This is a genomic window from Pseudoalteromonas sp. OF7H-1, assembly GCF_022347825.1.
Classification (GTDB): domain Bacteria; phylum Pseudomonadota; class Gammaproteobacteria; order Enterobacterales; family Alteromonadaceae; genus Pseudoalteromonas; species Pseudoalteromonas maricaloris.
Genome location: NZ_JAKRFX010000020.1, coordinates 57,672 through 107,207, shown reverse-complemented (window position 1 = coordinate 107,207; position 49,536 = coordinate 57,672). Strand labels below are relative to the sequence as shown.

The following is a 49,536-nucleotide window of genomic DNA, read 5'->3' as shown; positions in this document are numbered from 1 at the left end:
AGAGGCCTAGGACACCGCCCTTTCACGGCGGTAACAGGGGTTCGAATCCCCTAGGGGACGCCACTTACTTTGGTAAGTAACTCGGTTAGCAAGAGAATAAACAGCTAAATAAAGTCCTAGTGACACAGAAAACTTTCTGTTTTTGATAGGGCCATTCGCCTCGCAGGCTCGGTCTCATCTAACACAGAAATAGCAAATCGGTGATTTGCAAAACAATTTCTGCGTCCCCTTCGTCTAGAGGCCTAGGACACCGCCCTTTCACGGCGGTAACAGGGGTTCGAATCCCCTAGGGGACGCCACTTACTTTGGTAAGTAACTCGGTTAGCAAGAGAATAAACAGCTAAATAAAGTCCTAGTGACACATCTGTGTCCCCTTCGTCTAGAGGCCTAGGACACCGCCCTTTCACGGCGGTAACAGGGGTTCGAATCCCCTAGGGGACGCCACTTACTTTGGTAAGTAACTCGGTTAGCAAGAGATTAAACAGCTAAATAAAGTCCTAGTGACACATCTGTGTCCCCTTCGTCTAGAGGCCTAGGACACCGCCCTTTCACGGCGGTAACAGGGGTTCGAATCCCCTAGGGGACGCCACTTACTTTCCATATTCTATTCCTCATCTTATTGATATTTATATTTACCTTTCTTAGTTGTTTAAGCTCAGAACTCTGCTAGCTTTTATATTAACTTTCTGTTGTTCGTTAAGTATTCATACCAATTTTTCTTAATACTTGATCCTTCAAAATAGAACACTTAATTGTGTAAATTGGTATCAAATCATATTTCACTATGATCTCAATCAGTCTTTCGGTGAAATTTCTTACGATTTTTAAGAAAGTAATAATTTATTATCTATTGCCCTTTTTAATCGAGAGCGAGCTATGACAAAAGGTAGAGCTGATTACACAGGAAAAGAGAATGATTATCCAAGTTCTTACAATCTACTTTCAACGACAAACGTAAAAGGTCAGATAAAGTATGCGAATTCGCAGTTTTGTGAAGTTGCAGGGTTTTCACTTAGTGAGTTAGAGGGGAAGCCCCATAATATCGTTAGGCATCCAACAATGCCTAAAGCCGCTTTCAAGAACCTATGGGATTATATCGAAGCGGGCAAACCTTGGATGGGAATGGTTAAAAACCGCTGCAAGAATGGCGATCACTATTGGGTTAATGCTTTTGTCACTCCTATTAAAGATGCATCTGGTAAGACTGTCGAATATCAATCAGTGAGGACAAAGCCGAGCCGGGAGGTCGTTAACCGTGCAGAGGAAATCTACACTGATTTAAATAATGGTGTGTCACCAAGTAAATTTACTCGTGCCTCTTGGTCTTTGTCAGCTCAAATGATGGCAATAATCATTGTTTTCTATGCCCTAACCATGTTGATCTCAACTTTATCATCACCTTGGAATTACCTCGCTGAAACTCTGCTTACTCTTGCTGTATTATTTATTACTTATTCTCGCCTTGCTCCGGTGCGGTCGCTCAGCGAAAAGGCAAAAAAAGTATACGATAACCCTCTGATGCAAAAAGTGTATCTTAATAAGGTTAATGATGTCGCTTCTATAGAGCTTGCCTTACTTGCTAGAGAATCCGAGCTTCGGGCTGTACTTGGACGTGTTAAAGATGCTAGCGCCACCGTTTCAGAGTACGCAAACAAAACGATGCAAGAATGCAAAACGAGTTCTGATATTTTAAATCGACAGCAAGCGCAAACCGGCTCCTTAGCAGCAGCCATTAATCAGATGTCGGTGTCGATTGGTGAAATCGCCTCTAATACTAACAATGCAGCGCAGCAATCCGAAGCGGCGCTTGAATCCGTTGTGAAAGGCAACAAAGCCGTTGATGACAATATGGAAAATAATTATGCCTTATCGGAAGAGTTATCTCGCACGCAAAAAGATATAGAAGATCTTAATGCGCAAACAGTTAACATCGAAGGGGTTGTTGACGTGATCCGTGGGATCTCCGAGCAAACCAACTTACTTGCTTTAAATGCCGCTATAGAGGCTGCTCGTGCAGGTGAACAAGGTAGAGGATTTGCGGTTGTTGCTGATGAGGTGAGAGCGCTTGCGCAAAGGACACAAGATTCTACAGCCGAGATTAATGGTATTATTGCCGATCTGAGGCAACGAGCAGAACGGGCGGTTACTGCCATTCAAAGTGGAGTAGAGCGCTCCTCTGAATGTGTAGTAAAGGCAGAAGGTACTAAAGTGAGCCTTGAAACGATCAACACAATAGTCAATGAAATATCAGGTTTGAACTATCAAATTGCGACATCGACAGAAGAGATGTCGAGTGTTTCTAATGAGCTTAACGCAAATGCTGTGACAATTTCGGGTCTTGCGGATGAGTCTATGAAAAGTGCGCGTAAAACGCATGAAACGATGAAAAACACAGAGCAGGCTTTAGAAAATCAAGAGGTGCTTGTCGAGCAGTTTATTCGAAAATTAAACAGTGCCCACCGTTGAGTAGATAGCTTAAAGTAATACAGCACTTACCTCGTTGTGTATGGGGGAGATTAATCAGAGCTATCTAGCTCTGATTAATAATAGTAGTAAACGGAGCGGACCTAATACCAATTGCATTAATTAAACACTGTAGCCGTCTTCAACCCCTTTCACGGCATAGGCTACTGCATCATGAGCATGAAGAGATTCGTAATGGTTTATCTTCACATAGAAATCTAAATAAGCTTGCTGATTTAGCAATGCCTTTAACTTTCTAGCTGCATCTTCACAAAACATTAGGTTTTGGCCATTTAGGCGCGCAAACTCTTGTTCATCTTCTCGTTTTACTGCGGCTTGAACGGGGGTTTTCAACTCGTTTTCAACCAACTCGATCAGATCCAAAATCTCAAATTCAGTACTATTATTCGTAAGCTTAACTTTTATATTTGCAATCGAGCGCTGAGAGTGGGGTGTTGCAACGATCCCTTCTGTGCTACCTAGCCAGTTATGCACACTATGGAAATCTAATTGTTTACCGTCAAAAGCTTGTTGGAAAGCGTTTTGGATCAGTTGACGAGACAATGCTGCCGAACAGGGGCAAGTCGATGAGTAAGCAACGTCAAGCGCCAGTTCTAGCTTGTAAATACCGTTTATCAACGTCGCATCAAGGGTAATTGGGTATGATTTCCATCCCATTTTTTTACTTAAAAGCGAAGGGCGTCTGATAGGCAATTCAAACTGCAGGGTTACTTTTGCACCTGTACTTAAGTCGCTATGCGTACTTAAAAAGTTATCTAGCAACTGCTTTAGAGTTTTAGGTGTAAGTACTTGCTCACAAGAAAGCGTATCAAGGGCAAGAAAGAGGCGTGACATGTGAATGCCTTTTGCGTCTTCTTTTTGCAAATTAACAAATGCATCGGCTTTGGCTGTAACAGTAACTTGATTTAGGCCTTTGCTTTCTAATACTAAAGGCAGCTCTATGTTACCCATGCCTACCCAGTCTAAAGTTCCTGTTTGTAACGCACTAGCACTGTGTGCAATGTCTGGCATGTTATTTTGCATCGACGCTCTCTTTTCTCACGACTTAAAAAACGGGCATATTACACGAAATCAGATTAAGTTGGGATGGTGAGCTTAAATCTATCCGCACTAAATTAGATGATTTGTGCATTTAGTGATACAGAGTCTCATTTCTGTTATCTATCGTTCTGCTCAGTGTGTATGAAAATGAGTGAATGATCTGGCCCTGCAATTTCTATACTCGCTTATTACTAGGGCTTTTGTATAATATTTACTTTGAGGGCTTGAAAAGCAATTCAGTCAGGCTCAAGCGGTAGAATATAAACTTGCCTGACAAGTGTTTAACAATGGTGAAGTAATAATATGACAGAAAATTCGTTTGGCTCATGGGCTCGAATTTTATCAAACTTGGTAGAAAGATACGGTAACAAGCGGGCGTTTGCCATCGCTTATGCTTTTACGCTCTTCGTTGCAGTTATTCTATCTTGCATGTTTTACTATGTTGCATTAGGTGTAGTTGAAATTGTCGATATATCGGCACTCTTTTTCTTAACCGCTGTCATTGCGCCCGCTCTTATCATGATGTCCGTCGCGGCAATGCGGGAGGTACATTCATCCAAGGCCTACTTGGAGTCGGCAACACAACAAGAAAAGATGCTGAACCAAACGCTGAAGGACAATATTAATCGTTTAAATAGTGAGATTGACGAGCGTAAAATTGCTCTGCATGCTAAACACCGCGCGATAGATGAATTAAGAAAAGAAATTGCAGAACGTAAAAAGACCCAGCAAGAACTTGCACAGCAGGGGATGTTACTGCGAAGCATTGTTGATTCATCTCCTGATCTGTTCTATTACCGCGATGAAAACGGTGTATTCGCAGGCTGTAACAAGATGTTCGAATTAGTGATGGGCAAAAGCAGTGAAGAACTAATTGGTAAATCAGTCGAACAAATATATTCAGAGCAATATCTTCCAAAAGTACTTGAAACAGATAGCCAGGTATCAGAAACACAGCAACCATTAACACTTGACGTAGAATATCCCGTTGAAGGCGAACCTCGTTGGTTTGAAATGCGCAAGCTGCCATTTATCAATGATAAAGGCGAATATATAGGCTTGTTGGCCTTTGGTCGTGATATTACTAGTCGTAAAGAAGCCGAGCAGGCGTTAGAAACTGCGTATAAGGATAAAGGTAAGTTTATTGCTACGCTAAGTCATGAATTAAGAACTCCGCTCAATGGTATTGTTGGTCTGACGCGCATGATGTTAGACACCGACCTGACTGCGCAACAAAAAAGCTGGTGTAATACCGTGTTTTCAAGTGCGGAGACGCTTGGCAATATTTTTAACGACATCATTGATTTAGATAAAATTGATAGGGAGCAGCTAGATATAGCAACGGACAGTATCAATGTCTCTGATTTTATAAATGATGTGGTCAACTTTGCAGGTCTAATTGCCGATCAAAAGGGCTTAGAATTTACTATCAATCGTTCTGGAATCTTAGACGTTTATGCGTTACTCGATCCGACACGTCTACGTCAGGTACTTTGGAATCTAATTAATAATGCAGTGAAGTTTACCCACAAGGGTAATGTGACGCTGGAATGCCGCCGTGAGAATCGAGATGATGGGCCTTGGCTGACAATTAGTGTTATAGATACAGGTATGGGAATATCCGAAGATCAGCTTGAGCGGATCTTTGAGATGTATTACAAGGCTCCGGATGCATCGGGCAGCAATGCGATTGGCTCGGGCATTGGCCTTGCGGTTACTAAAGCTTTAGTTCAGGCTATGAAAGGAACGATAGCGGTTACTAGCCAAGAAGGTAAGGGGAGTCGTTTTGATGTTGAGATCCCGTTACAGCTATGTAATGCACCGAAAGAACAAAGTTACGCTGGTAGAAGCTTGTACATTTTACTTGTTGAGGATGTGCCGCTAAACGCTGAGATTGCAACAAATCTATTAGAACAGCGAGGGCATGAAGTTATTTGGGCTGAAACAGGCGAGGATGCTCTCTCGTTTGTTGAAACTGAAGATGACCTAGATCTCATTCTTCTGGATATGCAGCTACCAGATATCAATGGTGATGTTGTTGCGCGTCAAATAAGAGAAGACAGCCACTTTGATCACTTACCAATAGTTGCCTTAACCGCAAACGTCAGAAGCGCCGAGCAAGAGCTTGAGGGGATTAATGTTCAGGGAGCTTTGGCCAAACCAATAAATACTACTAAGCTCGACAAAATGCTCGCTGAGTTATTTGGAATTGAGGCACAGAAAAACAAACAAAGTATCGATATTCGAGAAGCGTTATCACAACCTGAATACTCCGATTTAGATATAGAGACCATTTGCGACTTTGTTGAGTCTATGGGGGCTGCTGCATTCCAAAGAAGCTGTGACCTATTTACTAAGCTCAGTCCTAAGTACTGTCAAGAGCTCAGAGAGGCTGTTGCACAAAATGATATCGAGGAATATGGTGCGGTTGCACATAAAGTTAAAGGTGCTGCTGGTTCGGTAGGGCTGCAACTTGCCCAATTACAAGCGAAGAAAATGGAATTAGAATCAGAAGGCAAAGAGGAAGAGACACTATTGAATTGGGTTTCTGAGTTAGAGGCAAAAATAGAAGAAGGGCAAGAAGCCCTTCATCCATTAATTGCAAAACTCGCTGAAGATCAGTAAAAACGATTATTGAGCGTCGAGTTTACCAATGAAACGGTAACCTTCACCGTGAATTGTACTAATTAATTCAGGCGTATTGTTATCAGTTTCGAAATGCTTACGAATACGACGAATAGTAACGTCAACAGTACGGTCGTTTGCGCGAAGTTCACGACCAGTCATGTGCTTGATAAGCTGCTCACGGCTAAAAATGCGGCCCGGCGAATCTAGCATTAGACGAAGTGCACGATATTCACCTTTTGGTAGACGCTTTGAATCGCCTGTTGGAGATGTTAAACAGCGACTGTTTTCATCTAACTCCCAACCATTAAAAGTAATAACGCCGTTGCTATCAATTGTTGACTCTTCTGCAGACGTGCCAGTACGAGAGATTAGGTTGCGAGCACGAATCGTTAATTCACGCGGGTTAAATGGTTTTGTGATGTAATCATCAGCACCAATCTCAAGACCAAGAATGCGGTCAACATCATTGTCACGACCTGTTAGGAAAATAAGGCCGATGTTTTTCTTCTGGCGTAATTCACGCGCCAAAATTAAACCATTTTTACCAGGAAGGTTGATATCCATGATTACAAGGTTTACATCATCATTTGATGTCAACTTGTCATGCATGTCATCGCCATCAATGGCTTCGATTACTTTGTAACCTTCCGCTTCAAATAAACTAACGAGGTTCAGTCGAGTTACGTCTTCATCCTCTACAATTAGAATGACTGGCGTTTGCATTATTAATTAACCTTTTCGGAATATATAATTTACAATGTGTCCGGACTTATATAATAAATCCGAATATTTACGATTATAGGAGCTTATCCAATTGTTAACAAGTAAAATCAGTTGGGATGAAACTTGGATACGGCAAGCAGCCTTGAGCGCACGATGAAGTACTGTTTTTCTAGTGCTTGCTTATTTATATACAGTCGAATCTTGCTCCCTTCTTGGACCAAAGAAGCAATCCCGCCTCTTTCTAAAAACTCAATACTTTCGCCCACGGTCAACATGTTTGACTCTATTGTATCGGTCCAAGCGGACAGTATATCATTTTCGCTAGTTTCATCAATGTATGTGATATCGCAAGCGCTGGAAAGTTCCCTATAACTCCACGTTTTTTTTGCTTCTACGAGCTCAATGGGTTTGCCTCGCACATTTAGCTTTGTTGCACTTTTTAGTTCAGCAGCAGGCCCTGATTCAAGTGAATAGAAGCAAAATTGAATACTGGTTTTTGTGTTTTCGTCGGGAAACTCGACGAATTTTGCCATCTGATAGAGAAAAGCAGAGCGAACCTGATCTGGTGATTTTGCAGTTGTATTTAAGGAGACAAATAAAAGCAAAATAACTAGATTAATCAACCTCATTTTAGATTACCCGACAGAGGAAGAGTTATAATAAATTTAGCACCTTGGCTAAATTCTTCATCTAAAGTGATCGAGCCTCCAAGTGCTTGGGTTACTAGGTTATAAACCAAATGCATACCTAGGCCGCTTCCTCCTTCACCTCTACGCGTTGTGACAAACGGATCGAAGATGCGCTTTTTAATTGCTTTGGGTACACCCATTCCGTTGTCTGCATATTCAATAGCAAGTTGTCCCATTGATGGTTTCACAGTAATTGCAATGCTATTGTTTTGTTGATCTTTAAAACCATGGAGTAAGGAGTTGGATATAAGCTGCTCTAATACTTGTTGTAATGGTCCAGCTTTACTTTCGATTGCAAGTCCAGAGTCACAGTCAATAGTCACTTCAGGTTGTTTTGTGGAGAGTTCAGCTCGCATAGATGCTACGACTTCAGTAAGCAGGTTTGACAAATCTATTCGTGAGTTCACTTCTAGATCCTGACTTACTGCAAGGCGCTTAAAGCTAGAAACCAGCTCAGCCGCTCGGTTTAGGTTGCGGTAGATAAGATCAAGATTTTCAATTCCATCGTTAACAAAGCGCTCTAACTGCTTGGAGGTCAGAGACTTTGTTTGAAACGCTTCGCGAATATCGGATAATTTGTCTCTTAACAACGTAGAGCCTGTGATACCCAAACCGATAGGGGTATTTACCTCGTGGGCAACACCTGCCACCATTTGCCCCAGCGAAGCCATTTTCTCGTTCTCGATGATTTGGTTCTGGTATTGATGCATACGCTCTAAAGCGTTCAGCAGTTCTTGGTTAGCCTCTCTCAGCGCAATTGTGCGTTGATTCACTTTTTCTTCCAAGCTCTGGTTGAGCTGTTTTATCTCTTGTTTATCCGCTTTATGACGCTCAAGTTGATTTTCGGTGCGAGCTAACATGATATTTAAGTTATTTGCTAATACGTTTAGTTCAGAAATATTGCTGCCAGGCGCTCTTGCACTGTAATTATGATTTTTTGAAACGTCCTGCAATAGTGCTGAGAGTCCTTCAATTGGCGTCGCTATACGCTTTTGGATCCCCCTTGAAACTAGCAATACGAGGAGGAGTACGAATAAGGTGAGCGCGATATCTACCAAGATTTTTTTATTTATATAGTTTGAGAGCCTTTCTAAGCCACCGCGGACATAAACATAACCTTCAATATTCCCCTCATAAATTACAGGTTTAATCAATTCAATGTAGTCTTCTGAGACCTTCGGGGTTTTTAACTCTTCAATTTGATTAACCTTTAGCGGTACTGGTGGTGTTCGACTGGCGTTGTAACTGGTAAAAAATACAGGACTGTTGGTTACGTCATCCATGGCATAGATATGGATGTTTTTGATGATATCCACTTGTTGAAAAGACTTTAGACGTGCATCTTCAGTTTTTCGATCATCGAATAAAATTGTGATCTGAGAATTGAACGCAACGATGTCGGCTATCATCTCTATTTTATTGATGATCAGTTGTTTTTGCTCTTTTACATCAAGGTAAGTGGAAATAGATATGGATAAAGAGAGGCACAGCGCGGTTACAAGCATCACTGCGCTGATCAATACTTTTCTTATGCTTGTTTTGGTTAATTGCTTACTCATTCTTATTCCAGCTGTATGATCAGCCTTAGCTGCGGCTACAGAGCTTTTGAGATCCAATAACTCATTATAATAAAGTAGAGCAAATCTTTGAAAATGAAAAGATAAAAGGTGGGTTTGAGTTAAGGTTTACTTGATATAAGCAAGTAAACCTTAGAGTTAGTAAACTACTGCGCTTTATAAATGGCGAATTTAGTGTTTTTAGTGACAATTTCAAACTGTTCAAACTGAGCTTCTAAAATAGGTGGGTATTTTAAGAAGCTGTTTGCAACTAGCTGAATATTAGACTTGGTATCCATATGACGCTTGATGTTATGTAGAAATTGCTCAGCGATATCATAGTCTGTTGAAAGGCCTGTATGAAAAGGTGGGTTGCTCAAAATAAGGTTGAATTTACCGTTCAATTCACTTAAACCGTCACTAAGTAGCAAAGTTGCACTGAGGTTGTTTAAAGCTAAAGTCTGCTGCGTGGCAAACAGCGCAAGCGCATTGACATCCAAACAGGTAAACTTAAGAGTTGGGCTGTTCAATAAGGCGTAGCAGGCTATAAGTCCAGCACCACAGCCAAAATCTAACACTTTACCTTTATAGGGAAGGGTGACATTTTCTAGTAATAGTTGAGTACCAGCATCAAGCTTCCCATGATTAAATACACCAGGCAAACTTGCGGCAGTAAACTCTGTCTTGGCGATACGCACTGAAAATGTCTGTACATAATGGCTTACGTCAAAACTTGGGTTGGTAGTAAGCTGATCAAACTCATACAAAATGCAGTGTTTTGCGCTTTCTAATTTATAACAGTGTGCAGCGTGTTCTTTAAGTTGCTTTTCTGCACTTTTCACCCCACTTTTGTTTTCGCCAACAACGAGTAACCTAGTTTCAGCCGTGCTCAAGTGGCGGATGTTATCAAATACCATTTGCGCTTCAGGTTTTGATTTAGGGTAATAATAAATAACTAAATCAATATCTTGCAACTGCGGTAGTTGATGGTCTACATAGCTTTTAACGTCGGCGGTTTTATCGGCGTGAAGGTGGTCTGCAAAATCGAAACTAAACGCATGAATTGCCGAACTTGGATTGAGCGCTTTTAATTCACGTAGGAAGCCATCACGCTGATGGTTAATGACCAGAATATTGTTGGCAATAAGCTCTTCTTCATTACGAAGTAGTAATAAACTTGGGTTGGTAAACTGCAACGCTAGCTCCTAGTGAATGTACTCAAATAGATGGACGATGAAGCAGCCTGTTGAGCTGCTTCATTATAGAGAGGGGGTTGTTTAGCTAATACGCTCGAACATTAAGTCCCAAACGCCATGTCCTAAACGATGGCCTCGCTGCTCAAACTTAGTAAGCGGTCTAAAGTCTGGACGAGGAACATAATCATTGCTTTGCGACTGGTTTTTATAACCAGGTGCTGCACTCATCACTTCAAGCATATGCTCGGCATAGTTTTCCCAGTCAGTTGCCATATGGAACACGCCACCTACTTTAAGCTTTTGGCGTATTTTCTCAGCAAATTCAAGTTGTACAATGCGACGTTTGTGGTGACGCTTTTTATGCCATGGATCAGGGAAGAATAGCTGTAATTTAGCAAGGCTGCCATCAGCGATACAATCCGCTAAAATTTCAACTGCATCGTGTTCAAAAACACGTAAGTTAGTGATGCCTTGCTCATCTGCATCCATCAAACAAGCACCTACACCTGGACGGTGTACTTCTATGCCAATAAAGTTTTGTTGTGGGTTATTTTTTGCCATCTCAACGAGAGACTTGCCCATCCCAAATCCAATCTCAAGAACGACTTCATTGCTGTTACCAAATACTTCTGTAAAGTCCAGCAAACCTTGTTGGTGCTCCAGTCCCATTGTTGGCCAGCATTTTTCTAGCGATGCTGCTTGGCCTTTAGTAAGACGTCCTTCACGCTTAACAAAGCTACGCACTTTTCTGATGTACTTGCCTTCTTCCTGCGCCTGTTCGAGCGCACTTTTGCTTGATTCGTTCATGGTCATTTCTATGCTCGTGAAAATGGTCGCACATTATCGTCATTCAGTTGGGAATAAACAAGTATAGAGTGAAATTTTACGTGGTGACTATTAAAGCAATTGTGATTACACTGGCGGCTTTTGTAGCAAGTACTAGTCAAGTTTATGAAAGTTAGCCAGCAACAAGCTAAGTGGTTTGGTGAGCAAGTTGTGTCTTGGTATCACCTTCATGGTAGAAAAACACTGCCGTGGCAACTCGGAAAAACACCGTATAAAGTATGGATTTCTGAGGTGATGTTACAGCAGACTCAAGTAACCACAGTTATTCCTTATTTTGAGCGCTTTATGGCGCGCTTCCCAACAGTAATTGCATTGGCCGATGCACCGGAAGATGAAGTGTTACACCATTGGACTGGGCTTGGTTATTACGCCAGAGCAAGAAATCTTCATAAAGCTGCAAAAGTGATCAGAGATAGCTATAAGGGTGAATTCCCACAAACATTAGAAGCGGTGATGGACTTACCAGGCATTGGTCGCTCTACCGCAGGTGCGATACTCTCTCTTGCGCTTGGTCAGCATCATCCAATACTCGATGGTAATGTTAAGCGAGTCCTAGCTCGGTTTTATATGGTTGAGGGCTGGTACGGAGTAAAAAAGGTCGAAAATCAGTTATGGTCTTTGAGTGATGCCGTCACGCCAAGCGGTGATGTAAGAGCGTTTAATCAGGCTATGATGGATTTAGGTTCAGGCGTATGTACCAGAAGTAAACCAAACTGTGATGTTTGCCCACTTGTTGAGGAATGTTCGGCGTTCAAAAATAATCGGGTTAAAGAGTTTCCAAACCCTAAACCCAAAAAAGAGAAACCAAAAAAGCGTACTCACCACTTAATAATTAAATGTGGTGATAAAGTTTTGATGGAGAAGCGCCCTTCGAGTGGAATATGGGGTGGGTTATTCGGCTTTTTTGAGTTTGCAGAGCAAGATGAGTTAGACGCGTTTATTAAGCAGCAAGAACTTAAACTTGAATGTACAAATACACTTGAACCCTTTGTGCATATTTTTACGCATTTTGAGTTAACTATTACCCCCGTGGTTGTAGAAGTAAAAAGTATGCCAGATTGTGTGCATGATCAGCAATTGCTGTGGTTCGATACTCATAACCCGCCAGAGGTTGGGCTCGCTGCGCCGACTAAAAAGTTGGTTAAAGTATTAACCGCAATAGGGTAAACTGACGCTATCACTGGTGCTGACTCTCATTGAGTGCACGATTAAAATTGAAGAGGTAGATACTCATGGCACGTACGGTATTTTGTCAAAAGTTACAAAAGGAAGCGCCTGGACTGGATTTTCAACTGTATCCAGGAGAAGTTGGTGAACGTATATTTAATAACATCTCCAAAGAAGCTTGGCAGCAATGGCAGCATAAGCAAACTATGCTAATCAACGAAAAGCATCTTAATATGATGGATCCTGAGCACAGGCAAATGCTTGAAGAGCAGATGGTCGGCTTTTTGTTTGAAGATAAAGAAGTCGAAATTGAAGGCTACAGGCCACCAGAAAAATAAAGGTCGCATCAGCGACCTTTTTATAGCTCATAAACTGGCTAGGGGACGATTAATACTCTCTATCCACAGAAAGCTTGGCAAGTCCTATCAGTGCTTCTTTATGCACTGAGTCAGGTAAAACGCTCAATTGTGCAATCGCTTTTTGGGCTTCTTCTTGGGCTTTAGCCATCGTGAAGTCAAGAGCTTTGGTCTCGGCTAGTGTTGCTAAAATATCTTCAAGATAATCAAGTCCATTACCACTTTCTATTGCTGTTCTGATCTGAGCTGTTTGCAGAGCATTTGCATGCTGCATTGCATAAATAAGCGGAAGCGTAGGTTTACCCTCGGCGAGATCATCACCAATATTCTTACCCAGCAATTCTGCGTTAGCACTGTAGTCAAGAATATCGTCTACAAGTTGGAAGGCTGTGCCTAAATGCATACCGTAAAGCTTAAGCGCAGTTTTAATTTCGTCTGATTGCTCAAGCACTACAGCGGGTAGTAAAGTTGCAGCTTCAAAAAGCTTTGCCGTTTTGCTGTAGATAACCTGCATATAACTCTTTTCAGTTGTATCTGGGTCATTACAGTTCATTAGCTGTAACACTTCGCCCTCAGCGATAATATTGGTTGCATCCGCTAGGATCTGCATGACTTCCATATTACCAAGACCAACCATCAACTGGAATGAACGAGTGTAGATAAAGTCACCGACTAATACGCTTGCCGCATTTCCAAATTCAGCATTTGCAGTCGGTTCTCCACGGCGCAGTAATGACTCATCAACCACGTCATCGTGGAGTAAGGTTGCTGTGTGAATAAACTCTACAATTGTCGCTAGTGTGATGTGTTTATCACCTTCGTAACCTAATGCTCGTGCAGCCAAAAGGGCTAACATTGGGCGGATGCGTTTTCCTCCGCTATTTACAATGTATAAACCTAGCTGTTTTACAAGTGCAACATCAGATTGCATTTGTTGATGTATAAGTTGGTTGACGTCAAGCATATCTTGCTCAACCAAATTTTGGATAGTTTTTATATCCATTGCGCTCCGAGCCAATCTATTAACCGAAAATGAATAAACTCGGCGATTGTACTACAAAAAAATCATCGACTCGATAAATTGTCGTAGTTGCTTATAAAAAAACGTTTTTATGCTTACTTTTTGTGCTTTTGATGGTCGCGTAATGGGTGAAATAGGTACAGTAAAATCTCATTTGGTACTGTATTAGGTAAACTATGGATTCGCCTTTTGTCTGATAAATTGAGAGAAAAAAGAGCTTGGCTTTGACATTTTTTTGACTAGAATAGGGGAAAATATTTGATTGCCCTCATGCGAGCTAAATTTTATTCACTTTCTTCAAATTTACTCTTGCGCCAAGATACGCATTAGCGTAAACTTCGCGCCCTATTGAAGAATATTAAGTTGCGTCGATTTGAGGGCGCACAGACGGAGTTAATTATGTACGCGGTTTTCCAAAGTGGTGGTAAACAGCACCGTGTGACTGAAGGTCAAACAATTCGTTTAGAAAAGCTAAACGTTGAAACTGGTGCAGCAGTTGAATTTGATTCAGTACTTCTAATTGCTGATGGTGAAAAGATCGAGATCGGTGCACCGTTTGTTAACGGTGGTAAAATTACAGCTGAAGTTGTATCTCACGGTCGTGGCGAGAAGATTAAGATTGTTAAATTTAGACGTCGTAAGCATTCTCGTAAGCAGATGGGCCACCGTCAGTGGTTCACTGAAGTTAAAATCACTGGCATTAGCGCTTAATTTTTAGAGGTACAGAAAGATGGCACATAAGAAGGCAGCTGGTAGTACTCGTAACGGTCGCGATTCAGAAAGTAAACGCTTAGGTGTTAAACGTTTTGGTGGCGAATCAGTTCTAGCGGGTAGCATCATCGTTCGTCAACGTGGTACTAAGTTCCACGCTGGTTCTAACGCAGGTATCGGTAAAGACCACACAATCTTCGCAAAAGCAGACGGTAAAGTTGTTTTTGAGCAGAAAGGTCCTTTAAACCGTAAGTACGTTAGCATCGTTGCTGAGTAATCGGTATTAAATACTAAAAAACCCCGCTTAGGCGGGGTTTTTTGTTTTCAGCACATCAATTACCAAATTAGCTATATCAAGGCGTATTAATACAATTGGTATTAGGAGCGATTTGTCGCTGCTGCTATAATGGTGTAGTGAATTCAGACAGAGTTAAAGAGTTTAAACCATGAAGTTTGTCGATGAAGTAGAGATTAGAGCGGAAGCCGGAGATGGGGGCAGTGGTGTCGTTTCATTCCGCCGCGAAAAGTTTGTGCCAGATGGTGGCCCAGACGGTGGTGATGGTGGCGATGGCGGTAGTGTATTCCTGCAGGCTGATGAAAATTTAAATACGCTTATCGACTATCAGTTTGAACGCTTTCACAGGGCTGAGCGTGGTACCAATGGTCAAGGCCGTAATTGTACTGGTAAAAAAGGTCAGGACTTAGTACTTAAGGTACCAGTTGGTACAAGAGTTACAGATGTCGATACTGAAGAGTGTTTAGGCGATTTGACCAAAAATGGACAAAAGCTGATTGTAGCGAAAGGTGGGTATCATGGTCTTGGTAATACGCGTTTTAAGTCAAGTACTAATCGCGCACCAAGACAGAAAACGCTGGGTACTCAAGGTGAAGTTCGTAACCTTCGCTTAGAATTAATGCTGCTTGCAGACGTCGGTTTGTTAGGTCTGCCAAATGCTGGTAAATCTACGTTTATCCGTAGTGTATCTGCAGCCAAGCCAAAAGTCGCTGACTATCCATTTACCACGCTAGTACCTAATTTAGGTGTTGTGAGACCTGAAGCGAGCAAGTCATTTGTAATTGCTGATATCCCAGGCCTAATTGAAGGTGCTGCGGACGGCGCAGGTCTTGGCATTCGTTTCTTAAAGCACTTAGAGCGCTGTCGGGTGTTATTACACATTATTGATGTGATGCCGGTTGACGGTAGTGATCCTGTCGAGAATGGCTTCGCTATTATTAACGAACTGCACCAATACAGTCCTAAATTAGCGGAAAAGCCTCGCTGGTTAGTGCTAAATAAAGTGGATTTATTACTTGAAGAAGAAAGAGAAGAAGTATGCGCCCGTATTGCTGAAGAGCTAGACGCAGAAAACTTTTATATGATCTCTGCTGCAAACAAGTTAAATACGCAACCTTTGTGCTTTGATATCATGAACCTTCTTGAAAGCATGCCAAAAGATAAATTCGAAGAAGAGCAGCAAGAAGAAGTTGAATTTAAGTGGGACACATACCACAGACACGCAACTAAAAATGATAAGAGCGACGATGATGACTGGGATGATTGGGATGACGACGACTACGATGTTGAAGTTATTTACGAGCGTTAAGTTACATTGAATTTATTCTAAGAGGCCCATATATGGGCCTTTTTTATGCCTATTTGAACAGTATATTACTTCAACTCAGTATTCTCGCCGCAATTGTATTGAAGATGATATACTAATCAATCTGAACTCGGGATAACAACTTGTTCTCTAGCAGCTGTTATCCCTTACTACTGCGTTAAATTTGTTTGCAATAGGCCAGCTATTGACGCACAAATTTGCCTTGTATTAAGAAATAACTTCTGGCTAGAGTGATACTACGCTTTTGAGCTTAGTGATTTTAGTGGATTAACTTACTTCTTATCCCGAGTTCAGGTTAATCAAACATCTTGCATGCTAATTGTGTGTATAAACTAATACTAAAATACTATAAAGGTGCGTTGTGGTAATTTCAATGATAGCTGCGATGGCAAATAACCGTATTATCGGAAAAGATAACGATATGCCGTGGCACTTGCCTGCAGATCTTCAACATTTCAAAAAGGTTACGCTAGGTAAACCTGTGATTATGGGCCGAAAGACATTTGAGTCTATTGGTAGGCCTCTTCTTGGTCGTAGAAACATAGTGATATCCAGAAATCTTGACTATACTCAAGAAGGTATTGAAGTCCTTGCTTCACCTGAAGCCGCACTTAGTGCTGTTAGGGGTTGTGACGAAATTATGATAATTGGTGGTGGTCATATATATGACATATTTCTGCCTTATGCTCAGCGGCTCTATTTGACCTTCATCGATTTAGAAGTTGAAGGAGATACTCAATTTCCAGACTACGAGCAAGTTGCTGAGTGGGAAGTGCTTGAAACTGAGTGTAACGAACCTGATGAAAGAAATAACCATAGTTATAAATTCGTAACTCTGAACAAAAAACTATGAGTTTCTTGCTAACAATTGTTTAGGTTGCTAAAATATAGCCAGTTATATGCTACGAATAAAGTATTAAAGGGTCTGTGTAATGAAATTAACTACCGTGCTACTGTCAGCTTCTATCGCTGTTGCAGCTTTTTCTTTCAGCAAACCAGTAAGTGCAAACGATCAGTTGGCGCTTTCTATATGTGAATATATCGCAGCGGACGATAAAAATCGCATTCGTAACGCTTTGAAAACATCACGCCTGAAAATGCGTAATGTTTACGACGCAATCCAGTGCAACGGTAATAACTTACTTAGACATGCTATTGCTAGCAATGCTGTCGATTCGGGCGAGTACATTATTAAAAGTATTCCAAAAAGCGCGCTAGAAGATGGTAAAGATTTAGCATGGGCTGAATCAAATCACGGTGGTTCAGCATTGATTGCTGTCATCAAAGAGCGTGCAGGCCTTTAATTGTAAAGTTTACGCAATATGAAAAGAGCCCTTGCTAGGGCTTTTTTTATGCCTGAGTTCTAATAAACATACATTTGAGATCAAAGGCCTCACTAATTCTCCTTATTTATTTTTTGATTAGAATCAGCTTCCTTCCAATTTTTGTAATAAATTTCTGCTAAGGCTCTTGAGAAATCGAGCAATCGTGCCAATACTATTGTTAAGGGTAAACGCAAAAGAAGGATTGCATATGAAGATTAATTTATCTGGCCATCACGTAGATGTAACCGATGCTGTTAAAAACCACGTTCATGAAAAGTTTGCCAAGATCGCTAACCATTTTCCGTCGTTGTTATCCCTAGACATCATCGTCAGCAAAGAACACAAACAATTTTACACGGAGATAAGTACAAACTACGCAGGTAGCCGAATATCAGTAAAAGGTGAAGACGAAGTGATGTATCCTGCTATTGCTAAAGCGTCTAAAAAGCTTGATGCAGCTTTGAAGCACCGAAAAGGTCAGTTAAAAGCCAATAAACATCAGAAGCCGGTGAGTACAACGCCACCTATTGCGCACGAGATTATTCAAGAAATGGAACTGAAATAACCTTAGTTTCAGATAAACATCAGGCCCTACGGGGCCTTTTTTGATACACTTCCCAAATCATCCTAGCTAGCCTTAATTACGAGCATATGCCAAATTACCAAGAAATTTTAGAGCAGGCTGCACAGCGAGTTCAACCGTTGTTACGCCAAGGCAAAGTTGCTAACTATATTCCCGCTTTAGCTGAGCAGCCGTTAGAACAATTTTCTGTTTCACTGCACACGGTAGATGGCGAAACATTTAGTGCTGGAGATACTGAAGCCAGATTTACAATTCAATCAGTATCCAAAGTAATGACATTGACGCTAGCACTGCAGCGCTATGGTGACGAGCTGTGGAGTCGGGTAGGGAAAGAGCCTTCGGGTACTGCTTTTAACTCCTTAACTCAGCTTGAGTTCGAAAATGGTATTCCAAGAAATCCCTTTATAAATGCAGGTGCCATTGTAACTTGTGATGCGCTGTACTCTCGTTTATCTGCTCCAATTCATACCATGCTAGAAAGCTACAGAGCGATGTCTGGTAACGACAAGCTGTGTATTAATAAGATTGTGGCGCAGTCTGAGTATGATCACAGGTATAGAAATGCAGCGATGGCTTATTTGATGAAGTCATTTGGCAATTTTAATAATGAAGTCGAGGATGTGTTGTGGTCTTATTTCAATTTTTGTGCAATTGAAATGAATACCACTGAGTTGGCGAAGTCATTTTCCTATCTGTCTAGTCAGGGTTACTGCAACTTATCAAAACAGCGGATACTAACCAAAAAACAAACCAAGCAAATGAACTCGCTGTTGTTTACGAGTGGTCTTTACGATGCAGCAGGTGACTTTGGTTATCGAGTAGGAATGCCTGGCAAGTCGGGCGTCGGGGGAGCAATAATCGCTATTGTGCCGAATCGTTTTACAATTTCGGTCTGGTCGCCTGGGCTTGATAAAGTTGGTAACTCTTTGGCTGGGATCGCGGCATTAGAATATCTATCCAATGAACTTGGTACTGCTATTTTTTGATGCCAAGTTATATACAAACTAGATGATATAAAAATAGCGACCGTAGTCGCTATTTTTACCAATCCTAAACATGCTGAGGACCGTTATTGTTCCCAGTATGATTGCTCTAGTGAGTCTTCACGCTCAGGTAGGCCTCGAGATAGCCTTGGTGAATGCTGAACGAGTACCTCATAGCTTGCACGGTTTGCATATTTGCTTATCTGTGCCAAAGATGAATAGGTAATAGCACTTTGTTCATGCTTCGCCGAGTTTGGGACATTTAGCTTATGATATTCATTGGCGCAAATATCATGCAGAACAGCGGCAAGGGCACAGTCACCGGCACCATTCGTATTCTTGATGATATCCGGTCCACCCATGTAAGGAGCGGTATGGCTGTATGCCCTGATCGGCTGTTCACATTGGGCTTTTTTCATCGCGCGTGAGAATTCGTAGCGATTAAATTCAGGAATAGCACCAGGCAGCAACGGGTATTCAGTCACACGCTTGCAGCTGTCATCAACATAACCCGCCATAAACAGCCCTTTAGGGCCAGCGGTACAAATGACCAAATCAACCCAGTCCAGTGCTTTATCCGCAGCGAGAAGTGGATCGCTAAAGCCTGTGATCGCCTCACCTTCTTCTTCGTTCATCGCAAGGATATCAACATGTTTAGCAACGAAATCAGCCCACCACTTGGGGTCTTGTTCAATTAAGAACTTAGTGCCAAGCGTCAATACTACGGGTATGCCAGCATTATTGGCATACTCAACCGCCTGCATCGTTGCTTGTGTCATGGTTTCGTCGCCACTCGTGCGCATCAAATAAGCGCTGATCACTAACGCCGATGATTCTTCGATAAGCGTTTGGCAAATAGACTCAGGACGTAGGTGGTTCATTAATCCTGCGCTGATAGCAAAAGTTCGCTCACCACTGTCATCGATAAGCGTAAAACAACGACCAATGGGGCCATCAACTGGCTGCAAGTAGTCCAGATCAACTCGGCTTGAGGTGTTACATAAAAATTTATAGGCGTAGCTGCCAATCTTTATGTTTTCACTCATCACCCCAAGCAGTACTGAGCGGTCATCTGCTAGCACTGAATAGTTGTGCATGGTGTTACCTATGGTACCGCCGGCAAATTCATAGTCGATCATGTCATCACGTTTTAGCCTATCATAAAGGGCGTTGGTGACATCATTGTCTATCACTTGTGACATACCACGCTGTAAGTGGAATTCATCAAGAAAAGCTTGATCCACTTTCGCTTCGATATCAACGACGATTTGATCTATACCACAGATATAGCTCCTTTTTAGCCGATCATCAGCGTGTAACTGGTTAATAAGCGGATCTTTATCTTCCACCGGAAAATAGTGTTTATGCCTACGGCGTCCCGGAAATTTCATATTCTACCCGTGTGTTTTTGAGCTTACGAAATAAAAAAAGCGGCGAATTATAGCGTAAATCCAACCCTGTGAGCCACGGCAAAATTGCGAAAATTATCAATAATGTCCGCAAAATATTAAAAAGATGTTGGTAACATCCTGAGTTTGCTTATAAAAGCAGCTGTATTGGTGACTATGATTATTTAAGAATAGCAGCTTAACCAGAGCTCTGCTGGAGGTGATATACTCCATTTTAGGTGAAGACGACTATAAAATTACCATGTCAGAAGTAAAAGATGATCAATATTGGATGAAAGTGGCGTTAGCATTTGCTGACAAAGCTGAAGCCGAAAACGAAATTCCTGTCGGCGCTGTTGTAGTGAAAGATGGTGAAATGATAGCTGCGGGCTGGAACCGTTCAATTACCTGTCATGATCCTTCGGCTCACGCTGAAATGATGGCTATTCGAGAAGCTGGCAAAGTCGTTGAAAATTATCGGCTGATTGATTGCACTTTATATGTGACGCTTGAGCCATGTCCTATGTGTGCTGGTTTACTGGTCCATAGCCGCTTGAGCCGAGTGGTGTTTGGTGCCTCGGATGCAAAAACGGGCGCGGCTGGTTCGATAATGAACTTGTTACAGCATGAAAAGCTCAACCACCAACTAGAAGTTACATCGGGCGTACTGGGTGAGACATGTGGCGAAAAGCTGTCTGCATTTTTTAAGCGCAGACGCCAAGAGATTAAAGCAGCAAAAAAGTTGAAAAACGGTAGTACTTAGGGTTGTACTACCGCAGTGGCTGTTTTCGCGTCCCTTTGCTCTTCCATTTGAATTAGCGCAAAAATACGATGGCGCAAGAGCATTTTACGATGTGCATTTTTCATCATGACACGACGGCGATTTGGCGACGTGTATTTGGTGTTACGTTTAAATTGATGATTCCGACGTCTTCTCAACATAGAACCTCCGAATGTGAGAGATTAGGTGGGGGTAACGCCCCCAAATATTAATTTAGTATAAATACGCTATGCCTATGACAGATTTATGACCTTTTGAAGCATTTATCAAGCCAGTTTAGTAAATATAAATTACTGTTGCTTCTCGACTTCACTGGCTTTGTCTGGATTATCAACCGGAGTCGTTTGCGAAGAGGCTTTGCTGCTGTCAGGTAGGAGTGCACCGTTGTCTTCCAACCACACTAGTGCATCATAATAGCGGCGAATATTATCTACATACGTTACCGCGACATCACCACGAGCATATCCATATCTTGTATTTCGATAGTAGCGCTTTTTAGTAAGTAGTGGTAGTCGTTTTTTAACGTCTGCCCAGTTATTCGGATCGCCACCTTGATCCGCAGTAATGTTACGCGCATCCCGCACATGTCCCCAGCCCACATTGTAAGAAGCAAGGGCAAGCCAAGTACTATCGGGCTGCTGTATTTCTTCAGGCATACGGTCGAATAAAATACGTAGGTATTTGGCGCCACCTTCAATATTTTGCTGCGCATTGAGGCGGTTTGTCACGCCAACTTTTTTAGCCGTGGGTTGTGTTAGCATCATGATGCCACGAACCCCAGTTGGAGACTTAGCTCTGGGATCCCACATCGATTCTTGATAGCTGACTGCAGCCAGCAAACGCCAATCGATATTGTGCTGTTTCGAATAACTTTTAAACCACTTGAGATAGGTGGGTAAGGTACTATGTACGGCTTCGACAAAAGCTAAGGTGTTTACATAGTTAAACTCTTCGATATGACCAAAATACTTCTCTTCGAGCGTGGCCAAAAAGTTGTTTTGTTGTACTCGAGCGAAAAATGCAGGCAGCAACGCATATAACGAATCGTCTTTTTCGTTACGCATCATCCACGCCACATGTTCATCTTTTGTAACTGAAAACGCAATACTGACGGTCGGGTGGTAGCGTCTAAATAGGGCCAGTGAATGTGAGTCTGTAATGGTGTAGTCAATCTCTCCATCAATGATGGCCTGAAGCAGCTCTTCCTCACCTTTATCTGAAACAACCTCCCAACTCAAATGAGGGTGGCTTGTTTTCGCCTCTTCAAGCGCAATAACATGATTGCTGTGTGCAAGTACGGTAATTGGCGCTTTAATATCATCAAAGTCTCTTGGCCACTCTCTCCCTTGTTTGTACACGAGTTTTTGACTGATCATTCTATACGTTGGGCCAAAACGATATTGTACTGTTCTTGATGGGTGAAAGCTCACCGCGGAGGCGACGATATCTAAGTCTCCGGCATCTAGCCTTGCAAACAACTCATCTAAGTTAAAGTAAGGAACAATGTGTAATTCAACACCAAGCTCATTGGCAAATTCACTCGCCAGTTCATATTCGAACCCTTGTTCTCCAGTGGTGCCTTGGTAGTAGTTTCCCGGGCCCGCGAGCGTGCCAACACGTAATACCTTATTTTGTTTTACATGTTGCAACTGATTAAGAGGGGCTTTGTCGCACCCAACTAAACAGATGACAACAACGCACATAAAGACGTATTTAAACATGACCTAGGTTCTCTTTTGCGCTCGAAATCCCAACTTACCGCAGCAAAATCATAATTGCAAAAGCCGAATTAACTTAAGATAATGATAGATTTGCATGATATTTTCTAGTTTTGACAAATTAGTGTTAATTCCGCGCGCTATTTCCACTATAATGAGCGCCCAAAGATATCGTTCAATCCTTAACCCCGGATGAAAATACCTATGTTAATCCTACGTGGTGCACCTGCACTTTCAGATTTCAAAGTCCAAAAGATCCTTAAAACCTGCGCTGCAGCTCAATTACCAGTTACCAATGTTTATGCCGAGTTCATGCATTTTGCTGATTTAACGGCTGAGCTTTCAGAGGCTGAGTTAACTAAGCTAAACAGCCTGTTAAAGTATGGACCGACTATTACGGAGCACACGCCAGAGGGCAAACTGATCTTGGTAACACCAAGGATCGGAACTATCTCTCCTTGGGCTTCTAAAGCGACAGATATTGCAAACAACTGTGGTCTTACGCAAGTACACCGTGTTGAGCGTGGTATTGCTTATTATGTTGAGGGTGAACTAACACAAGCTCAGTTCGACGAAGTTGCACAATTACTTCATGACCGCATGACCGAATCTGCTCATGCAGAGCTTGATGATGCAGCTAAATTATTCCGCACGGAAACGCCTCGCCCAATGTCTTCAGTGGATATTCTTGGCGGCGGCCGTGAAGCACTCGCGGTTGCGAACGTTGAGCAAGGCTTTGCACTTGCTGATGACGAAATTGACTACTTAGTAGAAAGCTTTGAAAAGCTTGGCCGTAACCCTAATGACATCGAACTGTTCATGTTCGCTCAAGCAAACTCTGAGCACTGTCGTCACAAAATTTTCAATGCTGATTGGACTATCGATGGTGTAGAACAGCCTAAGTCGCTGTTTAAAATGATTAAAAACACCTACGAAACCAATAGTGACAACGTATTGTCGGCGTATAAAGATAACGCTGCGGTAATGGTTGGCTCTAAAGCGGGTCGTTTCTTCCCAAATACAGACGGCGAATATGCTTACCACGAGGAAGATATCCACATTCTGATGAAAGTGGAAACGCACAACCACCCAACGGCGATTGCCCCATTTTCTGGCGCATCAACAGGTTCAGGTGGTGAGATCCGCGATGAAGGTGCAACCGGTCGTGGTTCTAAGCCAAAAGCAGGTTTAGTTGGCTTTACGGTTTCTAACCTTCGTATTCCGGGTTTTGAGCAACCTTGGGAAACTAACTTTGGTAAACCAGGACGCATTGTTAATGCATTAGACATCATGCTTGATGGCCCACTTGGTGGCGCTGCATTTAACAACGAATTTGGTCGTCCAAACCTATTGGGTTACTTCCGTACTTACGAAGAAAAAGTAGAAAGCCATAATGGCGCTGAAGTACGTGGTTACCACAAGCCAATCATGATCGCTGGTGGTTTAGGTAACATCCGTGAAGATCACGTGCAAAAAGGCTCAATCCCTGTAGGTGCTAAGCTAATCGCACTTGGTGGTCCTGCAATGAACATCGGGCTTGGCGGCGGGGCTGCTTCATCAATGGCATCTGGCCAATCAAACGAAGATTTAGACTTTGCTTCTGTTCAGCGTGAAAACCCTGAGATGGAACGCCGTTGTCAGGAAGTGATCGACAAATGTTGGCAGCTTGGTGATGATAACCCAATTGCGTTTATTCACGACGTGGGCGCGGGTGGTTTATCAAATGCATTTCCTGAGCTTGTCGACGACGGCGGCCGTGGTGGTAAGTTCCAGCTACGTAACATCCCGAACGATGAACCAGGCATGGCACCACACGAAATCTGGTGTAACGAGTCGCAAGAGCGTTATGTATTGGCAGTTGCAGCTGAAGACTTTGCTCGCTTTGAAGCAATTTGTAAGCGTGAGCGCGCACAATATGCGGTAATTGGTGAAGCGACAGAAGAACGTCACCTAACAGTCGCTGATAGCCACTTTGATAATAATCCTGTGGACCTGCCACTAGACGTTTTACTTGGCAAGCCACCTAAAATGCATCGTGACGTTGAGTCAAAGCGTGTAGTGGGTACAGCATTAGATACTGCGGGTATTGAGCTTGAAGATGCTGCTAAGCGTTTGCTTCGCCTACCAACGATTGCTGAGAAAACATTCCTTATCACGATTGGTGACAGAACCGTAACGGGTCTGGTTGCACGTGACCAAATGGTTGGCCCTTGGCAGGTACCTGTCGCTAACTGTGCGGTAACGGCGGCAACTTACGATACTTACCACGGTGAAGCGATGTCGATGGGTGAACGCACCCCTGCAGCACTACTTAACTATGGTGCATCAGCGCGTCTAGCAGTAGCAGAAGCGTTAACCAATATCGCTGGTGCTAATATCGGTAGCCTAAACAACATTAAGCTTTCGGCAAACTGGATGGCGGCTGCGGGTCATCCAGGCGAAGATGCGGGTCTTTACGAAGCGGTTAAAGCGGTTGGTGAAGAATTATGTCCTGCATTAGGCCTTACAATCCCAGTTGGTAAAGATTCAATGTCGATGAAGACTCAGTGGGATGAGCATGGCGAAGAAAAGTCAGTGACTGCGCCATTATCACTTATCATCACTGCATTTGGTCGTGTTGAAGATATTCGCAAAACAGTCACGCCTGAGCTTCGTACTGATAAGGGTGAAACCAGCCTATTCCTACTTGACTTAGGTGCTGGTCAAAACCGTCTTGGTGCCTCAAGCTTAGCGCAAGTGTACAAGCAACTTGGCGACAAGACACCTGATGTTGACAGCCCAGAGCTGTTAAAAGGCTTCTACAATGCGGTACAAGCATTAGTTGAGTCAGGCAAGCTTATCGCTTACCACGACCGCTCTGACGGTGGTCTATTCACCACTGCTGCGGAAATGGCGTTTGCAGGCCACACAGGTGTGAGCATTGAATTAGATGCGCTGCAAGGTACAGACTTAGAAGTGTTATTCAATGAAGAGCTTGGCGCAGTATTGCAAGTTCGCAATGACGATATCGCTGCGGTTGAAGCGGTATTTGCTGAGCACGGTATTGCTGATATTGCACATCGCATCGGTACGCTAAACAGTGAAGACAAGGTTATCTTTACCCGTGGCGGTCAGGCAGTACTTGAAAATACTCGCACTGAGCTTCGCACTATCTGGGCTGAGACAACTTACCAGATGCAAGCACTACGTGATAACCCAGATTGCGCGAAGCAAGAATTTGACGCTAAGTTCGATGACAAAGATCCGGGCCTTAACGTTAAACTAAGCTTTGATCTAAACGAAGATATCGCAGCGCCTTACATTGCAAAAGGGGTGAAGCCTCAAGTTGCCATCTTGCGTGAGCAAGGCGTTAACTCACATATCGAAATGGCGGCAGCATTTAACCGTGCTGGCTTTGCGGCAATCGACGTACACATGAGCGATATCCTTGAAGGTCGCTTAACACTAGAGCAATTCAAAGGCCTAGTGGCATGTGGTGGCTTCTCATACGGTGACGTTTTAGGTGCTGGTGAAGGCTGGGCTAAATCAATCCTATTCCATGACTCAGCACGCGAGCAATTCCAAGGCTTCTTCCAACGCCAAGATACTTTCAGCTTAGGTGTGTGTAATGGCTGTCAGATGCTTTCTACATTAAAAGAGCTGATCCCAGGCACGGAAAACTGGCCACGTTTTGTCACCAACAAGTCAGAGCGTTTTGAAGCGCGTTTTAGCTTAGTTGAAGTACAGCAAAGCCCGTCAATTTTCTTTGATGGTATGGCTGGCTCTCGCATGCCAATCGCGGTATCACATGGTGAAGGTCATGCTGAGTTTGCAAGCGAAGCGGCGGTACAAACGGCACTGAATTCAGGTTCAGTTGCTGTGAAGTTTGTTGATAACTACGGTGATCCAACCACTCAGTACCCAGCTAACCCGAATGGCTCTCCTGCTGGTATTACGGGCATGACGTCAACAGACGGTCGTGCAACTGTGATGATGCCGCATCCAGAGCGTGTATTCAGAGCAGTAGCAAACTCTTGGCACCCAGATGAGTGGCAAGAAGATAGCCCTTGGATGCGTATGTTCCGCAATGCGCGTAAGCTAGTAGGCTAACGAAATTAAAAAAGGTCACTTCGGTGGCCTTTTTTATTCATGGCTCGATAATTATCTATCGGGTACACTGAAAAGGAAATACCAATCATATTTTAGGGATACGAATGAAAAAATGGCTTTGGAGCTTAGTGTTGATACTCAGTGTTTTCGTGGGTGTTTACCTTGCCAGAGTTCCTTTGTCGCTCTGGGCCATTAAACATTTTATACCAGTTAATGAACTTCAGGTCAGTTGTCTTGACTGGCGTTTGTCGGGCTTCAATCGTATCCATATTACAAAAGCATGTGTGCAGACTGATGCGTTTAATGCCCAGCTTTATGATGCGCAACTAAGCATGCGCCAAGTCAATATTGAAAAAGCGGATATGCAACTTCTTTCGCCCAAAAAGTCAGATGCAACTCGGCCACAGCGCCTTGCATTGCCACTCGACATCACCAGACCCAAAATGCATGTTGCCAAGCTGTCTATTTCTGGCAAGCCATTACCCAAGCCATTAGTTGTGTCGATTTCGGAGTCCGAGCTGAATCAATTTGTAGTTTCAGGTGACATCGCTGCAGAAGTTACGTTGCAGCCAGAGCGTATTGCTGCAAATGTTGACCTTAGTGGCGAGTACCTCGGCGCTTTGTTACCTCCTCAGATCCAAGCCCTTTCAGGAACTAGCCAACTTGAATTCGATGGTCTAGCTATGGACACAGAGCTAGAACTTGAAACTTTAGTGGCGCTTGAACAGGCTGAGTGTAAAGGTACCGTTGCGTATATAGGCGCTGTGTCAGGGCGCTATGATTTAGCCACACAGCAGGGGAAGATAGCACTTGCCGAGCCGATTTCAGCGAAATCAACGCTTAATTGTCTTACTTCTGAATATAACAAACTGTTACCGACCACTTGGCAGCTTCGTATACCGAGTGAAATTACTATTTCTGCGGATTCAATTGCGACAGATTTACTTCAAGTGACAGGTAGAGATAAACCGTTACAGCTTGAAGTTAACGAGTTGGCAGTCGACTTAACTGAGCCTTTCGTCAATGGTGATATTCGCCTTGAATTTTCCGATGAAAAGTGGGGCGCGCATACACTGGCTGGAGCGCTTATTGCGCGGCCAAATTTTGTTAATATGAGCGGGGAAATCACAAGTGACCTTCAAAAGCTTACACTGCAAGATGCTATTGCTGAGAATCTCGAGCTCAATAGCCGCTTCAAAATATCGGGTGATCCAACCGAGCTAATTACAGTTGAGGCTCAGCCGAGTATATTCTCAACCCAGTTGTTGACATCAGATTTGGTGATTGATAATCCATCTTTGACGCTTGATTTACATGCGCAGCTAGATGTGCCAAAACTCAAAAGTGGACATCTACTACACAGAGTCTTACCTGAAGGAATGAGTTTTGCGATAACGCTTGATTCAAAACTGCAAAACCTGAGTGTTGAGAATGTAACAGCAAAACAGAGTGAGTTGAGCGGGCGAGTTGTGCTCAAGCCTACACATGATTTTGATATCAATCTCAACTTAACCAGTGCACAGATACAACAGCAGAATTATAAACTGAATGAGTTTGCGCAGACACTGCACTGGCAAGGCTCAGTCGCGACCGGAGAAATCTTTTCAACCTTGTCGGGCAATACTAAGGTAGCAGAAGTTAACTTAGCTGATCTCAGTTTGAAAAACGTGAGCATTGACAGCAAAGGGCAGCAAAGCCGCGGATTGATGGCGTCACATGTGATTAATATTGATGGTGTAAAGGCGTTGCTTGAACATCAATATTCAAGCTTAAAACATCCAGCACAAATACACGTGCCCACGCAGCAGCTCACTCAACTTCAGCCATATATTGACGCGCTTTTACCGAACTTAAAAATTACCCATGGTAATTTCTATGCAGTACTCGAAGGGGATTTATCCACGCGCATATTTACCTTAGACGGGAGCGTTCAAAACGGCTCTGCGTTATTTAATGAACGGCTTATTCAAAATGCAACGATTGATGTCTTTGGTCTATTAAGTTCAGCTAATATTCAACTCAAGCCAACCACACTGAGTGTTGAAGAGTTGAGAGCTGGTGTTATCGTTCAAGCAATAACAGGCCAACTACTCAGCGAAGCAGGCGTGGCTAAACTGAAAGATATTAACGCACAGGTTTTTGCCGGTAACGTGGGGGTTGATGAAGTTAGTTTGGTCCCAACGCCGCAGGTCGTTCAGGTATCGCTAGATAAACTGAGTTTGGACCTTATTGCCGCCTCAGGGCATGATGCGGGCGTCGAGCTGAAAGGGCTAATCTCAGGGACATTACCAGTGCAACTCTCTTCATCGGGCGTGCGAATTGACTCTGGTCAAATACACAGTGTTGGTGAGGGGCTGTTAAAGGTGGAAAACAATGCATCAATTAATGCGCTAAAAGAGCAGCAACCTAGCTTACAAACGGTGATCGGTGTACTTGACGAGTTGACCATTGAGCAATTGAGTAGTGGCGTAAATTTAAGTGAAGACGGCTGGTTGGACTTAGATGTTAAAATTACAGGAATTAACAAACTCCAACAACAACCAGTAAACTTTAACTATACACACTCAGAAAATGTGTTTACCTTATTACGAGCCCTACGCTTAAGCGACGAGATTACGCGCGAAGTGGAAAATGCGTTAAATAAAGAGGAGCGTTAGTGAATGAAATGGATGCTAGTGATATCAGCTTTATTGGTATTGAGCGCTTGTACTCATAAGGTGCAAGTAGAAACCAAAGAGCCTATTACGATCAACTTAAATGTAAAAGTAGATCATGAGATCCGCGTGAAGGTGGATAAAGAACTCGACAATTTATTCAGCGAAGACAGCGAGCTATTCTAAGGAGGATTTATGAAGCTAAAAGCAATCTCTACCCTAATTATTGGGCTCAGTATGAGTTTCGCCGCATTCGCAATTTCCATTGACGATGCTAAATCACAGGGTTTAGTTGGCGAAACTACATCGGGCTATCTTGGCGTAGTTAAAAATGGCCAAGGTGTGCAGCAGCTAGTTGATGAAGTGAATGAAAAGCGCAAAGAAAAATACCAGCAATTAGCGAAAAAGAACGGTATTACACTTGAGCAAGTGGAAGCTTTAGCTGCTAAAAAAGCGTATAACAAAACGCATTCAGGCCATTATATTCAAGTCAATGGCAGCTGGGTGAAAAAGTAATACTTCCAAAATCTTACAAGAAAAGGCTGGCTAAACCAGCCTTTTGACTATTTATCCGAAGCTTAGGTTAATTAGCTTTGTGGCATTGCTGAAGCAAATGCTGCCAAAACGCTTCCCCTTTACGCCTTGCGAGACGGATATTATTTTCTGGGATCTGCTCAGGATCGTCATACTCTGCTAATGCTTGAGCCATACTTTCTTCGCGGATCAAGTGGAGTGTTGGGTAGGGCGCGCGGTTAGTGTAGTTTGCTGCGTCATGCTCATCGCTATCAGCGAAAACATAATCAGGATGAAAAGTGGCAATTTGATAAGTGCCTTCAAACCCTTGCGCTACTAATAAAGCGTTTGCTAGGTCGACGAGATCCAAAAAGTCGTCAAAATTGCTAAAACCTTTATCAAATATAACTAGTGTTGTTTCTCGCTCTGGCTCATGGTTTAACTCTGAGCACTGCTCTAACATATCCATCACGGCATCGTCGTGGCTTATCGCTTGAGACACGAAATAATGAATGCTGTTACTTTCAACTTCCTGTCGAGCAAACGGGCAAAAGTTGTATTTCACAATGACTTGGCTAACCCAGTTTTGCATTGTAGAGATGACTGTATTCATGAATTATTCCAAGCTCTTATTGATTAGTTTCATGGTTTTAGCAATAGCCCCGGTATTTTCAACTAGTACCGATTGAGCATTAGCACCGATTTGCGCTCGAAGCGATTTATCTTCAAATAGCGTAATAATTTGAGCGGCAAGCTTGTCCTCATCATCGACTACGATGGCACCTTGTTGCGCGATAAGTTGAGGGTATATATGCGCAAAATTATAGGTATGTGGGCCGGTTAAAATTGGTACACCATGAGCTGCCGCTTCTAGTGGGTTATGACCGCCGCGTTCAATCAAGCTACCACCAATATAGGCGATATCGGCACCGCCAAATAGCCACTTTAATTCCCCTAAAGTATCCGCTAACAAGACCGAAGCTTCTGCGTTTATACCGTTACTACTCTTTTTGGTAAAAGCGATCTCTTGTTCACTGAGGTAGTCAGCAACCGCTTGAAACTGCTCGGGATGGCGAGGCGCGATAATGAGTAACGCATTACTTACCTGCTTTAATACTCGCTGATGTGCAGCAATGACTTGCTCATGCTCCTTAGGATGCGTAGATCCTGCAAGCCAAATTAACCGCTCGGGGTAATTTTCTTGAAACTGTCTTGCCTTTGCAATTTCTTCTTCGGTGATTGAGATATCAAACTTGATTGAGCCGGTAATGTGAAGCTTAGATTGAACAAGCCCGAGCTTGATGAAACGCTCGCCGTCTTCTTCATTATGGGCTGCAAGCAGATCTATGTTGCTCATTAAGCCTTTGGTTAACCAAGCATGCTTTTTATAACCTTGGTATGACTTTTCAGAGAGTCTGGCATTGACTACCAAGGTTTTACATTGGTTTTGTTTGGCGTAATAAAAAAGATTAGGCCACAGCTCAGTTTCCATCACAATAAGGAGTTTGGGCTTCAAGGTCATGAAAAACTTTCTGACCGCAAAAGCAAAATCTATAGGTAAATAACAGACATGTACTTGTACATCACTGTGAAAAGCTTTTGTTATCTCTTCTCTACCTGTCGGGGTGTTACAAGTGACAATGATTGGAGCTGCAGCTTGTTCTTTAAGTACTGATTTTATGAGAGGTGTGGCTGCAAGCACTTCCCCAACAGAGGCGCAATGGATCACAACAGCATGTTGCGGCAGCTTGTTTGGGTTAAAGCCTAAGCGCTCTGTAAAATGAGTTCGATAGCCTGGGTTTTTCCTACCTCGAATAAAATACAGATAACTCAATAAAATAGGTGCTAATACTAGCAACAGTAAGGAATATAGTCGGCGCGCCATAGGAGTCGCTTAAGCTCAAAAATCAGTATTTTACCTTGTTCCAAGGCGAAATTGAATGAACAACACAATTTTACACAGTTCAACAGATGCCTATGGGCTTTTGGTTTGGTAGTATTTAGCGCATTAAAAGTAATGGAATAACAAAATGAATTTAGCTCGAGTACTCGCTTGCTGTAGTTTATTAGCTTCGAATCTCGCTTTTGCGAGCCCCACAGCTTATTTACCCATTGGACAAGATCCGCTGTTGGAATATCAAATCGATAAAATGTTTGCGTTGACCGTTGGTACGCCTATGGCAAAGCCTTACCGTATCAGTGAAATCAAGATGCATTTGATGAAGCTTAGGCATATTGACGCCACATTACAGCAGAGTATTAGTCAGGGGATTGCACCTTATCTGCAGGACGATGCGTTGACACAAAGATCGATAACACTGCGTGTTGATAGCGGTGAAGAAAAGCAAATAGCCAACGATAGAGGTAATTACAGCGGTGAATATGCTGAATTGGGGCTCGGTGGTGTTTGGCGTGGAAGCGAATCAAGCATTTTACAAATCGGTGCTGAGTATCGAGTAAATGCAAACAAACTTGTTCCATACAATACTTTTTATGGCATGTCCTACGGTAACTTGCAGCTTAATTTAGGATATAAAGAACATTGGTTTTCACCATTTAAGCATTCGGCTCAAGTATATTCTAATAACGCTAGACCCTCATTATCAGCTTCTTTGGGTTTAGTTGTGCCTATTCGAAATTGGTGGAACTTCGATTTTGAGCTGTTTTATTCTGAACTAGAGAAAGTCCATGACGGGATTCGTTTTCAAGGCACGCTTCACGATGGAACACCTAAAATAGCGGGTAGTCACTTTAGTATAGAGCCATTAGCTGGATGGAAAATCGGTCTAAACAGAGTCATGCAATTCGGAGGCGGGCCTAGAAAAGTAGATTTTAAGGACTTTGTTAAGGCATATTTTGACCCTGTTGGAAACGATAATAAGATAGGTGATCTCACTCAAGATGATGAACTGGGCGATCAATGGGCAACTATCACGACCAGCTTTACTACAAATTACGGCACTCAAGCACAATGGTATTTAGAATACGGTGGTGAGGATAGCAATAACCATAAAAACTATTTGTTTGGTAATACGGTTGTCAATGTTGGCGTTTTTCTCCCTCAATTGACTTCAACGACTTCATTACGCTATGAGTTTACTGATATGGAAAGCTTATGGTATGTAAACGAAATTTACGATACTTATGGCAATACGATCGACGGATTTGGCGTTGGGCATTTTGCTGCAAACCATCGCCAGTTCGATGATGGTGCACCGACGCAAATTCACGTTTTAGAAGGTACTTATCAATCAGATTATCGTTCATTATGGCGAGCTAAGCTTTCAGTTATCGATAATGAAAGTAATTATTTGAATGAACTTGGTGAGCTTGGCGCTGAGTACGAACGTGGCTACGAGTTTGAGCTGGCGCATATTGGTGAAGCTTATAGCAAGCAAATCGAAACGAAATTAACCTTGGGTAAAGATGTCTTCGGTGAGAATTACACTTGGTTATCAGTCCATGTATACTGGTAGGTATCACGCGGGACAAGCATAGAATAGTTTAGGAACAAATATGTCATTGAATGAACAAGTAGCACAAAGCTACTTCGCAAGCTTACAGCGCCATGTTGATGTTTTTGAAACAATGGCAAACTATCACCAAGAATGTGTTGAGCTACTTGAAGCATGCCAAAGCACGTTAGCAGCCGGTGGTAAGGTCATTTGGTTTGGTAATGGTGGTAGCGCGGCAGATGCGCAGCACCTAGCTGCAGAATTTGTGGTGCGTTACAAATTAGAGCGCGGTCCTTTAGCTTCGATTGCATTAACTACCGACACCTCAATTTTGACCGCGCACAGCAATGACTATCACTTTGACTCAGTATTTGAACGTCAGGTTCAGGCACTTTGTAAACCAGAAGATATGGTGATTGGTTTAACCACATCAGGTACGAGCCCTAATATCAATTTGGCACTTCAAGCCGCAAATGAAATTGGCGCGTTTACCGTGGCATTGACAGGTAGAACTGGTGGCAAAGTGAAGGACATTGCTAAATTACCGATTATTATCGCAAACGATGAGACAGCGCGTATTCAAGAAGCGCATATGTTTATTGGTCACTGGCTATGCGAAGCGGTCGATATGCTCGTTGCGGCGGAGCAAAAAGCATGAAGTTAGCGGCGCTTCAACAGCTAAATAAAGCCAAGGTATTGGTGGTTGGCGATGTGATGTTGGATAGATACTGGCATGGAGATACTGGGCGCATTTCTCCTGAGGCTCCAGTGCCTGTGGTGAAAGTCAGCGCATTAGAAGACAAAGCTGGTGGTGCGGCGAACGTTGCCAAAAACATCGCTCACCTAGATGGTAAAGTGGGTTTGCTTGGACTTATCGGCGAAGATGACAATGGCAAAACGCTTGAGGCTATTCTTACCAAAGAAAATATTGAATCTAGCTTAGTTAACGTCGTTGAGCTGCCGACTATCGCAAAAATGCGTGTGATCAGCCGTCATCAGCAAGTGGTTAGACTCGATTTAGAAGAGCCCTTTCAGTTATCTCACAGTCAACTCTTGCTTGAGCGTCTAAAGCAAGAAGTTGATAAGTATGACTTTGTGTTGTTTAGCGACTACAACAAAGGCGCTTTGTGCGCCATTTCAGAAATGATTGCGGTGGCTAAAGCTGCTGGTAAAACGGTACTTATCGACCCTAAAAATAGTGACTTGAGCCTCTATCAAGGTGCTGATTTTATTACGCCTAACTTAAACGAATTTAAACTCGCTGGTGGAGACACAAGTAGCGAAGAGGCACTCACCTCTAGTGCGCGCGAACTCCTTAAAACGTCAGGGATCGGCGCTATGTTGCTGACGCGCTCCGAGCAAGGCATGTCTTTGATAACCAATACTGAAAAGTTTGATTTCCCAGCTCAAGTACAGGAAGTAAGTGATGTTACGGGAGCTGGTGATACCGTGATCGCCACACTGACGACGATGTTAGGCGCTGGAATGTCGGCTAAAGACGCGGTGGAAGTAGCAAATATTGCCGCAGGTATTGCCGTGAGTAAATTAGGCGCTGCAACGGTGTCACCGGAAGAGTTGAGTCGCAAACTGGGTCAATATCTTAGAGAAACGGGCGAGCACTACCAAACGCCGTTTGAAGAAGTGCTTAAGCATATTACTTTTGCCAAGCAAAACGGCGAAACCATTGTGTTTACCAACGGCTGCTTTGATATTCTCCATGCAGGTCATGTGCGTTATTTAGCGCAAGCTAAAGCGATGGGCGACAGACTCGTTGTTGGGTTAAATAATGATGAATCGATCTCGCGTCTCAAAGGACCTGAACGTCCAATCAATCCATTGAAAGAGCGGGCTATGGTGTTATCTGCACTCGCTTCTGTGGATTGGGTTATTCCGTTTGGCAGTGTTGAAGAAAATGATACACCAGCTAAGTTGATAGAAATGGTCAGCCCTGACATTTTGGTCAAAGGTGGTGACTATAAAGTGGAAGATATTGCTGGTGCAGAGCATGTGCTTAATCAAGGTGGAAAAGTTGAGGTGTTAGCATTTTTGGATGGCTGCTCGACTTCCAATGTGATTAAAAAGGCACAGTTACAAAAAAGTTAACGTGCGTTGCGATAGGCTTGCATTAATACTTGCCACTGATTTTCATCAAAATAAAAGGTCGGCCATTTACCGGCCTCTTTTTTAAATGAACGTTGCAAACGCTCCATGTTTGCGTGCTGCCAACTTAGGTTTGGCTGCATGATTTTGCCCTTATCAAAATCAATTAGAAATACTTTGCCGTCGGCATCAAATAAAATATTGTTGATGTTCAAATCATCATGATAGGCACCGGCTTGATGAAACTGAGCAATGGTGTGGCCGATACTTTCCAGTTCATTTGTACTAAGCGCTCTTGCTTGCAAAATTTCGCAAACACTGGTGGCATCAGACACCGCTTCGGTCAAAATATCTGCACGATAAATACCAAAATGAAGTGATATTCTTGCGCCAAGTGGCGTTGGGACTGGTAAACCTTGTCGTTGTAGTTGCTCTAGCAAGGCAAACTCTTGATATACGCGAGTATTTTCTAATTTGGTAAAAATATATTGATCACTCAACAGCTTGCCGATTAAGCCGCCACGATAATAGTGCTTAAGTACCGCAACGCTTTGATTAAACCGTACGAACCACGCTGTTGCTCGGCCTTCTTTCGAGCCGACAATCGCATTATTTTTCTGCCAATATTCAGGGTCAAACATTTCTTCTGAAACATCATAATCTAGGGCTGAAGGCGTTAGTAAATAGCTATGCGGCTGTTTGGTGATTTGCACAATATAGGATTCTTAAGAGTCAATTGTGACATTCTAACTATTTTTCATCCTCAGTGAAACTTGCAAACTTGTTTGATTAATTTAAGATCAAGCGCTTGTTACTTTCCATGAGAACTATTGTTTTGAGCAAATCCTTGACCTCTATTTGTATTTTGCGACTTTCTGCGATTGGCGACGTATGCCATGCCGTGAGTGCTGTACAGGCGATCCAACGTGCACATCCGCAAGCGAAAATAACGTGGGTGATAGGTAAAGTGGAAGCCATGTTACTGGCTGACCTACCCGGTGTTGAGCTCGTCGTATTTGACAAAAAGCAGGGTAAAGCTGCGCTCAAGGCGTTAAAGGCAAAGTTCAAAGGGCAAAAGTTTGACGTATTACTACATATGCAGGTTGCGTTAAGAGCCAACCTTGTTGCACGAGTTATTCCTGCAAAGCAAAAAATAGGCTTTGATAAAGGGCGCTCAAAAGAGTTACACAGTTTGTTTATTAACAAGCGGATCGCACCTCAACAGTCGCCACATGTGCTCGAAGGTTTCCAAAACTTTGCCCGTGCAATTGGTGCTGAGTGCGGTGAGCCAACATGGCAGATGCCAGTGACGGCAGCTCATCAAGCTGCGGCAAAATCACTATTGCCCGAAGGAAAAGTGTTTGTGATATCGCCTGCGGCAAGTAAAGCCGAGCGCAATTGGCTTTCTGAGCGTTATGCTAGGGTTGCAGATCATGCTGCTGCATTGGGGTTTCAGGTGGTGATAACGGGCGGCCCAACGGAGCTTGAGCAAAACTTAGCAGCCGAAATTCAACAACACAGCCAAGCTGAGTTATTAAACTTAGTGGGAAAAACTGACTTGAAAACCCTACTTTGTGTGTTGGAGCAAGCCGAATTGGTGCTAGCACCTGATACCGGGCCTGCTCATATGGCCGTGACAGTTGGAACGCCGGTGATAGGTTTGTATGCTCACTCCAACCCAACTCGCACAGGGCCATACATGTATCAAGACTATGTGGTTGAGGTTTATCATCAAAACCTCATTGCGCAAAAGGGTAAAACTGCTGAACAATTACCCTGGGGAACACGGGTAAAAGGTAGCGAACTCATGTCTCAAATTTCCGTTGATGCAGTAATTACGATGTTTGATCGGGTAATAAAAGATCAGGGGATTGTGACCAATGGATAAGGCTGTATTTTTAGATAGAGACGGCGTTGTTAATAAAGATCACGCCTATGTTCATAAAATTGCGGATTTTGAGTTTATCGATGGGGTATTCAGTGCCTGCCAAGCATTTAGCAAAGCCGGTTATAAAATTGTGGTCGTGACGAATCAGTCGGGCATTGGCCGAGGTTACTACGATGAAGCACAATTTCACGCGTTAAGCGAGTGGATGTGCGCGCAGTTTATGGCGCATGGTATTGACATCGCTGGTGTTTATTTTTGTCCTCACCACCCAGAAAAGGCACAAGGCCCATATAAAGTAGAGTGTGACTGTCGTAAACCAGAACCCGGGATGCTGCTGCAAGCGATAGCCGAGCATGACTTGGATCCTGCGCAAAGTATTATGATTGGTGATAAAGTCTCAGACATCAAGGCTGCCCGCGCTGCTGGCGTAAAAACAGCCATTTTAGTTGAGTCTGGGCAGAGTTTTAGTCAAGAGCAACAACAGCTCGCGGACAAAGTATGTGCTTCGTTGGCGGAGGTACCAGCCGCACTATGTTTGTCTGAGTAAAATAAAGTTTGCTGCCAGTTGTCGCAAATCGTGCATTTATTGTGTGAACCTTTTAAAATAAAGATATCTTTTAATGTACCAGGTATGATTGAATTGGTACGTTCCAATTAACTTGAGCTAATTAGCACAAGCGTAAACTTCTGATAGTGAGAATGACAACCGCCTATGGCGATACGTAGCTTACTATCACCGTGCAAAAAATGGAGACTCCCAGATGAGAGCATCGGCCTTCTACAGCCAGCTTCAGCAACAAATTGAAGAAGTAAAAGCTGAAGGATTATATAAAAAAGAGCGTATTATCACTTCTCAGCAGCAAGCTGAAATTGCAGTATCGACTGGCGAAAGTGTAATTAACTTCTGTGCAAACAACTATCTAGGTTTGGCGAACCACCCAGAGCTCATTAAAGCGGCGCAGGGCGGCCTTGATGACCATGGTTTTGGTGTCGCGTCGGTGCGTTTTATCTGTGGTACGCAAGATATTCACAAAACGCTTGAAGCAAAGATCAGTGAATTTCTAGAAACAGAAGATACTATCCTTTACTCTTCATGCTTTGACGCCAATGCTGGTTTATTCGAAACTATCTTAGGCCCTGAAGATGCAATTATCTCGGACTCATTAAATCACGCTTCTATCATTGATGGTGTGCGTTTATGTAAAGCTAAGCGTTTCCGCTACGCTAACAACGATATGGCTGATCTTGAGCAGCAGTTAATAGCTGCTGATGAAGCTGGTGTGAAAACCAAGCTTATCGCCACCGATGGCGTATTCTCAATGGATGGCGTTATTTGTAACTTAAAAGCGGTTTGTGACTTAGCGGACAAGTATGACGCATTAGTGATGGTTGATGATTCACATGCGGTGGGCTTTGTTGGCGAAAATGGCCGCGGAACACCGGAATACTGTGGTGTATTAGACCGAGTGGATATCATTACAGGAACGCTTGGTAAAGCACTTGGCGGTGCATCGGGCGGTTACACCTCTGGTAAGAAAGAAATCGTAGAGTGGTTACGTCAGCGTTCACGCCCTTATTTATTCTCAAACTCGCTAGCGCCTTCAATTGTTACAGCTTCAATCAAGGTACTAGACATGATGAAAGAAGGCGATGCCCTACGTGCTAAACTATGGGATAACGCAGCTTACTTCCGTACTAAGATGGAAGCTGTTGGTTTTACTTGTGCGGGTAAAGATCACGCGATTATTCCGGTTATGTTAGGCGATGCCAAAGTGGCCTCAGAAATGGCTGACAGACTGCTAGCTGAAGGGATCTATGTGATCGGTTTCTCTTATCCTGTCGTGCCAAAAGGTCAAGCTAGGATCAGAACACAAATTTCAGCTGCGCATACTACTGAGCAGCTAGACAAAGCAATCGAAGCCTTTACCCGTATTGGTAAAGACCTAGGCGTCATTTAATTTTGCCACCGGCATTAAGCCGGTGCAGCTAACGAGCGAATACTATGAAAGCATTATCCAAGTTGAAAGCTGAAGAAGGAATTTGGATGGCGGATGTGCCAAAACCGGAAGTAGGGCACAACGATCTATTGATCAAAATCCGTAAAACAGCAATTTGTGGTACCGACGTACACATCTACAAATGGGATGAGTGGGCACAAAACACTATCCCAACTCCAATGGTTGTGGGACACGAATACGTAGGTGAAGTGGTCGATATGGGCCAAGAAGTACGTGGTTTTAGCATTGGCGACCGAGTCTCTGGTGAAGGTCATATCACATGTGGTCATTGTCGTAATTGTCGTGCTGGTCGCGTTCACCTATGTCGTAACACCATTGGGGTAGGCGTTAACCGCGAAGGTTCATTTGCAGAATACCTAGTTATTCCTGCTTATAATGCGTTTAAGATCCCTGACAACATTTCAGATGAACTCGCTTCTATCTTCGACCCATTCGGTAATGCAGTGCACACCGCATTGTCGTTTGACTTAGTTGGTGAAGACGTCCTCATTACTGGTGCGGGCCCAATTGGTATTATGGCTGCGGCAGTGGCGAAACACGTCGGTGCGCGTCATGTGGTGATCACAGATGTAAACGAATATCGCCTTGAGCTAGCCACTAAAATGGGTGCTACGCGAGCAGTAAATGTTGCCAGTGAAAGCCTCGAAACGGTTATGAAAGATCTTGGTATGACAGAAGGGTTCGATGTTGGGCTTGAAATGTCAGGTGTTCCTTCTGCATTTAAAGGCATGTTAAACAGCATGAACCATGGTGGTAAGATTGCAATGCTGGGCATTCCTCCTTCTGACATGGCGGTGGATTGGAACCAAGTGATCTTCAAGGGTCTAGTGATCAAGGGTATTTACGGCCGTGAAATGTTTGAAACTTGGTACAAAATGGCAAGTTTGATCCAGTCAGGCTTAAACCTTGACCCAATCATTACACATCAGTTCCATGTTGATGACTTCCAGACTGGCTTTGATACGATGATTTCAGGGCAATCAGGTAAAGTTATTCTGAATTGGGATTAATGCTCAACTTTGCTTAGTGCATGTATGAGTAGTTATAATAGGAAGACGGCTAGGTCAATAAGGCTTAAGCCGTCTTTTATTTTTTAGTTTTAAATGGGTAACACATGTCTTTTAAACATATTTCAGTAGCAGACACACAGGCGCTTTTAGGCAAAGATGATGTTGTGGTAGCAGACATTCGCGATGAAAATACCTTTTCACAAGGGCATATTCCTGGCGCCGAACATTTATCTAACGCTAATCTTGCACATTTCATGCAGGAGAAAGAGTTTGACCAACCTATTGTTGTGGTGTGTTATCACGGGATCTCCTCACAAGGCGCAGCTAACTACCTAGTTGAGCAAGGCTTTGAAGATGTTTACAGTATGGATGGCGGTTTTACGCAGTGGGCAAGTGAATTGCCAAATGAGATTGAAAAGTGAAGTTAATAGCCCATTATCACAATGCACGACTAGCTCAAGGTGCGGTCGATTATTTTAAGACGCAAGAGGTTTATTGTGTTTTGCAAAGTCACGATGGGCAACAAGTTGAAGTTTGGCTAGAGCGTGGTGATGAAGCGCTTGCTATGCGTCTTTGGCAAACGTTTTTGGAGCAACCTGAGGCAGAGTTATATCAAGCGGCTTCTTGGCAAACAGGAAGTACACAAGGGTTATTTAGCTACCAAGGCCAAAACTTAAACTTAGTAAAGCGCTTTTTGGGATTGAACTGGTTATTACAGGGCGTTTTTGGTGTCAGTATTATTATTTTTGTCGCCATGTTATTTGGTGACGCTAATGGCATCTTTTCTGCGCTACGCTTTTCCCTAGATAAACCTTGGACTTGGATAGCGCCTACGCTCATACATTTTAGCGCCATACATTTGATTTTTAATTTAAGCTGGTGGTTACACCTTGGCGCGCAAATTTCAGAGAAACTTGGGCTCTGGGCGTTAGTTTGCATCTACTTTGTAACTGGCTTAACCAGTAATTTTATGCAGTACTTATTCGTTGACGCTAATTTTGGTGGACTGAGTGGCGTGGTCTATGGGCTACTTGGCTTTTGTTGGGTAATTGGTCATCGAAACCCCACTGGAGCGGCTTTGGTCTCTAAGCCTGTTATTGGTTTTATGCTGCTTTGGATGCTGTTTGGATTTACGGATATGTTTTTCATCAACATGGCTAACTGGGCGCATTTGTTCGGATTGCTATCAGGTATGTTGGTTGCGGTATTTTGGCCTATCAACAGGCAATGCAAAGAGAATAGCTAGTTACTTCGAACTCGGGATCTAGCGCTTCCGAGTTCTTGTATGAGTTGGTTCGCTTAGTGATATAAATATTTGGTAAAAAGCACATCTCGAACAATTTCCTGCCCAGTTTCTTCTTTTAGCAGTGTCTTTAGCTTTTCAGCACAGCGTTTTCTGATTTCTTCTCTGCCAGTTAATGACTTAATGGTTTCTTCATTTTCTTTACTCAGGATCTGTACGATTGCATCTCTTAGTAAAGGAGTATGGTGTTCAACCACGGCAATATTTGCAACGTCATTTAACATTAGGTCAACGGTAACACGGACATAACCGAGCTTTTTGTTGGACTGGCCTATGTAGTTTGTGATGATATCTGGCTCAAATCCGTAATACCCAATAGTTGAGTCCGCTTTTACAGGGGAAGCCGTGGTTAATGCAATGCATAATGTGAGTACAACAGCCAACAGTCTCATGTTTAATTAGGTATCCTAATACAAATTACTTTTTACTTAGTTTATACATAATTGCGTTGATTTTACAGGTAGCTTCAATACAAACATAAACTTTTTAGAAAGCCTCTGCTCTGCTATTATGACCGCGGATTTTTAAAACGGAAATAGAACGTTGCCTTTGCAATTACCCTTAGAGCTCCCTTGGCTGAAGAACACACAGTTGGTGGATGTTGAGCCAGCACTTTCTCCTTATTTACTAGAGACTCAATCTCTAACCGCAAAATTGAAAGAAACTTGTGATAAATTTTCTGTAACTGTACTTGCTAATGAGTTCAGGAACGCTCCAGATGCGTTACGTACGGATCTTTCTGAACAGGTTTGGTGTCGAGAAGTAACGTTAAATTGTAACGGTAAAGCAGCTGTATTTGGACAAAGTTGGCTCAATGAGGACGCATGTACTGTAGGCATGGATGCAATCGGTGAGACACCTTTGGGTGAGTTACTGTTTACTGATTCAAATTGGCAGCGCGGAACCCTTGAGTTTCTTCGCTTATCTACTGCCGACTATCCGGCCCTGATTGAACTTATTGCACCCACTACTGGCGTCGCCCCAGAGCGTTTATTTGCTAGAAGAAGCTGGTTTAAAAACGGCAAAGCAAAGATTTTAGTTTGTGAAGTCTTTATATCGGAAAGCTTTTATGATTGACCACCAGAAATGGCAGGCTTACAGCCAACTTATGCGATTAGATAAGCCAATCGGGACTTTACTATTATTGTGGCCAACGCTTTGGTCACTGTGGTTTGCAGCTGAAGGTGTTCCAAGTATTTGGCTTATTGTAATCTTTGCTCTGGGTGTATTAGTAATGCGCAGTGCGGGTTGTGTTATCAATGATTTTGCTGATCGCAAGGTTGATGGGGCTGTAAAGCGTACGGCGACAAGACCGCTTGCAAGGGGCGCTGTAACGAGTAAAGAAGCGCTAGGTCTATTTGCTATTTTGGTCGCGGTGGCTTTTATTTTGGTGCTTTTTTTAAACTGGCAAACCATTGTATTATCGCTTGGCGCGCTTGCGTTAGCCTCTGTTTATCCTTTCATGAAACGTTATACAAACTTACCTCAACTCGTACTTGGGGCTGCCTTTAGCTGGGCAATACCGATGGCTTTTATGGCAGTAAATCAAAATGTGCCAGTGCTTGCTTGGGTATTGTTTGTTGCGAATTTAATATGGACGGTCGCTTATGACACTATGTACGCCATGGTAGATAGGGATGATGATTTGAAGATAGGGGTAAAGTCTACAGCGATTTTATTCGGCAAATGGGATCTCCATATTATTGCGTTGCTCAATATCACATTTATCGCGATGATGGCTGCAGTTGGTGTAACGTTTGACTTGAATCTCGCTTTTTGGTGCGGCTTACTAGCAGCCTCTGTGCTGCTTATTAGGCAACAATATGCCATACGCTACAGAGATAGAGACAGATGTTTTTGGGCTTTTTTAAACAATAACTATGTGGGCTTGGCGATTTTTGTCGGGGTCGTGCTGGGCTTTTTACCGCTCTAAAGCGAGTAATTAAAAACGGGCAAGTAATACAGATTATTTGCCCGTCTGTTTAGCAACTAATAAGTTACTGTTTGCTTGCTAGATGAAGATGCTGCATCCTCAATTAGCTCAAGCAAGTGATTGATATGCGCATTAGAGCCAACTTGATGATTGGTTTGTACAATCAACTGTTCTCTATCCAAAGCCTTATTGGTTTTTAAGAAAACTAAGTTAGGATCTTGTGCGATAGTTTTGGAATGTTCGATACTCGCAATTGCAAAGCTATTGCTATTCTTCAAACCATCAATTACTTGTTCAATATTACCAATCTTAACGCTCGTTGATTTGTTTAACGAGTCAACGGCTTCATTAAGCATACTTTGTACTTGCTTCGACTGTGAGAAACAGCCATACATAGGGTATTGCGTTAATTCGGCTTTTCTGATGCTGTCTTGATTTGCTAGAGGATGATTTCTCGAAACAAATAAAACTAACTGATCAGGCAGGTGAATATCACTCACTATGCTATTTGCACTTTGTAAATACACGCTGATATCAATCTCACCAAGTTGTAGCTTACGAGTAAGCTCCAACTCATCTTGCAACTGCATTTCGATCTTCACATTAGGGTACTGAGCTAAAAACTGACCGCAAGAAACTGGCACGATGCTGCTAGCTTGAGTCGTATAACCAATAATTAACTTTTGGTTATCACGGCCAAACAAACTTTGCTTAATGGTTTTCTTGGTTAGATCGAGTTCTGATAAGGTTGTTTTGCAATACTTTAAGAACAGCTCACCCTGTTCAGTCAGTTTTACTGAACGTGTTGAGCGTTTAACGAGTTCACAACCTATTTCATCTTCAAGGGTTTGGATGCTTCGAGTAAGCGCTGAAGTACTGATCTGGGTTTGTTCTGCGGCTTGTCTAAAATGTCTTAGATTACCTAATGCTACGAACTGCTCGAGTTGTTCAAATCTCATGTGAAATTCCTTTTAATTTCAACTAAAACACATTTATTACGTCTTTTCCCAATAATAATACACCAATCGGGAAAAAGAAAGTGAAGTTTTTACATTCTGATTACAAAGTTAGTCAGGATACCTGTCACGTATCTCAATAAATTGTTCCAGATTTTTTAGAAAAAGGTCAACCAATTTGGGTTCAAATTGTTTACCACTTTGAGTATTTAGCAAATCTATTACTTTATCTAGTGGCCAAGCGGGCTTATAACATCGCTCACTTCCTAGTGCATCAAAGACATCTGCCAGAGCAGTGATCCTGCCGACAATGTTAATTTGCTCTCCCTTTAAACCCCTAGGGTAGCCTGAACCATCCCACTTTTCGTGATGTTGATGTGCGATTAATGCGCCACACTGCAAAATCTCATTTGTTGAATTTTTTAAGATTTCAAACCCTTGCTGCGCATGCGTCTGCATAATTATCCATTCTTCATCAGTGAGTTTTCCGGGTTTATTTAAGATTTGATCTGGAATACTGATTTTGCCAATGTCATGGAGTGGAGAGGCGAGTTTGATGATTTCTGCTTGGTAGTGAGAGAGTCCGTAAAGCTGAGCTAAAAGCATACTATAATGTGCCACGCGTTTTACGTGCGAGCCTGTTTCTTTCGAGCGTTTTTCGACGGCTTCACCTAAAATATAAGAAAGCTCTTTTTGAGAATCTTTGACGGTTTCACGCAACTTCAAGTTGTCGTAGGCTAGTGCAATATTGTTTGCAAAAAATTCAAGTAGCTGGAAGTCCATGCTATGAAGTTCGCTGTCCTTACTCACATAAATCATCGTTTCACTCCCTTCTCTAGAAGGGAAATAGCCAATATATTCATTACGGGTTTTGAGCGATGCTTTTTTATTATGTGTTTCTATAAACAGATTTTGTACATTCTCGGGCAAGGTAACATTACTAGGTTCTACGCCAGCCCCTGAGGCTGCAAGTAGTTTAAATTTTGTCGGTTCGTTGGCTTGGTGATTTACCGCAGCTGCGCAATATATTTCCGAATCAGATAATCCCATTACAGCGGATACATGAGATAATATGGTTGATGCGAAATCCTGAATATTGCTACACTTCAAAAAGTTTGAGGATGCATCAATAATGCGTTCAAGTCCCATTTTGTGCTTTTCGATGGTTTGAATATCCCGGTGAGCCCGTAAAGCAGAATAGAGTAGTGTTTTTAGCTTGACGGCAGTGAGCTCGGTTTTGTTCTTATAGTCATTAATATCGTAATCGCGAATGACCGATTCTTCCGGGGCTTCTCCTGGCTGCCCAGTGCGCAGGACAAGGCGAATATCAAAGTTTGCTAAGTCATCGCGGATATATCGCACTAAATCAAGCCCTGCATGATTACTTTCCATTACGACATCAATGAGGCCTACAGAGATATTCTGCTCCGTGTCCAAGATGGCTTTTGCTTCTTGTGCAGAGTAGGCGTGATGAAATCTCAGTGCTTTATTCTCAAATTTAAAGCCAGACAACACCAGTTTAGTCACTTGGTGAATGTCTTCTTCATCATCTACAACCAGAATATCCCAGTAGGTTTCGGCCATTTTATTTGTAGGGCTTTCTAGCACTTCATCTGAGAACAAAAATCCGCTCACAGATTGCTCCTCTTTTTATGCTGACTCAACGTTAGTATAGTCGGCAGTAACAAGGCCGCTAATCTTGTTGAGGTTTTTTCTCGATATTTTGCAATTCTAGTTCGATTGCATCGCAAGAAATGTGGATTTCATAAAGAGAAAGTAGCAATGACAAGGTCAGGCTACACAGACTCGCACCAAACAATGTGACGCCAAGTAAGGATATTTCAAGAAACAGGGCAAACATTGAAGACGTGCAGAGTAAAAATGCGATTACACCCCATACTTGCATTCGTCTGATCAATCTAATTCGTTTTCTTAAGTTTTCTATTTGTGCTTTAACCAAGGATCTTATGGTGTCGCCTTCTCGGGCGTTTAATTCACGGATCAATTGTGCGAGTACCAAAAAGCGATTGGTGTATGCGAGTAGCAATAAAGAAATTGCTGGGAATAATAGGCCCGGTGTTGTTAGAGTCATAGTCGTATTTTAATGGAATGGCTTGATGTTTAAGTGTGATGATAATGAATGATTTTATCAAGAAACAAATGAGCACAATGAGTGCTAATTCAATAGTGAAGAAAATGCAATGAGTGAACAGTCTTTTCATTGGGTGCAATTGTGCGCTATCAGCGGCTTTGTTGAAGCACATTTGCTCAAAGGTCAACTAGAACAAGCGAATATTCAGGTTCACTTACAAGGTGAGCATTTGTCAGGGGCTATTGGTGAAATTCCAGCAGAGCAAGCTGCCATTAAGCTCTTTGTTTATGCAATAAAGTTACCCGAGGCTCAGGAAATATTGGTAAACTATAACAAATCACGTCATCGCAGTGCCGCCGAGCTGTCGGATTGGCTATGTAATCACTGTGCAGAATTAAATGGACCAGCGTTTGAATATTGCTGGCAATGTGGAAATAAGCATGAGCAAAGCAAATAACTTTCAAAGAATTAGAGAGTTAAATTATCTTCAAAAAGCAGTCTTAGGCGCTGCTATTATTGAACGTATGTTGCCAAATTATTCACTATTTAGTGAGGCAACGGGTTTTGGCGACGAGCAAGTACTCAGAAATGCGCTGAATTTAATTTGGGAGAAAATATTACTGCCAAAGAGCAAGATTAGCTTAGAGAAGCTGGTTGAAAAGGTAGAACCAAATGTACCTGAGCTCAGTGAGTTTGATATGTTTGGTACCTATCCCGCAATCGACGTAGCGACAGCGCTGTTAGGCATGTTACAAGGTCTGATGACAAAAGATGAACATGAGTTTGTAAGCGTTGCCAAAATTTCTCAGGCAACGGTAGCTAAATACATCGAGTTTATGTTGATGGCGGAAGATATATCTCCCACGAATGAGTTAGTGCGTGAGCACCCGCAGATGCAGTATGAAATTGATATCCTCGCTGAGCTTATCGAACATGTGGAAAATATGGGGCGTATTAGCAGCGAATCGGTGAAGTCACTAAAGGCCTTGGCACTAGCTGACGGCCAAACAAATATTGGTTTGGAACTTGAGTAGTTGATTTCGTATAATCAGCGGCTGCAGTAAAGAGTTTGGAGAAAGTAACTTGCGTATTTTGGGTATAGAATCCTCATGTGATGAGACGGGTATTGCTATTTATGATGATGAGCAAGGGCTGTTGGCACATCAATTATATTCTCAGGTAAAAGTACACGCCGATTATGGTGGGGTAGTGCCTGAACTTGCTTCTCGTGATCATGTACGCAAAACAATTCCTCTTATTGAAGCTGCTTTCGCGCAAGCGAGTTGCGGTCCAGAAGACCTTGATGGCATTGCTTATACCGCAGGGCCAGGTTTGGTCGGTGCTTTGTTGGTTGGCACCTCAATTGGTCGCTCGTTAGCGTTTGGTTGGGGGATCCCAGCCGTTGCCGTACATCATATGGAAGGCCATTTGCTTGCCCCAATGCTTGAAGACGATAAACCAGAGTTTCCATTCGTTGCGCTGTTAGTTTCTGGTGGCCATACCATGATGGTCAAAGTCTCGGGTATCGGTGAGTATGAGGTACTTGGCGAATCAGTGGACGATGCCGCTGGTGAAGCGTTTGATAAAACCGCAAAGCTGCTCGGTCTTGATTATCCTGGCGGCCCAATGCTTGCGAAAATGGCGACACAGGGTAAAGCAGGGCGATTTACTTTTCCAAAACCGATGACAGACAGACCTGGTCTGGATTTTAGTTTCAGCGGATTAAAAACCGCAGCGGCAAACACGATCCGTAACGAAGGCGATGACGAGCAAACGAAAGCAGATATTGCTCATGCTTTTCAAACCGCGGTCGTAGAAACGCTAGCGATCAAGTGTAAGCGAGCACTGAAAGAAACAGGCATTAAAAGCCTGGTGATTGCAGGTGGCGTCAGCGCCAATACTGAACTTAGGCAAAAGCTTGAGCGCATGATGCTTGGCATGAAAGGGCGAGTTTATTACCCGCGCACTGAATTTTGTACAGATAATGGGGCGATGATAGCTTATGCAGGAATGCAGCGTCTAAAAGCAGGTCAGCATGCGCCACTTGATATGAAGACTAAACCGCGTTGGCCGCTGGATAGTCTAGAAAAAGTCTAGGGCCTGTTGAACTTTGCTGTTTGATTTTTGTTCTCCTGAGTGTGTTTTGGTCGCGACGCTCGACTTGCCGCCTAGTAATCTAGGCAAAAGTTGAGCAACAATGAACAAAGCGCACTCAGGTGAACCCAAAGGGCAGCGCTTGATTAGCATTTCTACTGTGTTCTCGCCTGACTCACATAGAATAACTATGCTACGCAGGCTCTGCCTTGTACAAATACCAATCAAACTGATGCAAAAACAAACTTGAAAGGTAAACAGGCCCTAGTCTTTAGACTTTTTCCCAACCTTGGGCTCTTTACCACTCAAGAGCCTTTTAATATTTGCTCTATGACGAATAATAATCACCACAGTTAAAAAGCTTACCGGCACCGTATACAGCGGTTTTATCCACCATGTGTAAAGTGGAGCAGCTGCGACTGCGACAATCGCTGCGAGTGAAGAGTAGCGTGTTAGCGCTAGCACTACGAGCCACGTACTAATCAATAGCCCACCCAATGACAAGCCGATGGGTAATAGCGCACCAAATGCTGTTGCTACTGCTTTACCACCGTTAAAGTGGAAGAAAATAGGATAAATGTGACCAAGGCATGCGCTTACGGCTATTGCACCT

48 protein-coding genes and 3 tRNA genes (1 of these 51 cut by a window edge) are annotated in these 49,536 nt (G+C 43.0%); 33 read left to right on the top strand and 18 right to left on the bottom strand.

The genetic code is table 11. From position 1 onward, the window contains the following. Window positions 1-223 precede the first annotated feature (223 nt). The 4 genes from MHN30_RS20345 (at window position 224) to MHN30_RS20330 (ending at window position 2,466) form a co-directional block, all read left to right on the top strand. Window positions 224-299: transfer RNA gene (locus tag MHN30_RS20345), tRNA-Glu, on the top strand. A 69-nt stretch (window positions 300-368) separates the two neighbouring features. Then, a tRNA-Glu gene (locus MHN30_RS20340) sits at window positions 369-444 on the top strand. Between the two features lie 69 nt (window positions 445-513). Continuing rightward, window positions 514-589 (top strand) — tRNA-Glu (locus MHN30_RS20335). 287 nt (window positions 590-876) lie between these two features. Next, on the top strand, window positions 877-2,466 hold the full coding sequence (locus MHN30_RS20330; RefSeq protein WP_239360928.1) for a PAS domain-containing methyl-accepting chemotaxis protein: 1,590 nt from the start codon (window positions 877-879) through the stop codon (window positions 2,464-2,466). Window positions 2,467-2,586: 120 nt separating this feature from the next. On the opposite strand, the gene folE2 is transcribed toward MHN30_RS20330, so the two are convergent. After that, complete coding sequence (folE2, locus tag MHN30_RS20325) at window positions 2,587-3,507, bottom strand: GTP cyclohydrolase FolE2 (RefSeq protein ID WP_039491428.1); 921 nt, start codon at window positions 3,505-3,507, stop codon at window positions 2,587-2,589. A 321-nt stretch (window positions 3,508-3,828) separates the two neighbouring features. Between folE2 and arcB the strand changes: the two genes are divergently transcribed. Beyond that, complete coding sequence (gene arcB, locus MHN30_RS20320) at window positions 3,829-6,150, top strand: aerobic respiration two-component sensor histidine kinase ArcB (protein ID WP_039491425.1); 2,322 nt, start codon at window positions 3,829-3,831, stop codon at window positions 6,148-6,150. Window positions 6,151-6,156: 6 nt separating this feature from the next. On the opposite strand, the gene arcA is transcribed toward arcB, so the two are convergent. From arcA to trmB, 5 genes are all read right to left on the bottom strand, one after another. Continuing rightward, complete coding sequence (arcA, locus tag MHN30_RS20315) at window positions 6,157-6,876, bottom strand: two-component system response regulator ArcA (RefSeq protein ID WP_010379411.1); 720 nt, start codon at window positions 6,874-6,876, stop codon at window positions 6,157-6,159. Window positions 6,877-6,983: 107 nt separating this feature from the next. Further along, window positions 6,984-7,505, bottom strand: a complete 522-nt coding sequence (locus MHN30_RS20310) for a YfiR family protein (RefSeq protein WP_010379409.1) — start codon at window positions 7,503-7,505, stop codon at window positions 6,984-6,986. Then, the gene (locus MHN30_RS20305; protein ID WP_130163433.1) at window positions 7,502-9,124 is read right to left on the bottom strand and encodes a HAMP domain-containing sensor histidine kinase; all 1,623 of its coding nucleotides are present in this window, start codon (window positions 9,122-9,124) and stop codon (window positions 7,502-7,504) included. The genes MHN30_RS20310 and MHN30_RS20305 overlap by 4 nt, the downstream gene beginning before the upstream one ends. A 164-nt stretch (window positions 9,125-9,288) precedes the next feature. Continuing rightward, window positions 9,289-10,317, bottom strand: coding sequence for a methyltransferase (locus MHN30_RS20300; RefSeq protein WP_239360926.1), 1,029 nt, complete (start codon window positions 10,315-10,317; stop codon window positions 9,289-9,291). An 81-nt stretch (window positions 10,318-10,398) separates the two neighbouring features. After that, window positions 10,399-11,124, bottom strand: a complete 726-nt coding sequence (gene trmB, locus MHN30_RS20295; protein ID WP_017216543.1) for a tRNA (guanosine(46)-N7)-methyltransferase TrmB — start codon at window positions 11,122-11,124, stop codon at window positions 10,399-10,401. A 144-nt stretch (window positions 11,125-11,268) separates the two neighbouring features. Here trmB and mutY point away from each other — a divergent pair, with 144 nt between their 5' ends. Further along, complete coding sequence (gene mutY, locus MHN30_RS20290) at window positions 11,269-12,330, top strand: A/G-specific adenine glycosylase (RefSeq protein WP_039491416.1); 1,062 nt, start codon at window positions 11,269-11,271, stop codon at window positions 12,328-12,330. Between the two features lie 65 nt (window positions 12,331-12,395). Continuing rightward, window positions 12,396-12,668: an oxidative damage protection protein gene (locus tag MHN30_RS20285; protein ID WP_010379401.1), complete on the top strand. Its 273-nt coding sequence runs from the start codon at window positions 12,396-12,398 to the stop codon at window positions 12,666-12,668. Between the two features lie 49 nt (window positions 12,669-12,717). On the opposite strand, the gene ispB is transcribed toward MHN30_RS20285, so the two are convergent. Beyond that, window positions 12,718-13,689 carry an octaprenyl diphosphate synthase gene (gene ispB, locus MHN30_RS20280; protein WP_239360924.1) on the bottom strand — a complete coding sequence of 324 codons (972 nt, stop codon included), beginning with the start codon at window positions 13,687-13,689 and terminating at the stop codon, window positions 12,718-12,720. A gap of 417 nt (window positions 13,690-14,106) precedes the next feature. Between ispB and rplU the strand changes: the two genes are divergently transcribed. The 7 genes from rplU (at window position 14,107) to glsB (ending at window position 18,934) form a co-directional block, all read left to right on the top strand. Further along, window positions 14,107-14,418 carry a 50S ribosomal protein L21 gene (gene rplU / locus MHN30_RS20275; RefSeq protein ID WP_010374575.1) on the top strand — a complete coding sequence of 104 codons (312 nt, stop codon included), beginning with the start codon at window positions 14,107-14,109 and terminating at the stop codon, window positions 14,416-14,418. 19 nt (window positions 14,419-14,437) lie between these two features. Then, window positions 14,438-14,695: a 50S ribosomal protein L27 gene (gene rpmA, locus MHN30_RS20270; RefSeq protein WP_010374578.1), complete on the top strand. Its 258-nt coding sequence runs from the start codon at window positions 14,438-14,440 to the stop codon at window positions 14,693-14,695. A 169-nt stretch (window positions 14,696-14,864) separates the two neighbouring features. Next, window positions 14,865-16,022 carry an Obg family GTPase CgtA gene (gene cgtA, locus MHN30_RS20265; RefSeq protein WP_010374580.1) on the top strand — a complete coding sequence of 386 codons (1,158 nt, stop codon included), beginning with the start codon at window positions 14,865-14,867 and terminating at the stop codon, window positions 16,020-16,022. A 379-nt stretch (window positions 16,023-16,401) separates the two neighbouring features. Continuing rightward, window positions 16,402-16,893: a type 3 dihydrofolate reductase gene (gene folA, locus MHN30_RS20260; RefSeq protein ID WP_343224356.1), complete on the top strand. Its 492-nt coding sequence runs from the start codon at window positions 16,402-16,404 to the stop codon at window positions 16,891-16,893. 79 nt (window positions 16,894-16,972) lie between these two features. Continuing rightward, a complete protein-coding gene (locus MHN30_RS20255) occupies window positions 16,973-17,344 on the top strand; it encodes a DUF3718 domain-containing protein (protein ID WP_010374584.1) in 372 nt (123 codons plus the stop codon). Between the two features lie 229 nt (window positions 17,345-17,573). Beyond that, entirely contained in the window at window positions 17,574-17,930 is a 357-nt protein-coding gene (gene raiA, locus MHN30_RS20250) for a ribosome-associated translation inhibitor RaiA (protein WP_010374586.1), read from the top strand. An 86-nt stretch (window positions 17,931-18,016) separates the two neighbouring features. Continuing rightward, on the top strand, window positions 18,017-18,934 hold the full coding sequence (gene glsB, locus MHN30_RS20245; RefSeq protein ID WP_039491407.1) for a glutaminase B: 918 nt from the start codon (window positions 18,017-18,019) through the stop codon (window positions 18,932-18,934). Window positions 18,935-19,017: 83 nt separating this feature from the next. Here the strand turns inward: glsB and MHN30_RS20240 are convergent, their stop codons facing one another. After that, the gene (locus MHN30_RS20240; RefSeq protein WP_010374590.1) at window positions 19,018-20,322 is read right to left on the bottom strand and encodes an inosine/guanosine kinase; all 1,305 of its coding nucleotides are present in this window, start codon (window positions 20,320-20,322) and stop codon (window positions 19,018-19,020) included. A 259-nt stretch (window positions 20,323-20,581) separates the two neighbouring features. Here MHN30_RS20240 and tadA point away from each other — a divergent pair, with 259 nt between their 5' ends. Next, complete coding sequence (tadA, locus tag MHN30_RS20235) at window positions 20,582-21,082, top strand: tRNA adenosine(34) deaminase TadA (protein ID WP_130163438.1); 501 nt, start codon at window positions 20,582-20,584, stop codon at window positions 21,080-21,082. Here tadA and MHN30_RS20230 read toward each other — a convergent pair. Both MHN30_RS20230 and mltF read right to left on the bottom strand, forming a co-directional pair. Further along, window positions 21,079-21,261, bottom strand: coding sequence for a hypothetical protein (locus MHN30_RS20230; protein ID WP_010374594.1), 183 nt, complete (start codon window positions 21,259-21,261; stop codon window positions 21,079-21,081). The genes tadA and MHN30_RS20230 overlap by 4 nt on opposite strands. A 129-nt stretch (window positions 21,262-21,390) precedes the next feature. Continuing rightward, on the bottom strand, window positions 21,391-22,821 hold the full coding sequence (gene mltF / locus MHN30_RS20225) for a membrane-bound lytic murein transglycosylase MltF (RefSeq protein WP_239360922.1): 1,431 nt from the start codon (window positions 22,819-22,821) through the stop codon (window positions 21,391-21,393). 201 nt (window positions 22,822-23,022) lie between these two features. Between mltF and purL the strand changes: the two genes are divergently transcribed. From purL to MHN30_RS20205, 4 genes are all read left to right on the top strand, one after another. Next, window positions 23,023-26,907 carry a phosphoribosylformylglycinamidine synthase gene (gene purL / locus MHN30_RS20220; RefSeq protein WP_239360919.1) on the top strand — a complete coding sequence of 1,295 codons (3,885 nt, stop codon included), beginning with the start codon at window positions 23,023-23,025 and terminating at the stop codon, window positions 26,905-26,907. A gap of 104 nt (window positions 26,908-27,011) precedes the next feature. Continuing rightward, complete coding sequence (locus MHN30_RS20215; RefSeq protein WP_239360917.1) at window positions 27,012-29,564, top strand: YdbH domain-containing protein; 2,553 nt, start codon at window positions 27,012-27,014, stop codon at window positions 29,562-29,564. 3 nt (window positions 29,565-29,567) lie between these two features. Continuing rightward, entirely contained in the window at window positions 29,568-29,747 is a 180-nt protein-coding gene (locus MHN30_RS20210; RefSeq protein ID WP_010374602.1) for a YnbE family lipoprotein, read from the top strand. A 9-nt stretch (window positions 29,748-29,756) separates the two neighbouring features. Then, window positions 29,757-30,077 (top strand): YdbL family protein, encoded by a 321-nt coding sequence (locus MHN30_RS20205; RefSeq protein ID WP_017216535.1) that lies wholly within the window; start codon window positions 29,757-29,759, stop codon window positions 30,075-30,077. A 67-nt stretch (window positions 30,078-30,144) separates the two neighbouring features. On the opposite strand, the gene MHN30_RS20200 is transcribed toward MHN30_RS20205, so the two are convergent. Further along, on the bottom strand, window positions 30,145-30,687 hold the full coding sequence (locus MHN30_RS20200; protein ID WP_239360915.1) for a DUF1415 domain-containing protein: 543 nt from the start codon (window positions 30,685-30,687) through the stop codon (window positions 30,145-30,147). Between the two features lie 3 nt (window positions 30,688-30,690). Further along, the gene (gene waaA, locus MHN30_RS20195; protein ID WP_239360914.1) at window positions 30,691-31,959 is read right to left on the bottom strand and encodes a lipid IV(A) 3-deoxy-D-manno-octulosonic acid transferase; all 1,269 of its coding nucleotides are present in this window, start codon (window positions 31,957-31,959) and stop codon (window positions 30,691-30,693) included. Between the two features lie 145 nt (window positions 31,960-32,104). Between waaA and MHN30_RS20190 the strand changes: the two genes are divergently transcribed. From MHN30_RS20190 to hldE, 3 genes are read left to right on the top strand one after another with little or no spacing between them, the layout of a single operon-like run. Next, the gene (locus MHN30_RS20190; RefSeq protein ID WP_239360913.1) at window positions 32,105-33,550 is read left to right on the top strand and encodes a capsule assembly Wzi family protein; all 1,446 of its coding nucleotides are present in this window, start codon (window positions 32,105-32,107) and stop codon (window positions 33,548-33,550) included. A 40-nt stretch (window positions 33,551-33,590) separates the two neighbouring features. Beyond that, window positions 33,591-34,187: an SIS domain-containing protein gene (locus MHN30_RS20185; protein WP_039491395.1), complete on the top strand. Its 597-nt coding sequence runs from the start codon at window positions 33,591-33,593 to the stop codon at window positions 34,185-34,187. Then, on the top strand, window positions 34,184-35,632 hold the full coding sequence (gene hldE / locus MHN30_RS20180; protein ID WP_130125794.1) for a bifunctional D-glycero-beta-D-manno-heptose-7-phosphate kinase/D-glycero-beta-D-manno-heptose 1-phosphate adenylyltransferase HldE: 1,449 nt from the start codon (window positions 34,184-34,186) through the stop codon (window positions 35,630-35,632). Before MHN30_RS20185 ends, hldE begins: the two co-directional genes overlap by 4 nt. Here the strand turns inward: hldE and MHN30_RS20175 are convergent. Further along, the gene (locus tag MHN30_RS20175; protein WP_239360912.1) at window positions 35,629-36,342 is read right to left on the bottom strand and encodes a 3-deoxy-D-manno-octulosonic acid kinase; all 714 of its coding nucleotides are present in this window, start codon (window positions 36,340-36,342) and stop codon (window positions 35,629-35,631) included. The two genes, hldE and MHN30_RS20175, sit on opposite strands and share 4 nt — an antisense overlap. 107 nt (window positions 36,343-36,449) lie before the next feature. Here MHN30_RS20175 and MHN30_RS20170 point away from each other — a divergent pair, with 107 nt between their 5' ends. The 6 genes from MHN30_RS20170 to glpG all read left to right on the top strand — a co-directional run bounded on the left by MHN30_RS20170 (window position 36,450) and on the right by glpG (window position 41,791). Then, window positions 36,450-37,517, top strand: coding sequence for a glycosyltransferase family 9 protein (locus tag MHN30_RS20170; RefSeq protein ID WP_239360911.1), 1,068 nt, complete (start codon window positions 36,450-36,452; stop codon window positions 37,515-37,517). Next, window positions 37,510-38,064, top strand: a complete 555-nt coding sequence (gmhB, locus tag MHN30_RS20165; protein ID WP_239360909.1) for a D-glycero-beta-D-manno-heptose 1,7-bisphosphate 7-phosphatase — start codon at window positions 37,510-37,512, stop codon at window positions 38,062-38,064. The genes MHN30_RS20170 and gmhB overlap by 8 nt, the downstream gene beginning before the upstream one ends. Before the next feature lie 214 nt (window positions 38,065-38,278). Then, entirely contained in the window at window positions 38,279-39,475 is a 1,197-nt protein-coding gene (locus tag MHN30_RS20160; RefSeq protein ID WP_010374617.1) for a glycine C-acetyltransferase, read from the top strand. A 44-nt stretch (window positions 39,476-39,519) separates the two neighbouring features. Then, window positions 39,520-40,545 (top strand): L-threonine 3-dehydrogenase, encoded by a 1,026-nt coding sequence (gene tdh, locus MHN30_RS20155; RefSeq protein ID WP_010374618.1) that lies wholly within the window; start codon window positions 39,520-39,522, stop codon window positions 40,543-40,545. Window positions 40,546-40,649: 104 nt separating this feature from the next. Next, a complete protein-coding gene (gene glpE / locus MHN30_RS20150) occupies window positions 40,650-40,967 on the top strand; it encodes a thiosulfate sulfurtransferase GlpE (RefSeq protein WP_130163446.1) in 318 nt (105 codons plus the stop codon). Beyond that, complete coding sequence (glpG, locus tag MHN30_RS20145) at window positions 40,964-41,791, top strand: rhomboid family intramembrane serine protease GlpG (protein ID WP_239360907.1); 828 nt, start codon at window positions 40,964-40,966, stop codon at window positions 41,789-41,791. The genes glpE and glpG overlap by 4 nt, the downstream gene beginning before the upstream one ends. 53 nt (window positions 41,792-41,844) lie before the next feature. Here the strand turns inward: glpG and MHN30_RS20140 are convergent, their stop codons facing one another. Then, window positions 41,845-42,240 (bottom strand): flagellar basal body-associated protein FliL, encoded by a 396-nt coding sequence (locus MHN30_RS20140; protein WP_039491379.1) that lies wholly within the window; start codon window positions 42,238-42,240, stop codon window positions 41,845-41,847. A gap of 157 nt (window positions 42,241-42,397) precedes the next feature. On the opposite strand from MHN30_RS20140, the gene MHN30_RS20135 reads away from it, so the two are divergent. Together MHN30_RS20135 and ubiA are read left to right on the top strand one after the other, a co-directional pair. Next, window positions 42,398-42,925 (top strand): chorismate lyase, encoded by a 528-nt coding sequence (locus MHN30_RS20135; protein WP_239360905.1) that lies wholly within the window; start codon window positions 42,398-42,400, stop codon window positions 42,923-42,925. Next, a complete protein-coding gene (gene ubiA, locus MHN30_RS20130; protein ID WP_222241413.1) occupies window positions 42,918-43,781 on the top strand; it encodes a 4-hydroxybenzoate octaprenyltransferase in 864 nt (287 codons plus the stop codon). The genes MHN30_RS20135 and ubiA overlap by 8 nt, the downstream gene beginning before the upstream one ends. 56 nt (window positions 43,782-43,837) lie before the next feature. Here ubiA and MHN30_RS20125 read toward each other — a convergent pair whose 3' ends face one another. The 3 genes from MHN30_RS20125 to MHN30_RS20115 all read right to left on the bottom strand — a co-directional run bounded on the left by MHN30_RS20125 (window position 43,838) and on the right by MHN30_RS20115 (window position 46,829). After that, window positions 43,838-44,740 carry a LysR family transcriptional regulator gene (locus MHN30_RS20125; protein ID WP_017216523.1) on the bottom strand — a complete coding sequence of 301 codons (903 nt, stop codon included), beginning with the start codon at window positions 44,738-44,740 and terminating at the stop codon, window positions 43,838-43,840. A gap of 108 nt (window positions 44,741-44,848) precedes the next feature. Further along, the gene (locus MHN30_RS20120) at window positions 44,849-46,372 is read right to left on the bottom strand and encodes a DUF3369 domain-containing protein (protein ID WP_039491371.1); all 1,524 of its coding nucleotides are present in this window, start codon (window positions 46,370-46,372) and stop codon (window positions 44,849-44,851) included. A gap of 58 nt (window positions 46,373-46,430) precedes the next feature. After that, window positions 46,431-46,829, bottom strand: coding sequence for a DUF2721 domain-containing protein (locus MHN30_RS20115; RefSeq protein ID WP_010374626.1), 399 nt, complete (start codon window positions 46,827-46,829; stop codon window positions 46,431-46,433). A 109-nt stretch (window positions 46,830-46,938) separates the two neighbouring features. On the opposite strand from MHN30_RS20115, the gene MHN30_RS20110 reads away from it, so the two are divergent. The 3 genes from MHN30_RS20110 to tsaD are packed head-to-tail and all read left to right on the top strand — an operon-like array spanning window position 46,939 to window position 48,926. Beyond that, window positions 46,939-47,286 carry a DUF2007 domain-containing protein gene (locus MHN30_RS20110; RefSeq protein WP_130163450.1) on the top strand — a complete coding sequence of 116 codons (348 nt, stop codon included), beginning with the start codon at window positions 46,939-46,941 and terminating at the stop codon, window positions 47,284-47,286. Further along, on the top strand, window positions 47,270-47,863 hold the full coding sequence (locus MHN30_RS20105; protein WP_239360903.1) for a YjaG family protein: 594 nt from the start codon (window positions 47,270-47,272) through the stop codon (window positions 47,861-47,863). Before MHN30_RS20110 ends, MHN30_RS20105 begins: the two co-directional genes overlap by 17 nt. A gap of 49 nt (window positions 47,864-47,912) precedes the next feature. Continuing rightward, on the top strand, window positions 47,913-48,926 hold the full coding sequence (tsaD, locus tag MHN30_RS20100; RefSeq protein WP_130163451.1) for a tRNA (adenosine(37)-N6)-threonylcarbamoyltransferase complex transferase subunit TsaD: 1,014 nt from the start codon (window positions 47,913-47,915) through the stop codon (window positions 48,924-48,926). Window positions 48,927-49,187: 261 nt separating this feature from the next. Here tsaD and plsY read toward each other — a convergent pair whose 3' ends face one another. Beyond that, window positions 49,188-49,536 carry the 3' portion of a glycerol-3-phosphate 1-O-acyltransferase PlsY gene (gene plsY / locus MHN30_RS20095; RefSeq protein ID WP_083229914.1) on the bottom strand. The gene runs 242 nt beyond the window's last position, so 349 of the gene's 591 nt are visible here — the last part of the coding sequence; the start codon falls outside the window, past its right edge — the gene reads right to left on this strand; its stop codon occupies window positions 49,188-49,190.

Coding starts and splice junctions, on each gene's coding strand:
- MHN30_RS20330 (WP_239360928.1), top strand. CDS start 877: ATGACAAAAGGTAGAGCTGATTACACAGGAAAAGAGAATGATTATCCA.
- folE2 (WP_039491428.1), bottom strand. CDS start 3,507: ATGCAAAATAACATGCCAGACATTGCACACAGTGCTAGTGCGTTACAA.
- arcB (WP_039491425.1), top strand. CDS start 3,829: ATGACAGAAAATTCGTTTGGCTCATGGGCTCGAATTTTATCAAACTTG.
- arcA (WP_010379411.1), bottom strand. CDS start 6,876: ATGCAAACGCCAGTCATTCTAATTGTAGAGGATGAAGACGTAACTCGA.
- MHN30_RS20310 (WP_010379409.1), bottom strand. CDS start 7,505: ATGAGGTTGATTAATCTAGTTATTTTGCTTTTATTTGTCTCCTTAAAT.
- MHN30_RS20305 (WP_130163433.1), bottom strand. CDS start 9,124: ATGAGTAAGCAATTAACCAAAACAAGCATAAGAAAAGTATTGATCAGC.
- trmB (WP_017216543.1), bottom strand. CDS start 11,124: ATGAACGAATCAAGCAAAAGTGCGCTCGAACAGGCGCAGGAAGAAGGC.
- mutY (WP_039491416.1), top strand. CDS start 11,269: ATGAAAGTTAGCCAGCAACAAGCTAAGTGGTTTGGTGAGCAAGTTGTG.
- MHN30_RS20285 (WP_010379401.1), top strand. CDS start 12,396: ATGGCACGTACGGTATTTTGTCAAAAGTTACAAAAGGAAGCGCCTGGA.
- ispB (WP_239360924.1), bottom strand. CDS start 13,689: ATGGATATAAAAACTATCCAAAATTTGGTTGAGCAAGATATGCTTGAC.
- rplU (WP_010374575.1), top strand. CDS start 14,107: ATGTACGCGGTTTTCCAAAGTGGTGGTAAACAGCACCGTGTGACTGAA.
- rpmA (WP_010374578.1), top strand. CDS start 14,438: ATGGCACATAAGAAGGCAGCTGGTAGTACTCGTAACGGTCGCGATTCA.
- cgtA (WP_010374580.1), top strand. CDS start 14,865: ATGAAGTTTGTCGATGAAGTAGAGATTAGAGCGGAAGCCGGAGATGGG.
- MHN30_RS20255 (WP_010374584.1), top strand. CDS start 16,973: ATGAAATTAACTACCGTGCTACTGTCAGCTTCTATCGCTGTTGCAGCT.
- raiA (WP_010374586.1), top strand. CDS start 17,574: ATGAAGATTAATTTATCTGGCCATCACGTAGATGTAACCGATGCTGTT.
- glsB (WP_039491407.1), top strand. CDS start 18,017: ATGCCAAATTACCAAGAAATTTTAGAGCAGGCTGCACAGCGAGTTCAA.
- MHN30_RS20240 (WP_010374590.1), bottom strand. CDS start 20,322: ATGAAATTTCCGGGACGCCGTAGGCATAAACACTATTTTCCGGTGGAA.
- tadA (WP_130163438.1), top strand. CDS start 20,582: ATGTCAGAAGTAAAAGATGATCAATATTGGATGAAAGTGGCGTTAGCA.
- MHN30_RS20230 (WP_010374594.1), bottom strand. CDS start 21,261: ATGTTGAGAAGACGTCGGAATCATCAATTTAAACGTAACACCAAATAC.
- mltF (WP_239360922.1), bottom strand. CDS start 22,821: ATGTTTAAATACGTCTTTATGTGCGTTGTTGTCATCTGTTTAGTTGGG.
- purL (WP_239360919.1), top strand. CDS start 23,023: ATGTTAATCCTACGTGGTGCACCTGCACTTTCAGATTTCAAAGTCCAA.
- MHN30_RS20215 (WP_239360917.1), top strand. CDS start 27,012: ATGAAAAAATGGCTTTGGAGCTTAGTGTTGATACTCAGTGTTTTCGTG.
- MHN30_RS20210 (WP_010374602.1), top strand. CDS start 29,568: ATGAAATGGATGCTAGTGATATCAGCTTTATTGGTATTGAGCGCTTGT.
- MHN30_RS20205 (WP_017216535.1), top strand. CDS start 29,757: ATGAAGCTAAAAGCAATCTCTACCCTAATTATTGGGCTCAGTATGAGT.
- MHN30_RS20200 (WP_239360915.1), bottom strand. CDS start 30,687: ATGAATACAGTCATCTCTACAATGCAAAACTGGGTTAGCCAAGTCATT.
- waaA (WP_239360914.1), bottom strand. CDS start 31,959: ATGGCGCGCCGACTATATTCCTTACTGTTGCTAGTATTAGCACCTATT.
- MHN30_RS20190 (WP_239360913.1), top strand. CDS start 32,105: ATGAATTTAGCTCGAGTACTCGCTTGCTGTAGTTTATTAGCTTCGAAT.
- MHN30_RS20185 (WP_039491395.1), top strand. CDS start 33,591: ATGTCATTGAATGAACAAGTAGCACAAAGCTACTTCGCAAGCTTACAG.
- hldE (WP_130125794.1), top strand. CDS start 34,184: ATGAAGTTAGCGGCGCTTCAACAGCTAAATAAAGCCAAGGTATTGGTG.
- MHN30_RS20170 (WP_239360911.1), top strand. CDS start 36,450: ATGAGAACTATTGTTTTGAGCAAATCCTTGACCTCTATTTGTATTTTG.
- gmhB (WP_239360909.1), top strand. CDS start 37,510: ATGGATAAGGCTGTATTTTTAGATAGAGACGGCGTTGTTAATAAAGAT.
- MHN30_RS20160 (WP_010374617.1), top strand. CDS start 38,279: ATGAGAGCATCGGCCTTCTACAGCCAGCTTCAGCAACAAATTGAAGAA.
- tdh (WP_010374618.1), top strand. CDS start 39,520: ATGAAAGCATTATCCAAGTTGAAAGCTGAAGAAGGAATTTGGATGGCG.
- glpE (WP_130163446.1), top strand. CDS start 40,650: ATGTCTTTTAAACATATTTCAGTAGCAGACACACAGGCGCTTTTAGGC.
- MHN30_RS20140 (WP_039491379.1), bottom strand. CDS start 42,240: ATGAGACTGTTGGCTGTTGTACTCACATTATGCATTGCATTAACCACG.
- ubiA (WP_222241413.1), top strand. CDS start 42,918: ATGATTGACCACCAGAAATGGCAGGCTTACAGCCAACTTATGCGATTA.
- MHN30_RS20125 (WP_017216523.1), bottom strand. CDS start 44,740: ATGAGATTTGAACAACTCGAGCAGTTCGTAGCATTAGGTAATCTAAGA.
- MHN30_RS20115 (WP_010374626.1), bottom strand. CDS start 46,829: ATGACTCTAACAACACCGGGCCTATTATTCCCAGCAATTTCTTTATTG.
- MHN30_RS20110 (WP_130163450.1), top strand. CDS start 46,939: ATGAGTGAACAGTCTTTTCATTGGGTGCAATTGTGCGCTATCAGCGGC.
- MHN30_RS20105 (WP_239360903.1), top strand. CDS start 47,270: ATGAGCAAAGCAAATAACTTTCAAAGAATTAGAGAGTTAAATTATCTT.